This window comes from Streptomyces sp. NPDC096176, assembly GCF_044763255.1.
Lineage (GTDB): Bacteria > Actinomycetota > Actinomycetes > Streptomycetales > Streptomycetaceae > Streptomyces.
Genome location: NZ_JBIWFV010000006.1, coordinates 452952 through 509297 on the forward strand (window position 1 = coordinate 452952; position 56346 = coordinate 509297).

At 71.7% G+C, this 56346-nt stretch carries 54 protein-coding genes, 2 pseudogenes and 1 riboswitch (1 of these 57 cut by a window edge); of the genes and pseudogenes, 25 read left to right on the forward strand and 31 right to left on the reverse strand.

Annotated elements, in window-relative coordinates:
* The first annotated feature begins 43 nt into the window (after positions 1-43).
* Positions 44-997, forward strand: a complete 954-nt coding sequence (gene bla / locus ACIQ7Q_RS19685) for a class A beta-lactamase (protein ID WP_403863263.1) — start codon at positions 44-46, stop codon at positions 995-997.
* Between the two features lie 34 nt (positions 998-1031).
* On the opposite strand, the gene ACIQ7Q_RS19690 is transcribed toward bla, so the two are convergent.
* The 6 genes from ACIQ7Q_RS19690 to ACIQ7Q_RS19715 all read right to left on the reverse strand — a co-directional run bounded on the left by ACIQ7Q_RS19690 (position 1032) and on the right by ACIQ7Q_RS19715 (position 6926).
* Positions 1032-2480, reverse strand: a complete 1449-nt coding sequence (locus ACIQ7Q_RS19690) for a peptidoglycan D,D-transpeptidase FtsI family protein (RefSeq protein ID WP_403863266.1) — start codon at positions 2478-2480, stop codon at positions 1032-1034.
* A 153-nt stretch (positions 2481-2633) separates the two neighbouring features.
* Positions 2634-3290: a response regulator gene (locus ACIQ7Q_RS19695; RefSeq protein ID WP_403863269.1), complete on the reverse strand. Its 657-nt coding sequence runs from the start codon at positions 3288-3290 to the stop codon at positions 2634-2636.
* Entirely contained in the window at positions 3287-4507 is a 1221-nt protein-coding gene (locus ACIQ7Q_RS19700) for a sensor histidine kinase (RefSeq protein WP_403863602.1), read from the reverse strand. Before ACIQ7Q_RS19700 ends, ACIQ7Q_RS19695 begins: the two co-directional genes overlap by 4 nt.
* A 62-nt stretch (positions 4508-4569) precedes the next feature.
* Positions 4570-5544, reverse strand: coding sequence for a hypothetical protein (locus ACIQ7Q_RS19705; RefSeq protein ID WP_403863272.1), 975 nt, complete (start codon positions 5542-5544; stop codon positions 4570-4572).
* Positions 5545-5685: 141 nt separating this feature from the next.
* A complete protein-coding gene (locus tag ACIQ7Q_RS19710; protein ID WP_403863276.1) occupies positions 5686-6153 on the reverse strand; it encodes a GNAT family N-acetyltransferase in 468 nt (155 codons plus the stop codon).
* A 2-nt stretch (positions 6154-6155) separates the two neighbouring features.
* Positions 6156-6926, reverse strand: coding sequence for an IclR family transcriptional regulator (locus ACIQ7Q_RS19715; RefSeq protein ID WP_403863279.1), 771 nt, complete (start codon positions 6924-6926; stop codon positions 6156-6158).
* 126 nt (positions 6927-7052) lie between these two features.
* On the opposite strand from ACIQ7Q_RS19715, the gene ACIQ7Q_RS19720 reads away from it, so the two are divergent.
* From ACIQ7Q_RS19720 to ACIQ7Q_RS19745, 6 genes and pseudogenes are all read left to right on the forward strand, one after another.
* Positions 7053-8582, forward strand: a complete 1530-nt coding sequence (locus ACIQ7Q_RS19720) for an aldehyde dehydrogenase (NADP(+)) (protein ID WP_403863282.1) — start codon at positions 7053-7055, stop codon at positions 8580-8582.
* A 5-nt stretch (positions 8583-8587) separates the two neighbouring features.
* Positions 8588-9196 carry a DUF1349 domain-containing protein gene (locus tag ACIQ7Q_RS19725; RefSeq protein ID WP_403863285.1) on the forward strand — a complete coding sequence of 203 codons (609 nt, stop codon included), beginning with the start codon at positions 8588-8590 and terminating at the stop codon, positions 9194-9196.
* Positions 9197-9362: 166 nt separating this feature from the next.
* Positions 9363-9851: a GNAT family N-acetyltransferase gene (locus ACIQ7Q_RS19730; RefSeq protein ID WP_403863288.1), complete on the forward strand. Its 489-nt coding sequence runs from the start codon at positions 9363-9365 to the stop codon at positions 9849-9851.
* Positions 9852-9996: 145 nt separating this feature from the next.
* Positions 9997-10449, forward strand: a pseudogene (locus tag ACIQ7Q_RS19735) (TetR/AcrR family transcriptional regulator); the annotation flags it as partial.
* Between the two features lie 83 nt (positions 10450-10532).
* Positions 10533-11255, forward strand: a complete 723-nt coding sequence (locus ACIQ7Q_RS19740) for a DsbA family oxidoreductase (protein WP_403863291.1) — start codon at positions 10533-10535, stop codon at positions 11253-11255.
* 76 nt (positions 11256-11331) lie between these two features.
* Positions 11332-12393, forward strand: coding sequence for an aminotransferase class V-fold PLP-dependent enzyme (locus ACIQ7Q_RS19745; protein ID WP_403863294.1), 1062 nt, complete (start codon positions 11332-11334; stop codon positions 12391-12393).
* A 109-nt stretch (positions 12394-12502) separates the two neighbouring features.
* Here the strand turns inward: ACIQ7Q_RS19745 and ACIQ7Q_RS19750 are convergent, their stop codons facing one another.
* Positions 12503-13012, reverse strand: coding sequence for a MarR family winged helix-turn-helix transcriptional regulator (locus ACIQ7Q_RS19750; protein ID WP_403863297.1), 510 nt, complete (start codon positions 13010-13012; stop codon positions 12503-12505).
* A gap of 135 nt (positions 13013-13147) precedes the next feature.
* Between ACIQ7Q_RS19750 and ACIQ7Q_RS19755 the strand changes: the two genes are divergently transcribed.
* Positions 13148-14221, forward strand: a complete 1074-nt coding sequence (locus ACIQ7Q_RS19755) for an alkene reductase (RefSeq protein WP_403863300.1) — start codon at positions 13148-13150, stop codon at positions 14219-14221.
* A gap of 97 nt (positions 14222-14318) precedes the next feature.
* Here ACIQ7Q_RS19755 and thpD read toward each other — a convergent pair whose 3' ends face one another.
* The 5 genes from thpD to ACIQ7Q_RS19780 form a co-directional block, all read right to left on the reverse strand.
* On the reverse strand, positions 14319-15215 hold the full coding sequence (gene thpD, locus ACIQ7Q_RS19760) for an ectoine hydroxylase (protein WP_403863303.1): 897 nt from the start codon (positions 15213-15215) through the stop codon (positions 14319-14321).
* Between the two features lie 3 nt (positions 15216-15218).
* Entirely contained in the window at positions 15219-15617 is a 399-nt protein-coding gene (locus ACIQ7Q_RS19765) for an ectoine synthase (RefSeq protein WP_403863306.1), read from the reverse strand.
* Positions 15618-15648: 31 nt separating this feature from the next.
* Positions 15649-16917 carry a diaminobutyrate--2-oxoglutarate transaminase gene (ectB, locus tag ACIQ7Q_RS19770; protein ID WP_403863309.1) on the reverse strand — a complete coding sequence of 423 codons (1269 nt, stop codon included), beginning with the start codon at positions 16915-16917 and terminating at the stop codon, positions 15649-15651.
* A 94-nt stretch (positions 16918-17011) separates the two neighbouring features.
* Positions 17012-17539 (reverse strand): diaminobutyrate acetyltransferase, encoded by a 528-nt coding sequence (gene ectA, locus ACIQ7Q_RS19775; protein WP_403863312.1) that lies wholly within the window; start codon positions 17537-17539, stop codon positions 17012-17014.
* Positions 17540-17944: 405 nt separating this feature from the next.
* A complete protein-coding gene (locus ACIQ7Q_RS19780) occupies positions 17945-19042 on the reverse strand; it encodes a pyridoxal-phosphate-dependent aminotransferase family protein (RefSeq protein ID WP_403863315.1) in 1098 nt (365 codons plus the stop codon).
* A gap of 82 nt (positions 19043-19124) precedes the next feature.
* Here ACIQ7Q_RS19780 and ACIQ7Q_RS19785 point away from each other — a divergent pair, with 82 nt between their 5' ends.
* Both ACIQ7Q_RS19785 and ACIQ7Q_RS19790 read left to right on the forward strand, forming a co-directional pair.
* On the forward strand, positions 19125-20210 hold the full coding sequence (locus tag ACIQ7Q_RS19785; protein ID WP_403863318.1) for an amidohydrolase family protein: 1086 nt from the start codon (positions 19125-19127) through the stop codon (positions 20208-20210).
* A gap of 322 nt (positions 20211-20532) precedes the next feature.
* Complete coding sequence (locus ACIQ7Q_RS19790; protein ID WP_403863321.1) at positions 20533-21486, forward strand: SCO1860 family LAETG-anchored protein; 954 nt, start codon at positions 20533-20535, stop codon at positions 21484-21486.
* 67 nt (positions 21487-21553) lie between these two features.
* Here the strand turns inward: ACIQ7Q_RS19790 and cobC are convergent, their stop codons facing one another.
* Both cobC and ACIQ7Q_RS19800 read right to left on the reverse strand, forming a co-directional pair.
* Entirely contained in the window at positions 21554-22636 is a 1083-nt protein-coding gene (gene cobC / locus ACIQ7Q_RS19795) for an Rv2231c family pyridoxal phosphate-dependent protein CobC (protein WP_403863324.1), read from the reverse strand.
* A 171-nt stretch (positions 22637-22807) separates the two neighbouring features.
* Positions 22808-23182 (reverse strand): annotated as a pseudogene (locus tag ACIQ7Q_RS19800) (cobalamin biosynthesis protein); the annotation flags it as partial.
* Positions 23183-23296: 114 nt separating this feature from the next.
* Between ACIQ7Q_RS19800 and ACIQ7Q_RS19805 the strand changes: the two are divergent.
* A complete protein-coding gene (locus tag ACIQ7Q_RS19805; RefSeq protein WP_403863327.1) occupies positions 23297-24016 on the forward strand; it encodes a ZIP family metal transporter in 720 nt (239 codons plus the stop codon).
* An 11-nt stretch (positions 24017-24027) separates the two neighbouring features.
* Here the strand turns inward: ACIQ7Q_RS19805 and ACIQ7Q_RS19810 are convergent, their stop codons facing one another.
* The 7 genes from ACIQ7Q_RS19810 to ACIQ7Q_RS19840 all read right to left on the reverse strand — a co-directional run bounded on the left by ACIQ7Q_RS19810 (position 24028) and on the right by ACIQ7Q_RS19840 (position 32605).
* Positions 24028-25413 (reverse strand): cobyrinate a,c-diamide synthase, encoded by a 1386-nt coding sequence (locus ACIQ7Q_RS19810; protein ID WP_403863330.1) that lies wholly within the window; start codon positions 25411-25413, stop codon positions 24028-24030.
* Positions 25407-26015 carry a cob(I)yrinic acid a,c-diamide adenosyltransferase gene (gene cobO, locus ACIQ7Q_RS19815; protein WP_403863605.1) on the reverse strand — a complete coding sequence of 203 codons (609 nt, stop codon included), beginning with the start codon at positions 26013-26015 and terminating at the stop codon, positions 25407-25409. Before cobO ends, ACIQ7Q_RS19810 begins: the two co-directional genes overlap by 7 nt.
* Positions 26015-28069, reverse strand: a complete 2055-nt coding sequence (locus ACIQ7Q_RS19820; RefSeq protein WP_403863333.1) for a putative cobaltochelatase — start codon at positions 28067-28069, stop codon at positions 26015-26017. Before ACIQ7Q_RS19820 ends, cobO begins: the two co-directional genes overlap by 1 nt.
* A 208-nt stretch (positions 28070-28277) precedes the next feature.
* Positions 28278-29825 carry a cobyric acid synthase gene (locus tag ACIQ7Q_RS19825; RefSeq protein ID WP_403863336.1) on the reverse strand — a complete coding sequence of 516 codons (1548 nt, stop codon included), beginning with the start codon at positions 29823-29825 and terminating at the stop codon, positions 28278-28280.
* Positions 29822-30775 carry a cobalamin biosynthesis protein gene (locus tag ACIQ7Q_RS19830; protein ID WP_403863339.1) on the reverse strand — a complete coding sequence of 318 codons (954 nt, stop codon included), beginning with the start codon at positions 30773-30775 and terminating at the stop codon, positions 29822-29824. Before ACIQ7Q_RS19830 ends, ACIQ7Q_RS19825 begins: the two co-directional genes overlap by 4 nt.
* An 89-nt stretch (positions 30776-30864) precedes the next feature.
* Positions 30865-31003, reverse strand: a riboswitch (cobalamin riboswitch).
* 132 nt (positions 31004-31135) lie between these two features.
* Positions 31136-31357 (reverse strand): hypothetical protein, encoded by a 222-nt coding sequence (locus ACIQ7Q_RS19835; protein ID WP_403863342.1) that lies wholly within the window; start codon positions 31355-31357, stop codon positions 31136-31138.
* A gap of 12 nt (positions 31358-31369) precedes the next feature.
* Complete coding sequence (locus ACIQ7Q_RS19840) at positions 31370-32605, reverse strand: anion permease (protein WP_403863345.1); 1236 nt, start codon at positions 32603-32605, stop codon at positions 31370-31372.
* A gap of 241 nt (positions 32606-32846) precedes the next feature.
* Between ACIQ7Q_RS19840 and ACIQ7Q_RS19845 the strand changes: the two genes are divergently transcribed.
* The 3 genes from ACIQ7Q_RS19845 to ACIQ7Q_RS19855 all read left to right on the forward strand — a co-directional run bounded on the left by ACIQ7Q_RS19845 (position 32847) and on the right by ACIQ7Q_RS19855 (position 36620).
* Complete coding sequence (locus tag ACIQ7Q_RS19845) at positions 32847-33512, forward strand: class II aldolase/adducin family protein (protein ID WP_403863347.1); 666 nt, start codon at positions 32847-32849, stop codon at positions 33510-33512.
* Positions 33513-33995: 483 nt separating this feature from the next.
* Positions 33996-35123 carry an alpha/beta hydrolase gene (locus ACIQ7Q_RS19850; RefSeq protein WP_403863350.1) on the forward strand — a complete coding sequence of 376 codons (1128 nt, stop codon included), beginning with the start codon at positions 33996-33998 and terminating at the stop codon, positions 35121-35123.
* 78 nt (positions 35124-35201) lie between these two features.
* Positions 35202-36620, forward strand: a complete 1419-nt coding sequence (locus tag ACIQ7Q_RS19855; RefSeq protein ID WP_403863353.1) for a hypothetical protein — start codon at positions 35202-35204, stop codon at positions 36618-36620.
* Between the two features lie 42 nt (positions 36621-36662).
* On the opposite strand, the gene ACIQ7Q_RS19860 is transcribed toward ACIQ7Q_RS19855, so the two are convergent.
* Both ACIQ7Q_RS19860 and ACIQ7Q_RS19865 read right to left on the reverse strand, forming a co-directional pair.
* On the reverse strand, positions 36663-37070 hold the full coding sequence (locus ACIQ7Q_RS19860; protein WP_403863356.1) for a VOC family protein: 408 nt from the start codon (positions 37068-37070) through the stop codon (positions 36663-36665).
* Positions 37071-37168: 98 nt separating this feature from the next.
* Positions 37169-38059 carry a neutral zinc metallopeptidase gene (locus ACIQ7Q_RS19865; RefSeq protein ID WP_403863359.1) on the reverse strand — a complete coding sequence of 297 codons (891 nt, stop codon included), beginning with the start codon at positions 38057-38059 and terminating at the stop codon, positions 37169-37171.
* A 234-nt stretch (positions 38060-38293) separates the two neighbouring features.
* Between ACIQ7Q_RS19865 and ACIQ7Q_RS19870 the strand changes: the two genes are divergently transcribed.
* The 3 genes from ACIQ7Q_RS19870 (at position 38294) to ACIQ7Q_RS19880 (ending at position 41448) form a co-directional block, all read left to right on the forward strand.
* Complete coding sequence (locus ACIQ7Q_RS19870; protein WP_403863362.1) at positions 38294-39892, forward strand: ABC-F family ATP-binding cassette domain-containing protein; 1599 nt, start codon at positions 38294-38296, stop codon at positions 39890-39892.
* Between the two features lie 377 nt (positions 39893-40269).
* A complete protein-coding gene (locus tag ACIQ7Q_RS19875) occupies positions 40270-40491 on the forward strand; it encodes a helix-turn-helix domain-containing protein (protein WP_005319113.1) in 222 nt (73 codons plus the stop codon).
* 165 nt (positions 40492-40656) lie between these two features.
* Entirely contained in the window at positions 40657-41448 is a 792-nt protein-coding gene (locus ACIQ7Q_RS19880) for an enoyl-CoA hydratase/isomerase family protein (RefSeq protein ID WP_403863366.1), read from the forward strand.
* 123 nt (positions 41449-41571) lie between these two features.
* Here the strand turns inward: ACIQ7Q_RS19880 and ACIQ7Q_RS19885 are convergent, their stop codons facing one another.
* Complete coding sequence (locus tag ACIQ7Q_RS19885) at positions 41572-42246, reverse strand: hypothetical protein (RefSeq protein ID WP_403863369.1); 675 nt, start codon at positions 42244-42246, stop codon at positions 41572-41574.
* 93 nt (positions 42247-42339) lie between these two features.
* Between ACIQ7Q_RS19885 and ACIQ7Q_RS19890 the strand changes: the two genes are divergently transcribed.
* The 5 genes from ACIQ7Q_RS19890 (at position 42340) to amaP (ending at position 44794) form a co-directional block, all read left to right on the forward strand.
* Positions 42340-42840: an Asp23/Gls24 family envelope stress response protein gene (locus ACIQ7Q_RS19890; RefSeq protein ID WP_403863372.1), complete on the forward strand. Its 501-nt coding sequence runs from the start codon at positions 42340-42342 to the stop codon at positions 42838-42840.
* A gap of 80 nt (positions 42841-42920) precedes the next feature.
* Positions 42921-43112, forward strand: a complete 192-nt coding sequence (locus ACIQ7Q_RS19895; protein ID WP_403863375.1) for a hypothetical protein — start codon at positions 42921-42923, stop codon at positions 43110-43112.
* 6 nt (positions 43113-43118) lie between these two features.
* Complete coding sequence (locus ACIQ7Q_RS19900; protein ID WP_403863378.1) at positions 43119-43511, forward strand: hypothetical protein; 393 nt, start codon at positions 43119-43121, stop codon at positions 43509-43511.
* Positions 43508-44200 (forward strand): DUF6286 domain-containing protein, encoded by a 693-nt coding sequence (locus ACIQ7Q_RS19905; protein WP_403863381.1) that lies wholly within the window; start codon positions 43508-43510, stop codon positions 44198-44200. Before ACIQ7Q_RS19900 ends, ACIQ7Q_RS19905 begins: the two co-directional genes overlap by 4 nt.
* Positions 44201-44206: 6 nt before the next feature.
* Complete coding sequence (amaP, locus tag ACIQ7Q_RS19910; protein ID WP_403863384.1) at positions 44207-44794, forward strand: alkaline shock response membrane anchor protein AmaP; 588 nt, start codon at positions 44207-44209, stop codon at positions 44792-44794.
* A gap of 55 nt (positions 44795-44849) precedes the next feature.
* Here amaP and ACIQ7Q_RS19915 read toward each other — a convergent pair whose 3' ends face one another.
* The 6 genes from ACIQ7Q_RS19915 to ACIQ7Q_RS19940 form a co-directional block, all read right to left on the reverse strand.
* Complete coding sequence (locus ACIQ7Q_RS19915; protein WP_403863387.1) at positions 44850-45605, reverse strand: SDR family oxidoreductase; 756 nt, start codon at positions 45603-45605, stop codon at positions 44850-44852.
* 4 nt (positions 45606-45609) lie between these two features.
* On the reverse strand, positions 45610-47394 hold the full coding sequence (locus ACIQ7Q_RS19920) for a glycoside hydrolase family 15 protein (RefSeq protein WP_403863390.1): 1785 nt from the start codon (positions 47392-47394) through the stop codon (positions 45610-45612).
* A 30-nt stretch (positions 47395-47424) separates the two neighbouring features.
* Entirely contained in the window at positions 47425-48210 is a 786-nt protein-coding gene (locus ACIQ7Q_RS19925) for an SURF1 family protein (protein WP_403863392.1), read from the reverse strand.
* 74 nt (positions 48211-48284) lie between these two features.
* Positions 48285-48518, reverse strand: a complete 234-nt coding sequence (locus ACIQ7Q_RS19930; protein WP_100106509.1) for a hypothetical protein — start codon at positions 48516-48518, stop codon at positions 48285-48287.
* A gap of 63 nt (positions 48519-48581) precedes the next feature.
* Entirely contained in the window at positions 48582-49577 is a 996-nt protein-coding gene (locus tag ACIQ7Q_RS19935) for a DEDDh family exonuclease (protein WP_403863395.1), read from the reverse strand.
* 178 nt (positions 49578-49755) lie between these two features.
* Positions 49756-52815: an NACHT domain-containing protein gene (locus ACIQ7Q_RS19940; protein WP_403863398.1), complete on the reverse strand. Its 3060-nt coding sequence runs from the start codon at positions 52813-52815 to the stop codon at positions 49756-49758.
* Positions 52816-53007: 192 nt separating this feature from the next.
* On the opposite strand from ACIQ7Q_RS19940, the gene ACIQ7Q_RS19945 reads away from it, so the two are divergent.
* The gene (locus ACIQ7Q_RS19945; RefSeq protein ID WP_403863608.1) at positions 53008-54051 is read left to right on the forward strand and encodes a zinc-dependent alcohol dehydrogenase family protein; all 1044 of its coding nucleotides are present in this window, start codon (positions 53008-53010) and stop codon (positions 54049-54051) included.
* Between the two features lie 83 nt (positions 54052-54134).
* Here the strand turns inward: ACIQ7Q_RS19945 and ACIQ7Q_RS19950 are convergent, their stop codons facing one another.
* On the reverse strand, positions 54135-55667 hold the full coding sequence (locus ACIQ7Q_RS19950; RefSeq protein WP_403863401.1) for a S8 family peptidase: 1533 nt from the start codon (positions 55665-55667) through the stop codon (positions 54135-54137).
* Between the two features lie 255 nt (positions 55668-55922).
* Between ACIQ7Q_RS19950 and ACIQ7Q_RS19955 the strand changes: the two genes are divergently transcribed.
* A complete protein-coding gene (locus ACIQ7Q_RS19955; protein WP_403863404.1) occupies positions 55923-56291 on the forward strand; it encodes a DUF485 domain-containing protein in 369 nt (122 codons plus the stop codon).
* Positions 56288-56346, forward strand: the start of a protein-coding gene (locus ACIQ7Q_RS19960; RefSeq protein WP_403863407.1) for a cation acetate symporter. The gene runs 1579 nt beyond the window's last position; only the first 59 of its 1638 coding nucleotides appear in the window; it begins with the start codon at positions 56288-56290; its stop codon lies off the right edge, out of view. Before ACIQ7Q_RS19955 ends, ACIQ7Q_RS19960 begins: the two co-directional genes overlap by 4 nt.

The following is a 56346-nucleotide window of genomic DNA, read 5'->3' on the forward strand; positions in this document are numbered from 1 at the left end:
GATCCGCGTGGAACAGTGCAGGAAAGCATTGGAGGTTGGGACCATGCAGTTCACCCGCGTCCGGCACGCCCTTGTGGGTGCGCTCGCCACGCTCGCCCTCGTCCCGCTCGCGGCCTGCGGCCAGGACGATTCCACGGCTTCGTCGCCCGCGCCCGCGCCGTCCGCGGCCTCGTCGGCGTCCGCCGGAAAGACGGTGCCCGGAACGGACGCGAAGCCGGTCGCGCGCGAGTTCAAGGAACTGGAGCGCAAGTTCGACGCGCGCTTGGGCGTCTACGCCGTCGACACCGGCACCGGGCGCGAGGTCGCCCACAACGACGGCGAGCGGTTCGCCTACGCCTCCACGTTCAAGGCGCTGGCCGCTGGTGCCGTGCTCCGGAAGTACTCCCTGAGCGGCATGGACCGGATCATCACGTACTCCAAGGACGATCTCATCCACCACTCCCCGGTGACCGAGAAGCACGTCGACACCGGCATGAGCCTGGGCGCACTGTGCGAGGCCGCCGTCCGCCACAGCGACAACGCCGCGGCCAACCTCCTCTTCGACCAGCTCGGCGGGCCCCAGGGACTGGACGCCGTGCTCGAAGAGCTCGGCGACGACGTCACCAGGATGGAGCGCCGCGAGCCTGAGCTCAGCCGCTGGGCGCCGGGCGAGACGCGGGACACGACCACCCCGCGGGCGCTGGCCGGGGACCTGCGGGCGTTTGTCCTCGGCGACGTCCTCGGCAAGGGCGAACGCGCACAGCTCACGAAGTGGCTGCGGACCAACGTCACGGGGGACGACCTCATCAGGGCCGGGGTGCCCAAGGGCTGGGTGGTCGGCGACAAGACCGGAACCGGCAGCGGCTACGGCGCCCGCAACGACATCGCCGTGGTGTGGCCGCCCGACTCCGCGCCCATCGTCATGGCGATCATGTCGAACCGCGCCACCGAGGACGCAGCACATGACGACAAACTGATCGCGGAAGCGGCGTCCGTCGTCGCGGCCACCCTGTCGTAGCGGGCGTCTCGGGCCGAGTCGGCCGGCCGGCGCCTCAGCCCAGCGCCGCCTCCATCATCTCCCGCGCCACCGGCGCCGCCAGCCCGTTGCCGCTGACCTCGGAACGCTCGGCCCCCGAGTCCTCGATGAGGACGGCGACGGCGACCTCCTTGCCGCTGCCGGGGTCCTTGGCGTACGACGTGAACCAGGCGTACGGCGTCTTGCTGTTGTTCTCGCCGTGCTGCGCCGTGCCCGTCTTGCCGCCGACCTCGGCCCCCGGGATCTGCGCGTTCGACCCGGTGCCCTCCTCGACGACGGTCTCCATCGCGCTGCGCAGCTGCTCAGCGGTCGCGGACGACACGATCCGCCGGGAGTCGCCGTCCTCGTAGGACTGCAAGGTGTCGCCGTCCGCGGAGACCACCTTGGAGACCATGTGCGGCGACTCCATGACGCCGTCGTTCGCAATGGCGGCCGACACCAGCGACATCTGGAGCGGGGTGGCGGTCACATCGAACTGGCCGATGCCGGTCAACGCGGTGGACGACGCGTTCATCCCGGACGGGTACACACTCGCCGACGCCCGCACCGGCACGTCCTGCTTCTTGTCGTTGAAGCCGAACTTCTCTGCCATCGCCCGCACCTTGTCCTGCCCCAGGTCCACGGCCATCTTGCCGAAGACGTTGTTGCACGAGTACTGCAGCGCCGTGCGGATCGTCGCGTCCTCGCAGGGCGCGGACGGATTCTCGTTCTCGAGGTCGGTGCGGGTGCCGGGCAGCCGGTACGGGTCGGGGCTGTCGGTCTTCTCGTCGGCGGACCCGTACAGGCCGTCCTCCAGCGCGGCCGCCGCGACGACCAGCTTGAACGTCGAGCCGGGCGGCAACGGCTGCCTCAGTGCCCGGTTCAGCAGCGGCTTGTCCTCCCGGTCGAGCAGCTTCTGCCAGGCGTCGCCGTCCGAGGTGCCGCTGATGGTCGACGGGTCGTACGACGGGGTGCTGACCATGCCGAGGACTTCCCCGGTCTTCGGGTCGATCGCGACGGCCGCGCCCTTCGCGTTGCCGAGCGCCTCGAAGCCGGCCTTCTGGACCGCCGGGTCGATCGTGGTCACCACGTCACCGGGCTCCTGCTGCTTGCCGGTGAGCGCGTCGACCGGGCTCTTCACCCGGAGGTCGGTGCCGTCCAGGACACCCGAGTAGATGCCCTCGAGCTGGGTCGAGCCGTACGCCTGCGAGCTGTAGCCGGTGACCGCCGAGTACAGCGCGCCGTCGGTGTAGCTGCGCTTGTACGCGAGGTCACCGCCCTCCGTCCTCTTCGAGCCTGTGACCGCGGAACCGGCCACGACGATGTCGCCCAGCGGCTGCGCGTACTGCGCGATGACCTTCCGCCGGTTGCTTTCCTGGTCCGTGAGCGCCTGCGCCTCGTAGCCCTGCACCCAGGTCGCCCGCACCAGCAGGGCGAGCACCAGGAGCAGACTGAAGACGGCGGCGCGCCTGATCGTCTTGTTCATCCCGTACGAGGGACGAGCGGCAGAGGGTGTTCCGTTCCGGTCCGCCCGTTTTCTCATGGTCTCTTCATCTCTGCGGCGGACAGGTGCCGCGGACCGGTGCGCGGGGGCGGTCGGGTGCCGCGGACGGGTGCGCGGGCGGCAGGGGCAGGGGGCTCAGCGGGGCGAGATGAAGCCCGACTCGTACGCCGCGATCACCGCCTGGGTGCGGTCCCGTGCGCCGATCTTGGCGAGGACCGACGCCACGTGGGTCTTCACGGTCGCCGGGCCGACCCCCATCCGCCCGGCGATCTCCGCGTTCGTCAGTCCGGTGGCCATCAGCCGCAGGACCTCCGCCTCACGCTCGGTCAGGCGGGCCGCCCACGGCGGCGCAGCCTCCCGCCGCCGTCGGCCGTATTCGGCGGCGAGCGCACGCACGGCGGACGGGAACAGCAGCGAGTCGCTGCGCGCGACCAACCGCACCGCCTGCACCAGTTCCTCCGCCGCCGCCCGTTTCAGAAGGAAGCCGGCCGCTCCGGCGCGCAGCGCGTCGTACACATAGGAATCGTTCTCGAACGTCGTCACGACGACGATGCGAGGCGGCTCCTCGGAAGTGGAGAGGATCTGCTCGGTGGCCCGTATTCCGTCGATCTCCGGCATGCGCACATCCATCAGAACCACATCGGGCCGCCGTTCCCGCACCACGGAAACCGCCTCCGCTCCCGACGCCGCCTCGCCGACGACCGTCAGGTCGGGCTCGGCGTCGAGGATCACCCGCAGCGCCGTGCGGACCATCCGCTCGTCGTCGGCGAGGACGACCCGGATCGTGCTCATCGGTTCCCCTTCAGCGGAAGCCGGGCGGTCAGCCGCCACACCGCGCCGCGCGGGCCGGCCTCGGCGCGGCCGCCGAGCAGCGCGGCCCGCTCCGCCGCGCCGCGCAGGCCCCGCCCGCCTCCCGGGCGCACCACCGGCGCCCGCTCGGGCAGAGGGTTCTCCATCGTGATCTCCAGTCCTTCGCCGGCCACGGCGATCCCCAGCGTCACCGGTGAACCCCCGGCATGGCGAAGGGCGTTGCTCAGCCCTTCCTGGACGATCCGGTACGCCTCGCGGGACACGGGCGCCGGCACGGCGGCGAGCTCCCCCTCGACGTGCAGCGACACGGGTACACCGCCGCGCGACACCAGCCCGTCGAGCGCCGTGAGCGTCGGCCCGCAGAGCCGACCGGCTCCGTCACCGTCCTGCCGCAGCAGACCGATTACGGCGTCGAGTTCCCCGACCGTGCGCCGGGTGGTCTCCTCGATCGCGGCCAGCGCCTCCCGTACGAACGCAACGTCGCTGTCCAGCACTTTGCGGGCAGCTCCCGCCTGCAAGGTGACGGCGGAGAGCGCGTGACCGACGGAGTCGTGCAGTTCGCGGGCGAGGCGGTTGCGCTCGGCGAGCTCCGTCGCCCGCTGCTCGGCCGCGGCCAGCCGGTCGGCCGGGGTGGGGCCGAGCAGTACCGGCGCCAGGCGGGCCAGCAGAGCCCCCGCCGCGGCGGACACGGCCGCGAGGGCCAGCAACATCCCCACGCCGGCGAGCGGCAGCAGCACCGCCGACCAGGCGGTGTCCGGCACGTGAAGGAAATCCCGTACCCCTGCGAACACCGGCGCGACGATCAGCCCGCCGGCGAACGGGGGCAGCGCGAGTGACGCTCCGCTGACCAGCGCGCCGAGCCCCAGATGCAGGATGAGCCAGCCCGCGGAGCGCGTCCGCGCCGCCCGGCTGCGCGCCTGCCCCTCTGCGAGCCGCTCGGCCGGCACCCCGCACAGTGCCCGGGCGGCGGCCACCGACAGCGGTCTGGCCATGGGGAAAAGTCCGGCGACGGCGACGAGCGGGAGGGCGAAGGCGTACGAACCGAACTGCAGCGCCGCCGAGCCCGCGAACAGGTTCCTCTCCTCGGTCAGCGGACCGATGACCACCATGCCCACCAGCCAGAACGGCATCAACAGCGCGCCGCCGAGGACCAGATGGACCCAGCGCAGCCTGGCTCGGTGGCCGAGCAGGGCACGCACGGCCCGCCGTACGGAGCCGGCCTGCCGTCCCGAAGCGGCCTGCCGCAACGAAGCGGAGTACGTCACGCGCCGCGCCGGCGGAGCAGGGAGGCGACGGCGCACGCGAGCAGCAGGCCGGCGATCATCTCCCCAATGTAGGTGAGCATCAGCAGCGCCGAGGGCGACTTTCCCTCATCGCTGTCCGGCATGAGCGAGGCCAGCAGCAGCCACCCGCCCCAGGTGCCCAGGGCGCTGGACCCGACCCACGCCATGGCCAGCGGCGACTTCACGGACAGGGTGGGCCGGAGCCGGAAGGCGAGCAGCAGGACGCCGGCGACGGCGACGGCGGCAAAGCCGATGCGGGTCGCCTCCTGCAGATAGAAGTCCGTGGCCCGCTGCGCGGCACTGTCCGCGGAGAGCGCGACGGTCGAACCGGTCGCCCACAGCACATGCATGACGGCCGGGAACAGCGCGAGCAGCGAACCGGCGACGGCGGTCCTGCGCATGAAGGCGCCCGTGGCACCGGTCGGCAGATCCCACACCCTGCCCCGCCACAGATGACCCCAGCGGTCCTTGGCGTAGAGCACGAACAGCGTGCCGAGAGTGAGTCCCTGGAGGATGAAGCCGCCGTAGACGACTGCGAACACCCAGTCGCGGAGGAACGGCTCGGCGGAGTCCTGAGTCCTGGTGCCGCCGAACGCGACGCCGATCTGTTGCAGCGGAAAGCCGACCATGATCGGCGCCAGAAGCCCGGTCGCTGCCCACATCGGCACGGCAAGCAGCCAGGCGCGGACCCTGAGGCCCCACGGCCGGGTCAGCAGCAGCGCCAGGACGACGACGGCGCCGTCCATCAGCACCGTGACGCTGTTGGCCACGGCCATGACGACACGGTGGTCGAGGAGCGCGCTCCCGTCGGGAATCCCGACATGGCTGCCCGCGATCCACGAGATCTTGAGTCCGAGATACGGCACGCAGGCCGCGATCGCGACGGCGGCCAGTGCCGCCCTGCCGGGGTGGATCCGCCGAGGAAGGCCGGTGTCGGCCGAGGTCGTTGTCATGCCCCCACCGTGCCGCCCGCAGCTGCTCTCCCACCTCCTGCCGGACGACGATCCCCCTCCGCCGCACGGGGGAGCCCGACTGCCGGCAAGGCGGGGCGCCGCACCTCAAGGGCCTGTGGGCGCGCCCCGGGGCGGGGAGCGTCATCGCAGCTCGAGCACCACCTCGTCCGTCTCCTTGCCCCGCGCATTCGCGAAGCCCCGGTCCCGCCCCGTCACCACGAACCCGCATTTCTCCAGCACCCTGATCGACCCCGCGTTGTCCGCGGCCGCACGGGCGTGCAGCGGACGCGTCGGAACCAGGTCCAGCATCGCGCGCAGAGCGAGCGTGGCGATGCCACGGCCCCAGTGGGCGCGGTCGATGAAGTACGTGACCTCCCGCTCGTGCGGCGGCCCGTACACCGCCGTGTGGCCGGCGACCACTTTGTCGGCGAGCACTGTGCGTATCACCGCGTCCGACACGCGGATGCGCGCCCAGTGGGCGTCGAACGCGGCGCGGTCCGTCGGATCCTTGCTGGTGAAGGCCGCCATCCGGCTGGACTCGGGGTCGCTCATGTGCCTGAAGAAGACGGGCAGATCGGCGTCCTCCACCTCGCGCAGCACGATGTCCACGGTCAGAGCCTCCGGGTCGCGAGTGTCAGCCGGTCGCGTGCGTCGAACAGCGCGTCCTTGATCATCTGTTCGTGCGCGGGCGTGAGCCGGGCCACCGGTACCGAGCAGCTGATCGCGTCGCGAGCCGGGGTGCGGTAGGGGATGGCGATGCCGAAGCAACGCAGCCCCAGGGTGTTCTCCTCGCGGTCCACGGCGTAGCCCTGCTCGCGGATGACGTGCAGCTCCTCGATGAGCTTCTCGCGGTCGGTGATGGTGTGTTCGGTGAGCGGCGCGAGCGTCTCGGGCAGCATCTTGCGCACCTGCTCGTCGCTGTGGGTGGCGAGCAGCGCCTTGCCGAGCGAGGTGGAGTGCGCGGGCAGCCGCCGCCCCACCCGGGTGAAGGGGCGCAGATAGTGCTGTGACTGCCGCGTCGCCAGGTACACAATGTTCGTGCCGTCGAGACGCGCGAGGTGAATGGTCTCCGTGGTGTCGTCGGAGAGCCGGTCCAGGGTGGGCCGGGCGGCCGCCACGACCTCGTCGCCGTCGATGTACGACGTGCCGACGAGCAGGGCGCGGACCCCGATGCCGTATCGCGTCCCGGTCGCGTCCGTTTCCACCCAGCCGAGCTCGACGAGGGTGCGCAGCAGCATGTAGAGACTGGACTTGGGGTAGCCGACGGCCTCCTGGACGGCGGCGAGCGAGTGCATGCCCGGGCGGCCGGCGAAGTATTCGAGCAACTCGACCGTCCGTACTGCGGACTTGACCTGTGCCCCACCGGAATCGGCAGCTGACATTGCTCTACGCCCCTTCTTGACCGCGCGGAACGCCCGGAAATAGAGTCCCAGCATATTCACCACCAGGAACTGTGTTCAGAATACCGAACAACCCCGGTGGGTGGCAGAGACCGGAAGGAAGCCGCGGTGGCAGCAGCACCAGTCTGGAGTGTCGACCCCCGAACGGGGAAGCAGCGCGAGCAGGTTGCGGTGGAAGCCACAGTCGCGGAGGTCGACGCCGCCGTACGGGCCGCACACGACGCCCGCGCCTCGCTCGCCGACCGGGCCGTCCGCGCCGCGTTCCTGCGCATCGCCGCTCAGCGCCTCGAGGACGCGAAGGAACATCTCGTCGAGGCCGCCGACGCGGAGACGGCCCTGGGCCCGGTCCGGCTGACCGGCGAACTGACCCGCACCTGCTACCAGTTGCGCGCCTTCGCGGATGTCGTCGACGAGGGCGCCTTCCTCGGCGTGATCATCGACCATCCGGACGAGACCGCGACCCCGCCCGTTCCGGACCTGCGCCGCTACAAGGTGCCGCTCGGCGTCGTGGCGGTCTACGCGGCCTCGAACTTCCCGTTCGCGTTCTCCGTCCCGGGCGGCGACACCGCCAGCGCGCTGGCCGCCGGCTGCCCCGTCGTGGTCAAGGCCCACCCGGACCACCCGGCCACCTCCGAGCTGGTCGCGTCCGTGCTGCGCCGGGCCGCAGCCGAACACGGCATCCCCGGAACGGCGATCGGCCTCGTCCACGGCTTCGACGCGGGCATTCACCTGGTGCGGCACCCGCTGATCACGGCCGCCGGATTCACCGGTTCCGTACGCGGCGGACGGGCGCTGTTCGACGCCGCGGCCGCCCGCCCCGTGCCCATCCCGTTCCATGGCGAACTGGGCTCCCTCAACCCTGTCGTGATCACGGAGGCGGCCGCTGCGGAACGCGCCGAGCAGATCGGCACCGGGCTCGCGGGCTCGATGACGCTCGGCGCGGGCCAGTTCTGCGTCAAGCCCGGCCTCGTGCTGGCGCCCGCCGGTGACGCAGGCGACCAGCTCCTCAAGGCGCTGACCGACTCCGTGAGCGACACCGCCGCGGGCGTCCTGCTCGACGCCCGCATGCGCGACAACTTCGTCGCCGGCGTCACCGAACGCGCCGCCCTGCCGGGCGTCGAGGCCCCCGTCACCCCCGGCGCCGCCTCCGAGCACACCGTCAGTCCCGGCTTCCTGACCGTGCCCGCCGCCCGCCTCGCCGAGGAAGGGGCGCACGACCTCCTGCTGGAGGAGTGCTTCGGGCCGGTCACCGTCGTCGCCCGCTACGACAGCCACGACGAGGTCACCGCCGTCCTGTCCCGCCTGCCGGGCAACCTGACCGCGACCGTCCATCTGTCCACCGACGAGAGCGAAGGGAACGGCAACGGTACGCGGATCCTCGCCGAGCTGACCCCTCTCGCCGGCCGCGTCCTCGTCAACGGCTGGCCCACCGGCGTCGCCGTCGCACCGGCCCAGCACCACGGCGGCCCCTACCCGGCCACCACCTCGACGTCCACCTCAGTCGGCGCCACCGCCATCGAGCGCTGGCTGCGCCCGGTCACCTACCAGACCACCCCCGAAGCACTGCTCCCCCCGGAGCTGCGCGACGACAACCCGCTCGGTCTTCCACGGCTGGTGGACGGCCGCCTGCAACACTGATCCGCATGGAACTGAAGCTGCCCGATCTCCCCTTCCCCCTGCGGGCATACGGGCCCGAGGCCGACTGGTCATACGAAGACGGCGTGCTGACCGCCTGGGCCGGCCCCCGCCAGGACCGTTTTGTCCCCCCGACGGGCCACGCCGTCGAACCGGCCTCCGACGCGCCCCGCCTGCTCGGCGCGCCGGAGGGCGACTTCCAGCTGATCGCCCGCGTCAAAATCGGCTTCGCCGCGGCCTTCGACGCCGGCGTGCTCTATCTGCACGTCACCGAGCAGGAGTGGGCCAAGCTCTGCCTGGAGCTCTCGCCGGACAAGCCGACGGTCTGCACGGTCGTCACGCGCGGCCACTCCGACGACGCCAACTCCTTCGTGGTGGACGGCGACAGCGTCTGGCTGCGGATCAGCCGCACGGGCAAGGCATTCGCCTTTCACGCTTCCACGGACGGCGAGCAGTGGACCTTCGTCCGTATCTTCACCCTCGGCGACGAGGACCGCGCGGGCGCTGCGCTGGTCGGCTTCATGGCCCAGTCACCGGTGGGTGAAGGCTGTGTGGTCTCCTTCGACCGCATCGAGTACCGCGACAGCTGGCCGGAAGGGCTGCGCGACGGGTCCTGAGTACGCCCGCTCGCGCACGTCGGCGCGTTCGAGGCCACAGGCCTGCCGGACCCGCCGCGACGCTGCCCCCAGGGTCGGTCGCGCACGGGTTTGATGCCGAGCGCCTGCCGCGCCTCCGGGCGTTCGCCGTGCAACCGAGCCCGCCCTGCGTCGCGTCTTCTGCCCCATGATCAGAATCGCCGTCCCTGCGGATCTCGACGCCATCGCCGCCCTCCACGCGGAAGCCCGCGCCACCTACTACCGGGGCCACATCCCCGACGAGGCCTTCGACGGCCCGGCCGAGAGGGCCCGCACCCGGGCCGGCTGGGAGGGAGCGATCGGGCGGGGCGGCGTGCTGTGCGCGGAGCGGGACGGTGTCATCGCCGGCATGGCCGCCTTCCGCGAGGTGAACGGCGTCATGACCCTCACCCAGCTCCATGTCGCCCCCGAGCGCTGGCGCGTCGGCATCGGCACCGAGCTCCACGCCGCCTGCGTCGAGGAGTGGCAGCGCCAGGGCGTGACGACCGCGCGCCTCGAGGTCTTCGAGGAGAACCAGCGGGCCCAGTCCTTCTACGCCCATCACGGCTGGTACCCGGACCCGGACGAGCCGCTCGTCGGCAACCACCTGCACTTCTGCCTCACGGTGCCGACCGCCGGGTGCGCCGGCGCCGAGTAGGGGCCTTCGTCTGGATCAGGCCGGATCAGGCACCAGGGCACGCGAGCCCGGCAAGATCCAAACGAGAGAGCCTGGGGGCACCCGGCTCGACGAGCGGCTGCGTAGCGACGCTAATACGGTGTGAGTAGCGTCGCTAACGCAGGACCGGCTGATGCACTCGCCCGCGATGCGCAGGCCGCCCGCCGCCGCGCTCGAGGCGCACGCGATCCTCACCCGCGACCTGCAGCGCGCCGCGGCGCAGGGAAAGCTGCGCGTCGCCCCCGAAGTGGCCGCCCAGATGGTGATGTCGGCCAACGTCGGCGTGGCGCTGATGCTCGTCGCCCGCCCGGCGACGTTCACGGACCGGGCCGTGTCGCGCCGGGTGCGGGACGCCGTGTACGCCGCGATCCTCACCCCCGATGTGTCCGCCCCCGGGACCGGCGACGGCCACGCGACCGGGGCCGGCCCCGTGGACGTCCCGGCCGCGGCGACGCGCCTGAGCACCCTGCTGCTCGCGTCGCCCAGCCCCGCGCTCACCGCGGCGGAGGGTGCCCTGCTGGGCGAATGGCTGGACCGGGTGTCGAACGCGGACGGGCAGGAGGGGCCCGCCTCGGAATGAGCCGGGCCCGTTCTTCGTTGAGCCCCTGCGGAGGCCACCTCCGCAACGCCGCACGCCCGCACGAGCCTGGAGAGAAGAAGAACATGCGCGTCGAGATCTGGAGCGACATCGCCTGCCCCTGGTGCTACATCGGCAAGGCCCGCTTCGAGAAGGGGCTCGCCGCCTTCGCGCACCGGGACGACGTCGAGGTCGTGCACCGGTCCTTCGAGCTGGACCCGGCCCGCGCCCAGCACGACACCGCTCCGGTCGTCGAGATGCTCGCCAAGAAGTACGGCCGCACCCGCGAAGAGGCGCAGGCCATGGAGGAGCATGTCGCCTCCAACGCGCGCTCCGAGGGACTCGAGTACCGCACCGAGGGACGGGACCACGGCAACACCTTCGACATCCACCGGCTTCTGCACCTGGCCAAGGCCCGCGGCCGGCAGGACGGGCTGCTCACCCTCGCCTACCGCGCAAACTTCGCCGAGGAGCGCTCCGTCTTCGCCCCGGAGGTGCTGGTCTCGCTGGCCGTCGAGGCCGGGCTCGACGAGCCGGAGGTGCGCCGTGTCCTCGAGGACGGGACGGCCTACGCCGCCGACGTACGCGCGGACGAGCGCGAGGCAGCCGAACTGGGCGCGACAGGCGTGCCGTTCTTCGTGTTCGACCGGACGTACGGCGTCTCCGGCGGGCAGCCCGCCGAACTGTTCACCCAGGCGCTGGATCAGGCGTGGCAGGGCCGAAAGGTCACGGCCGTCGGCGCGCAGACCGCCGACGCCTGCGACGCCGACGGCGCCTGCGAGGTGCCGGCGGCCGCCGCCGAAGGCTGATTCGCAGGCAGCGCCCAACGGTTCTGGGCAGCAAGGTGTGATTGACCCCGCGGCCGCCCGACCGCAGGGTTGATCCATGGAGATCTCGCAGACGCTGATCGGCGCGGAGTTCACACCCCGCGCGACCTACCTCAACACCGCCACCAACGGACTCCTGCCACGCCGGTCCGTCCGTGCCGTCGCCGCACTCGCCGAAGAACTCGCCGAAGGACGCCCCGGCGGCTCCGGTGACTGGCAGGCAGTGAACGCCGCCCGCCGGTCCTTCGCCCGCCTGACGGGGATCGACGAAGAGCGGGTGGCCGTCGGCGGTTCGGTCTCCGTGCACGTGGAGCTGATCGCGGCTTCGCTCGCGCCCGGAGCTGAGGTGCTCTTCCCCGAGGGCGAGTACGCCTCCGTGATCACGCCCTTCTCGGTCCGCGGGGACCTCAAGCTGCGCTACGCCCCGCTCGACGAGCTCGCGGAGGCCGTCCGTCCGGGCACGGCGCTCGTCGCCTTCTCCGCCGTGCAGTCCTCCGACGGGCGGGTCGCCGACTTGGCCGCGGTACGGGCCGCAGCGGCGGCACACGGGGCCCGTACGCTCCTCGACTCCAGCCAGTCGGCCGGGTGGCTGCCACTGGCCGCGGGGGAGTGGGACTACACCGTCACCGCCGGGTACAAGTTCCTCCTCGGCCCGCGCGGCGTCTCCTTCCTCACCGTGACCGAGGATGCCCAGGACGTGCTGCTGCCCGCGCACGCGGGAACGTTCGCCGCCGAACATCTCTGGCAGACGCACACGTTGTACGGACCGATCACCGAACTCGCCCATTCCGCCCGCAGGTACGACGAGTCACCGGCCTATTTGTCGTACCACGCGGCGGAGCAGTCACTGGCGCTGCTGGAGGAGATCGGCGTCGAGACCGTTCACGCTCACGCCACGGGGCTGGCCCGGCAGTTCAGGAACGCGCTCAGGGAGCGCGGCATGGAGCCGCTGGCCGGCGACTCGGCGATCGTGGCCGTGCCCGGCCTCGGCGACCGGGCCGCCGAGCTGGCCGACGCGGGCGTCCTCGTCTCGGGGCGTGCGGGCAATCTGCGCGTCACCTTCCATCTCTACAACACGGCCGCGGACGTGGACCGTGTGATGGAGTGCCTCGCCGGCTAGAACCGCCTTCGCCGGCGCGGCGGCCCGGCCTGCCGGACCGCGGCGCCGGCGGTCCGGGGCGCCCGAACCCGGGGCGCCGGACCGCCGCATCGCTGCCCGGGGTCGTGCGTCAGGCGCGCCGCTCCGGGCAGTCCCACGTCTCCGTGCACAGGTTCGCCTCGACCTTCGCCAGCAACCGCGTGAGCTCCTGGCGCTCCTCGTCGTTCAGGCCGGCCAGGGTGTGCTCCTCCAGCTCGCCCCAGGCCGCCGACACGTCCGACAGCAGCGCGCAGCTTCGTTCCGTCGCCTCGACGAGGACGGCCCGACGGTCGGCCGGATCGGGGCAGCGGCGTACGTGGCCGGACTGCTCGAGGCGCTGCAGCATCTTGGTCACGGTCGAGGGATCGAGGTCGACGGCCTTGATCAGCTCCGACTGGCGCACCGGACCGGCGTCCCACAGCCGCATCATCACGAACTCCTGGCCGGGGTAGAGGCCCAGCTTCTTGAGCAGTTTGCCCGCGGCGATGCGGTGGAGCCGCGCCACCCGGGACACGGCGTGGCTGACGGGGCCGCTGCTCGCGGCGTGCGGCAGCAGTTCGGTACAGGCGGGGTCGCCCTGCGCCTCCGGTGCGGCGGACATCTGCTCTCCTCGGCCGAGTTTCGACTGCTTCCAGGATATTACCTTGGTCGGCCAATGAATGAGTTACAGTGGCGTCGAGCCGATTACTTGGTCGACCACATATTGGTCGACCACATATTTTCTCGGGAGCCTCCCATGACCACCGCATTCGACCCGATCCAGCTCGCCGGCAAGCACCTGGCCAACCGCATCGCCATGGCGCCGATGACCCGCAGCCGCGCCTACGGGCCGGGTCTGACGCCGACGCCGTCCGTCGTGGAGTACTACCGGCAGCGCGCCTCGGCCGGTCTGATCATCACCGAGGGCGTCCAGCCCTCCGTGGTCGGCCAGGGCTACCCGGACACCCCCGGGCTGCACAGCGACGAGCAGGTCGCCGCCTGGCGCAAGGTCACCGACGCCGTGCACGCGGAGGGCGGCACGATCTTCGCGCAGCTCATGCACGCCGGCCGGATCGGCCACCCCGTGCTGCTGCCCGACGGTCTCGTACCGGTCGGTGTGTCCGCCGTCGCCGCCCAGGGGCAGGTGTTCACGCACGAGGGCCCCAAGGACTTCGTCGCGCCCAGGGAACTGACCGCCGACGACATCCGGGCGACCATCGCCGACTTCGTGGCCGCCGCCCGCAACGCCGTGGCGGCGGGCTTCGACGGCGTCGAGCTGCACGGCGCCAACGGCTACCTCATCCACCAGTTCCTCGCACCCAACAGCAACCGGCGCACCGACGAGTGGGGCGGCTCCGTCGAGAACCGCGTCCGTTTCGCCGTCGAGGTGACCGAGGCCGTCGCCGCCGCGATCGGCGCCGAGCGCACCGCCCTGCGGATCTCGCCCTCCAACCCGTACAACGACATCGAGGAGCCGGAGCCGGAGGAGGCCTACACGGCTCTGGTCCAGCGGCTCGAGCCGCTCGGACTCGGCTACCTGCACATCCTCGAGGGGAGCCCCGAGCTGCGGGAGCTCACCGAGACGCTCCGCAAGCAGTTCTCCGGGACCATCGTGCTCAACGCGGCCACCGACGGACCGACCGGCCCCGAGGCGCTGACGCTGATCGAGGACGGCGTCGCCGACGTGATCTCCTACGGTGCGCTGTTCCTCGCCAACCCGGACCTTCCGGCGCGCCTCGCGGCAGGCGGCCCGTTCAACGCCCCGGACCCGGCGTCGTTCTTCGGCGGCGACGACAAGGGCTTCGTCGACTACCCGGCGCTCACGGGCTGACACCCCCGCCTCGAGTTGCGGACACACGGATGGGCCGGCCCCCGGAAAGGGGCCGGCCCATCGGTATGCGGCGGGCGCGCCGCCGCTCACGGCCGTGTCAGCGCACCGGTGTGAAGTCCCGCGCCCCGATGAAGTCGGGCCGCGGCACCGGCGCCGCGAACGGCTGGACCGCCGTGTTCTCCACGCTGTTGAAGACGATGAAGACATTGCTGCGCGGGTACGGGGTGATGTTGTCCCCGGAGCCGTGCATGCAGTTGCAGTCGAACCAGGTCGCCGACCCGGCCTTGCCGGTGAACAGCCGGATGCCGTGGTCGTCGGCGTAGCGGGTCAGTGCCTCGTCGGACGGGGTGCCGGCGTCCTGCATCTGCAGCGACTGCTTGTAGTTGTCCTTCGGCGTCTCGCCCGCGCAGCCCAGGAACGTCTTGTGCGACCCGGGCATGATCATCAGACCGCCGTTGGTGTCGAAGTTCTCGGTCAGCGCGATCGAGACGGAGACGGTGCGCATGTTCGGCAGCCCGTCCTCCGCGTGCCACGTCTCGAAGTCCGAGTGCCAGTAGAAGCCCGAGGCACCGAAGCCCGGCTTCACGTTGATACGGGACTGGTGGACGTACACGTCGGAGCCGAGGATCTGCCGGGCTCTGCCCACCACTCGCTCGTCGCGCACCAGCGCGGCGAAGACCTCACTGAGCTTGTGGACCTCGAAGACCGACCGCACGTCCTGCGACTTCGGCTCGATGATCGAGCGCTCGTCGGCCCGTACCGCCGGGTCGGCGATCAGCCGGTCGAGCTCCGAGCGGTACAGCGTGACCTCGTCCTCGTCGATCAGCTGATCGACCGTGAGGAAGCCGTCCCGCTCGAAGCCCATGAGGTCGGCCGTGGCGATCGGCCCCGGCGTGCCAGGGGCCGACCAGACGACCGGGTCCTTGCGAGGAGTCATCACCTCGGTGGCGCCACGGGTCGGGTACAGGTCGGTTCGTGCGGGTGCGGTGGTCATCGCTCAGGCCTCCTCGGTCAGCAGCGGGTAGACGCCGTTCTCGTCGTGGTCCTCCCGTCCGGTGACGGGGGGATTGAAGACGCAGACACAACGGAAGTCGGTCTTGGGGCGCATGGTGTGCTTCTCGTGCCCGTCCAGCAGGTACATCGTGCCGGGCTCGATCCAGTGGGTCTCGCCGGTCTCGTCGTTGGTGAGCTCGGCCTCGCCCTCCACGCAGAGCACGGCCTCGATGTGGTTCGCGTACCACATCGACGTCTCCGTACCCGCGTAGAGCACGGTCTCGTGGAGCGAGAAGCCGACCCTCTCCTTGGCGAGCACGATGCGCTTGCTCTCCCAGGTGCCGGAAGCGGACTTCACATGGCGGTCGGTGTTCTCGATGTCCTTGAAGGATCGGACGATCACTGTGGTTCGGTACCTCTCGTCGTAGGGTTGGTCAGGCGGTCTCGCGGACGGAGCGCGCCAAAATGCGCAGGCCCTCGTCCAGCTCGTCCGGGGAGATCGTCAGCGGCGGCAGCAGCTTCACGACCTCGCTCTCCGGCCCGGACGTCTCGAGCAGCAGCCCGAGTTCGAAGGCGCGGGCGCAGACCGCGGAGGCGCGGGACTTGTCCTCGAACTCCATGCCCCAGACCAGACCCCGGCCGCGGAAGCTGACGCCTTCGCCGCCCAACTCGTCGACGATCGACAGCAGCGCCCGCTCGACCTGCTCACCGCGGGCGATGGTCTGCTTCTCCATCTGGCCGTCGGACCAGTAGGTGTTGAGCGCGGCGGCGGCCGTCACGAACGCCGGGTTGTTGCCGCGGAACGTGCCGTTGTGCTCGCCGGGCTCCCAGATGTCCAGCTCCGGCTTGAACAGGGTCAGGGCCAGGGGCAGCCCGTAGCCGCTGATGGACTTCGAGACGGTGACGATGTCCGGGACGATGCCGGCCTCCTCGAAGGAGAAGAAGCCGCCGGTACGGCCGCAGCCCATCTGGATGTCGTCGACGATCAGCAGCATGTCCTGGCGGTGGCACAGATCCTGCAGCGCGCGCAGCCATTCGGCGCGGGCGACGTTGATGCCGCCCTCGCCCTGGATCGTCTCGACGATCACGGCGGCCGGCTTGTTGAGGCCGGAGCCCTGGTCCTCGAGCAGCCGCTCGAACCACAGGAAGTCCGGGATCTGGCCGTCGAAGTAGTTGTCGAACGGCATCGGTGTGCCGTGCACCAGCGGGATGCCGGCGCCGGCCCGCTTGAAGGCGTTGCCGGTGACGGCGAGCGAGCCGAGCGACATCCCGTGGAAGGCGTTGGTGAACGAGACGATCGCCTCGCGGCCCTTCACCTTGCGGGCCAGCTTGAGCGCGGCCTCGACGGCGTTGGTACCCGTCGGGCCGGGGAACATCACCTTGTACGGCAGGTCGCGCGGCCGCAGCACGACATTCTGGAACGACTCCAGGAACGCGCGCTTGGCGGTGGTGGCCATGTCCAGGCCGTGGGTGATGCCGTCGCGCTCGATGTAGTCGATCAGGGCGCGTTTGAGGACCGGGTTGTTGTGCCCGTAGTTGAGCGACCCGGCACCGGCGAAGAAGTCGAGGTAGGTGTGGCCGTCCTCGTCGTGGAGGTAGCTGCCCTGCGCGCGGTCGAACACGGCGGGCCAGCCGCGGCAGTAGCTGCGCACCTCGGACTCGAGGGTCTCGAAGACGCTCAGGGCGGGCGGGGTGATGGTCACAGCAAACTCCATGGGGTGGGGGAGGGGCGAGAGAAGGTCTGGCATCGCGCGTTGCGCTTCACGCGCTGTGCGCACAGGTCGTGCGGCGCACAGGTCAGGCGACGGGGCCGATGCGGTACAGCACTTCCGGCTGGTGCGTCTCCTCGGGGAACAGCCCGCCGTCGAAGAGGACTTCGCGGCTCAGGGATGCTCCATGGCGCTGTGCGAATGAGGTGAACAGAGCGTCGGAGGCGGTGTTGTCCGGGGTGATGGTGGTCTCGATCTCGCGGACCCCGCGTCCGCCGGTGACCTTGGCGGTCAGCGCGTCCAGCAGGACGCCGGCCAGTCCCCGGCCGCGGTGCGACCGGTCGACGGCCACCTGCCAGACGACGAGCACCTCGGGGCGGTCGGGGCGTACGTACCCGGTGACGAAGGCGATCGGCTCCCCGTCACGGCCGCGCGCCACGACGGAGGTGGCGGCGAAGTCGCGACACCACAGCAGATAGCTGTACGAGGAGTTGAGGTCGAGTACCTCGGAGTCGCGGGCAATGCGCCAGATCGCGGCTCCGTCCTCCACTCGTGGGGTGTCGATCTGCAGGAATTCGTCGTGGGCTCGTACAAGGTCTTCTTGTGCGGCGGTCATGTCGATTCAATTTACCGAGCAAATTCGAAGATTGCATCGGGCTGAGGGGTTGGGTGGCGGGAGGCGTTGTGTTATCGCGCGGGCGCGAGGCTGGTCAGGGGCCACCCGCGTGTCGCCCATGATTGCACGGATATTTCCGGGCGAACCGACTCTGCTGTGTCGTCAGTCACATGCGCGAAACCCCGTTGACACATGCCGGAAGTGCTTCCGGAACCGATATGAATCCCTGCGTTTAGGGGCTCGGATCGGGGGCAGGAGAACGCGGGGAGCTGTTTACCGGAATTTGCTCCCCGTAATTATGGACGGTGCTGTGAATTCGGTTTTCGAAAACGGCTCGGCCAATACGGCCGAGTCATGGCGCGTGTCGGCGGAGCCGCACCTGTCGGCTCTCGCCGGATGGAGCGGTTACCAGCTCTCGTCGGCCGCCCTGCGGGCCCCCTCCAGGTCCACCGTCCCGCCGTGCTCGGCCAGCGCGGCGCCCAGCGCCGCGAGGGAGGACTGCACCACCCCACGCGTCGCGTCCACGCCGTAGTGGTTGACCCGGAGCATCTCCTTCGCCAGCGCGCCACCACCGGCGATCAGCGGCAGCGAGGGGTCCGCGGCAAGCGCGGCCGCCACCAGTTCGCGGGCGTCCACCCCGGCCGGGGCGCGCAGCGTCGTCGCCACCGGCGCCGCGTCCCGCGCTTCGTGCACATACGGCGCGAGGCCGCCGCCGAGCGCGAGCGCACCCGCCCGCGTGGCCGCGGCGGCCGATGCGTGCCGGGCCATCACCGCGTCCGCGCCCTCCGTCTCGATGCGCTCGACGCACGCCTCGAGCGCCAGCATCTCCAACTGGGCCGGGGCGTGCAGCAGCGTCTTGCGGCCGCCGTCGATCCAGCGGAGCTTCCAGTCGAGCAGCGACAGGTACGAACTGCGGGGTGCGGCCGGGTTGGCGGCGATACGCTCCCAGGCCCGCTCGCTGACCGACACCGCGGAGACGCCCGCCGGCCCGCCCATCGCCTTCTGCGCGCCGATCACGCACAGGTCCACACCCCAGGCGTCCACCAGCAGCGGCTCCGCGGCCACGGAGGCCACCGCGTCCACCATGAACAGCGCGCCGTGCGCCCTTACGGCCTCGCCGATCTCGGCGACCGGGTTGGTGTTGCCGGTCGCCGCCTCCGCGTGCACCAGCGAGACGAAGTCGATCGCCGGGTGGTCGGCCAGCGCCTGTGCGACCTGGTCCGCGCTCACCGCCGTGTGGAAGGGGACCTCGAGATCGACGACGTTCGCCCCGCAGTCGCGCAGCCAGTTGCCGAAGGTCTGGCCGTAGGGGCCGGTGACCACGTTCAGCGCCGTGGAGCCGGGACGGGCGCCGCCGCGGATGCAGCCCTCCAGGGGCAGCAGCGCCTCTCCCTGCATGACAACCACGTCCTGCTCGGTGCCGAGCAGAGCGGCGACGCGGCGCTCGATGGAGGCGAAGTGCGCGGCGGTCAGCGGGGCCAGGTCCAGCAGCGGGTGTGTCACGGCGGTGCTCTGTTCTCTCGGATGTTCGGGCACTGTTCGGGCTCTCGGTCGAGAGTATCGATCGCCTCGTACAGTTCCTGACATGAGCGATCACACGGTGCTGCATGTGAAGGGGCGGGTGCTCGTCGGGCCCGAGGAGGTGCGGGACGAACTGTGGGCGGTGGACGGCCGGATCACCTTCGAGCGCCCCCGCGCCGAGGCGGTCACCGTGCACGGCTGGGCGCTGCCCGGACTCGTCGACGCCCACTGCCATGTCGGCCTCGACCACCACGGCCCGGTCGACGCCGCGACCAGTGAGAAGCAGGCCCTCACCGACCGTGAGGCCGGCACGCTGCTCATCCGCGACGCCGGATCTCCCTCGGACACCCGCTGGATCGACGACCGCGACGACCTCCCGAAGATCATCCGCGCGGGCCGGCACATCGCCCGCACCCGCCGCTACATCCGCAACTACGCCCACGAGATCGAGCCCGAAGACCTGGTGGCGTACGTGGCGCGGGAGGCCCGCCGTGGTGACGGCTGGGTCAAGCTGGTCGGCGACTGGATCGACCGCGAGGCGGGCGACCTGACCGCGTGCTGGCCGCGCGGCGCGGTGGAGGCCGCGATCGCCGAGGCGCACCGCCTCGGTGCCCGGGTGACGGCCCACTGCTTCGCGGAGGACTCGCTGCGCGACCTCGTGGAGGCGGGCATCGACTGCATCGAGCACGCGACCGGGCTCACCGAGGACACGATCCCGCTCTTCGCCGAGCGCGGCGTCGCCATCGTGCCGACCCTCGTCAACATCGCGACCTTCCCCGGTCTCGCGGCCGGCGGGGAGTCCAGGTTCCCCCAGTGGTCGGCCCATATGCGGCGGCTGTACGAGCAGCGCTACGACACCGTGCGCGCGGCCTACGACGCCGGCATCCCCGTTTTCGTCGGCACGGACGCCGGAGGCTCCCTGGCGCACGGTTTGGTGGCCGCGGAGGTCGCGGAACTGGTGAAGGCCGGCATCCCGCCGCTCCAGGCCCTTTCGGCGACCGCGTGGGAGGCGAGGCGCTGGCTCGGCCGCCCGGCGCTCGAGGAAGGCGCTCCCGCCGATCTGGTCGTGTACGACGAGGACCCCCGGGCCGACGTGCGCGTGCTCGCGGCTCCGCGACGGGTGATCCTCAACGGGCGCGTCATCGACTGAGCCGTGCCGGGCCCACGCCGCCGGGCCGGGTCACCGGTTGACCGAGCGTGACCCTGCGGCCCCGCCCGTCGTTGGAACACTTCACGTGCGCCCCGCCCGGTGGACCGGCGCACCACCCGGAAGTCGCGACAGGCGGGACTCAGGGGAACGTGCGTGCCTCAAGAATCGAAAACAAACACGGAAACCCCACTTTAGGGTGAACTCGCCTCGCGTGCCTGTCAGTTCACTCTCCGTGCGTAAAGATTCCGGTGTCTCGGTCGCCGCCCCCGCGTGTCCCCGTGGGAGGCGGTCGACCTCATGTCTCTGTGGGGGTTCCACCACCGTGAACAGCAACACCTTCCGCATGCCCGTACGCAAGGCCGCCGCCGCGACGGCCGCCACCGCGCTGCTCGCCGCACCCATGGCGCTCGCCGCTCCGGCCCACGCCACCGGGGGCGGCGAAGGACGGGCCACCGCGGTCGTGCTCCGCACCGGCCTCGACGTCTCCCTGCTCAACAAGACCGCCCATGTGCCGCTCAAGACCTCCCTCAACGAGGTCAAAGCCCCCGCGAGTGCTGAGGAGACCGCGCTGAGCGTCGAGTTGGAGGGGGTCGACAAGGGCAGGCCCTTCCAAGTGCTGCGCGCCGACGCGGCGACCTCGAAGGCCACGGTCGAGGACGGCACGGCGGAGGCCCGCAGCAATCTGGTCAACGCCAAGGTGCATGTGCCGGGTCTGCCTCTGCTGTCGCTGATCGAGGTGGAGCAGGTCACGTCCAAGGCCGTCTGCGAGGCGGGCGAGCAGCCGGTGGCCGAATCGAATGTCCTGGGCAAGGTCACGGTCCTGGGCAAGAAGGTCACCCTCAGCGCCGGCGGACCGACGCGCGTCGAGGTGCCGGGCGTCGGCGACGTGAGCCTCGAGTTGTCGAAGACGCACACCACGTCCCGTACCGCAGCGGCCACCGCTCTGCAGCTCAAGGTGGCCGTGAACCCGCTGAAGCTGAACGTGGCCGAGGTCGACGGCGAGGTCACCCTGGTGGAGGCGACCTGCGAGACGCCGGACGCGCCGAAGGCGCCCGAGAAGCCCGCGCCTCCCGCGCAGGAAGAGCCGCAGGACAAGCCGGCGGGGGAGAAGCCCGCCGACGGCATCTCAGCCCAGTCCGGTGAGGAGCCCGCGCAGGAGAACCTCGCGGCGACCGGCGGCAGTTCCACGACGCCGTACCTCGCGGGCGGCGCGGCCGTCCTGCTCGCGGTGGGAGCCGCGGCGACGATGGCCGCCCGCCGCCGCTCGAAGGGCTGAACCGGCAGCCGGGCCCCTCGGAGGGGGAGGGGCCCGGTCGTCGCGCCTCCGCGCCTCGCGACACGCCCTAGTGTCCGACCACCGACAGCGCCTGGTCGAGGGCCTGCAGGAACCGGTTGGTCGTCGCCCGGTCCCGTACGGCGAGCCGCAGCCAGTCGTCGTCGAGCCCCGGGAACGTGTCACCGCGCCGCGCCGCGAAGCCGAGAACCCGCAGACGGTCCCGCACCTGCGCCCCGCGCCGCACCCGCACCAGGACGAACGGCCCCGCCGCCGACTCAACGGCCTGCACCTCTTCGAACTCGGCCAGTCCCGCCAGCAGATGCGCCCGGTCCGCAGCGATCCGGCACGCCGCCGCCTCCGCCTCCGCCCGTGCGGCACGTCCCATGCACGCCTCCGCCGCCGCCAGCGCGGGCGTGGACACCGGCCAGAGCGGCTGCGCCCGCTCCAGGGCCGTGATCGTCTCCGGCTCGGCGAGCACGTAACCGATGCGCAGGCCCGCGAGGCCCCACGTCTTGGTGAGGCTGCGCAGCACCACCAGTCCGGGCACGTCCGTACGCCCCGCCAGTGCCTCGCTCTCGCCCGGCACCGCGTCCATGAACGCCTCGTCCACCACCAACAGCCGCCCCGGGCGGGCCAGCAGGGCAAGGTCCTCCGCCGCGTGCAGCACCGACGTCGGATTGGTCGGGTTGCCGACCACGACCATGTCCGCCTCGTCCGGCACCGCCTTCGGGTCGAGCCGGAAGCCGTCCCGCTGCCGCAGCACCAGCCGCTCGACGTCGTGGCCCGCGTCCCGCAGTGCCGCCTCCGGTTCGGTGAACTGCGGATGCACCACCAAGGGCCGCCGTACCGGGAGGGCGCGCGCCAGCAGGACGAACGCCTCCGCGGCGCCCGCCGTCAGCAGCACCCGCTCCTCGGGCAGCCCGTGCCTGCGGGCGACCGCGGCCCGCGCCGCCCGCCCGTCCGGATAGGCGGCGAGTGAGGCCAGGGAACCCGTTATGCACTCGTTCAGCCAGCTCGGGGGCGTACCCGCGCGGACGTTGACGGCGAGGTCGACCAGGCCCGCCGCCCCGTCCCGCACCTCCGCGTCGCCGTGGTGCCGCAGATCGTGCCCGCCGAAGCGCTGCTCCGGCTGCTCAGCGTGCGCGTACATGGCTGCCGTGCCGTGGTGGGGGAGAGCTGGTCACGGACATCTCCTCGATGTGGGGGCGAACGGTGCGGTTCGAACACAGTGGGGATCGAACAAAGGCGGTGAACAAACGTACGACGGTCATCATGTCCTCTGCCGGCGCATACCGGCAGTGGTCGGAGACGTATGCGACATCCTGCGGACGATGGCGCATGTCACACCGGCCGGCCTCCCCACCGGTTCCGATCGCCGCTTGGGCACGAGCAGTTCGCCTCCCTCGGCCAGCGCCGCCGCCTCCGCCACCGAAGGCGTCCCGACCGCGCGCAGCGCCGCCCCTGACGGGTTCTCCACGGGCACCTGCGCCAAACGCTCCGCCCCGTACGTGAGGAGCGGAACGCCCAGCCGCCCGGCGGCGGCCACGACGCCGGGCTCCGACGCCTTGGCGTCGACGGTCGCCACCGCGACCACGTCGGCCGCGGACAGCCCCGCCTCGTGCAACGTCCGCAGGACGAGCCCGTGCACCTCGTCGGCCGGCACGCCGCGCGACGCGCCGATGCCGACGACCAGACTTCTGGAGTCGCTCATGGGGTGCGCTCCTCAGGGTGCGGTGGACAACTGGTCAACCGGGTGAATCCGGGACGGCGGGATGTGCGCCGAGGCCGCGGGATCGGCTAGCAAGGGCGCATGGCGGTGATCGTCGCGCTCGGCGCGTTCCTGATGACGCTCTTCGGAGGCTGGACGGCGGGCCGGGTCACCGACCGCCGCCACCTCGTGCTGGGCCTGGCCGGCGGACTGATGCTCGGCGTCGTCGGCCTGGAGCTGCTGCCGGAGGCGCTGGAGGCCGCGGGCGGGCCGGTGCTCGGCGTACCGCAGGCGCTGCTGCTGTTCGTGGGCGGCTTCCTCACGGCGCACATGGTGGAACGGCTGCTGGCCGTACGGCAGGCCGCGCACGGCGTGGACCACCGGGTGCCGCAGGTGGGTCTGACAGCGGCCGCGGCCATGGTCACCCACAGTCTGATGGACGGTGTCGCGCTCGGTGCCGCGTTCCAGATCGGCGGCGGCATGGGCGCCGCCGTGGCGCTCGCCGTCATCACCCACGACTTCGCCGACGGGTTCAACACGTACACGATCACCAGCCTGTACGGGAACACCCGCCGCAGGGCCAACCTGATGCTCGTGGCCGACGCCCTGGCCCCCGTCGTCGGTGCGGCGTCCACTGTGCTGTTCACTCTTCCTGAGGAACTTCTCGGCAGCTACCTCGGCTTCTTCGGCGGTGCGCTGCTGTACCTCGCCGCCGCCGAGATCCTGCCCGAGGCCCACCACGAACACCCCGCCCGGTCCACCCTGTTGTGCACCGCCGGGGGAGTGGGCTTCATCTGGCTGGTCGTCGGTGTCGCCGAGTGAACCGTGTCCTGTCATCCGCGGCACGCCGCCACGAACCGGGCCGCCACCTCCGGCCGCGACGCCCAGTGCGTGTGCAGATAGCTGGCGTGGACGCCCTGCTGCACGAACCCCTCGACCCGGCGCTCCGGCCGCACCATGCCCCAGGCCGGGGCGGGACCCGCGCCCGGCGCGAGCACCGTGCGGTGGAACTCGTGCCCGCGCAGCCGTGTTCCGGCGGCGGCGAGGGGGCTGTCGACGACCGCGACGGCCTCCCGGTACCCCAGCGTCAGCCGGCCCGACATACGCGCGTCGGCCTCCAGGACGCCGCACATGGGCCTCCCGTCGAGGGAGCGGGCCAGGTACAGCAGCCCGGCGCATTCGGCCGCGACAGGTGCGCCGGAGCGGGCCAGTTCGGCAACCGCCTTGCGCAACGACTCGTTCGCGGACAACTCGGGCGCGTACACCTCGGGGAACCCCCCACCGATGACGATGCCGCGGGTTCCCTCCGGGAGCGCCTCGTCCCGCAACGGGTCGAACGTCACCACCTGAGCCCCGGCGGCCCGCAGCAACTCCACGTGCTCCGCGTACGAGAACGTGAAAGCCGCTCCGCCAGCCACCGCGATCACCGGTTGCGGGCCGGCCTGTGGCATGTCGCAGGCGGAGTGGCCGGGGAGGCCGTCCCGCTGCTCCATCACGGCCCCGGGCTCCCACGGAGCGTGCGTCAGCTCTGGCGCGCTGCGCGCCAGAGCCAGCAACGCCTCCAGGTCGCACCCGGCCCGTACCTGCTCGGCCATCGACGCCACCGCGTCGACCGCCTCGGCCTGCCGCTCGGCGACCGGCACCAGCCCCAGGTGTCGCGACGGCGTCGCGACGTCCGCCGCCCGCCGCAGCACACCCATCACCGGTACGCCCGACTCGCCCAACGCCTCCCGCAACAGATGCTCGTGCCGGTCCGTGGCGACCTTGTTGAGGATCACCCCGCCGATCCGCACCTCCGGGTCCCACGACGCGAAGCCGTGCACCAGCGCCGCCACCGACCGGGACTGCGACGAAGCGTCCACCACCAGCACCACCGGCGCGCGCAGGAGCTTCGACACCTGGGCGGTCGACGCCAGCTCGCCCTGGTCGGCGGCACCGTCGTACAGCCCCATCACGCCCTCGACGACGGCGAGTTCACAGCCGCGGGAGCCGTGCGCGAAGAGCGGCGCGACCAGCTCCGTGCCGCACATGTACGCGTCGAGGTTGCGGCCCGGCCGGCCGGTGGCCAGTGCGTGGTAGCCCGGATCGATGTAGTCCGGGCCGACCTTGTGCGGGGACACGGCGAGACCGGTCGCCGCGAACGCCGCCATCAGGCCCGTGGCGACCGTGGTCTTGCCCGCGCCGGAGGCCGGCGCGGCGATGACGAGACGTGCTACCACTCGATGCCCCGCTGGCCCTTCTGCCCCGCGTCCATGGGGTGCTTGACCTTCGACATGTCGGTGACCAGGTCGGCGAAGTCGATCAGCTTCTGCGGCGCGTTGCGGCCGGTGATCACCACGTGCTGGGTGCCGGGCCGCTCGCGCAGCACCTCGATCACCTCGTCCGTGTCGATCCAGCCCCAGTGCAGCGGGTACGCGAACTCGTCGAGCACGTACAGCCTGTGCGTCTCGGCGGCCAGATCGCGCTTGACCTGCTCCCAGCCCTCACGGGCCTTGTCCTCGTTGGACTGCTCACCCGCGGCGGGCTCGCGCTGGATCCACGACCAGCCCTCACCCATCTTGTGCCAGGCGACCGTGCCGCCCTCGCCGCTCGCGCCCAGCACCTTGAGCGCGTTCTCCTCGCCGACCTTCCACTTCGCCGACTTGACGAACTGGAAGACCCCGACCGGCCAGCCCTGGTTCCAGGCCCGCAGCGCGAGCCCGAACGCGGCCGTCGACTTCCCCTTGCCGATGCCCGTGTGCACGAACACCAACGGACGATTGCGGCGCTGGCGGGTGGTGAGTCCGTCGTTCGGTACGACGGTCGGCTGTCCCTGTGGCATCATGCGGCCCTTCTGGTAGCGGTTACGTCCCGAACGTCCTTGATGAGCCCGGCGATCGCATCGGCCCGCAACTCGTCCAGGGTGACGGCGCTGCCGCCGAGCTCCCCGGCGAGCGTGCCGGCCAGACCGAGCCGTACGGGCCCGGCCTCACAGTCCAGGACGACGGCCGCGGTGCCCTCCGCCGCGTGCAGCCGTGCGGCGCGCAGCCCCTGCGCGAAGGCGTCACCGGCTCCCGCCGCGGTGGCCCGGCCGTCGGTCACCACCACGAGCAGCGGGCGGCGCGACGGGTCGCGCAGCCGCTCGATACGCAGCACCTCGTGAGCCTTGAGCAGGCCCTGCGCCAGGGGCGTACGGCCCCCCGTCGGCAGCGACTCCAGCCGGGCCGCCGCCGCGTCCACCGACGAGGTCGGCGGCAGCGCCAGGTCCGCGTCCTTGCCGCGGAAGGTGATCAGCCCGACCTTGTCGCGCCGCTGGTAGGCGTCCAGCAGCAGCGACAGCACCGCGCCCTTGACGGCGCCCATCCGCTTCCTGGCCGCCATCGAGCCCGACGCGTCCACCACGAACAGCACCAGATTGCCCTCGCGTCCCTCGCGGGTCGCCTGCCGCAGATCGTCCCGGCGGACCACCAGACCGGGCCCGCTGCGCCCACGGGCGCGCTGATGCGGCGCGGCGGCCTGCACGGTGGCCGCCAGGTGAAGCTTCGTCAGCGCCCCCCGGGGCTGTCGCGCGCCGGTGGTACGGCCGTGCTCGGTACGCGCCCGGGACCTGCGCCCCGCCGCGCCCTCGCCGAGACCGGGGACGCTCAGCACCTTCGTACGGAACGGCTCCGCCGCCGCTACGGGCTGCTGCTCGCCGCGGCTCGTAGCGGCGGGGGCGGGAGCCTGGGAAGGAGCCGGTTCCGAGTCCGGACCGGTGCCTTCCGGCGCGTTTGAGACGTCCGGCGCGTCGGGGCCGCTGCCCTGCGGCGGCACTCCGCCGCCGGGGCCGCCCTCCGGTCCCGGATCGGGGTCGTGGTCGGGATCCGGGTCGGGCTCGTCGTCCCCGCCGAACTCGTCCAGCGTCTCGTCGAGCTTGCTCTCGTCCAGGCCCGGAGCGTCGAACGGAGCCCGCCGCCTGCGGTGCGGCAGCGCCAGCAGCGCGGCCTGCCGCACGTCCTCCTCCGCCACCTCGTCCCTGCCCGCCCATGCCGCCAGCGCGGTCGCCGTGCGGGCCATCACGATGTCGGCACGCATACCGTCGACCTCGAATGCCGCACAGGTGGCGGCGATCTGACGCAGGGCCACATCGCCCAGCGTCACGTGAGGCAGCAGTTTCCGCGCCGCCGCGATCCGCTCCCGCAGCTCCGCCTCCTCGCCCGCCCAGCGCGCCGCGAAACCCGTCGGATCGTCGTCGTACGCCAGCCTGCGCCGCACGACCTCGACCCGCAGATCGGGGTCGCGGGAGGCCACGACCTCCACCGTGAGCCCGAACCGGTCCAGCAACTGGGGGCGCAGCTCGCCCTCTTCGGGGTTCATGGTTCCCACCAGCAGGAAGCGGGAGGCATGCCGTACGGAGACGCCTTCGCGCTCGACATAGGAGGCGCCCATGGCGGCCGCGTCGAGCAGAAGGTCCACAAGATGATCATGAAGAAGATTCACCTCGTCGACGTACAGGATTCCGCGATGCGCGTCGGCGAGGAGCCCGGGCTCGAACGCCTTCACACCCTCCGAGAGCGCCCGCTCGATGTCGAGCGCGCCGACGAGCCGGTCCTCGGACGCCCCGACGGGCAGCTCCACCATGCGCGCCGCCCGCGCCTCCATGGCTGCCCCGCCCTCGTGCGGTCCGTCCGGACACGACGGGTCCGGCGCGGCGGGCGCACAGGAGAAACGGCACCCGGCGACCACGGGCACGTCGGGCAGCAGGTCGGCGAGGGCACGTACCGCGGTGCTCTTCGCGGTGCCCTTCTCGCCGCGCACGAGCACGCCGCCGACAGCCGGGCTCACCGCGTTGAGCAGCAGGGCCAGCCGCAGGTCGTCCATTCCGACGACTGCGGTGAACGGAAATCGGGTGCTCATGTGGCGATCACTCCTTCGCGTGGCGGCTGTGACGCATCGGTGCACGGCAGATGATGATGTTCGGCATGGTGGTCACGTACTCCCCGGCCCATGCGGGGGACGGTCCGCCCCTCGACGCGCCGGGACCGCACGAGGCGAAGTGCTCCCCGCCCGTGCGGGGATTGCCCGGGCTCGGGTGGCCGTCGCCGGGCGCGAGCGCTGTGGTCCCTCACGGCGCCCCCGGGGGGACGAACGGCAGCCCCTCCGGCGCCCCGTTCTCGATGAGCCGCAGCAGCGCGTCGGTGTCCGCGTGTTCCTCGATCAGATCGCCCAGCCGGTCCAGCTGCTCCTCGCGCAGCGCCCCGAAGCTCGTGTCCGGCGCGGGCACGAAGCGCCGGCCGGCCTGCGCCGCGACCTCCCGCAGAAACGCCCGCCGGAAGCCGTCGCTCTCCAGCGACCCGTGCCAGTGCGTCCCCCACACGGCGCCGACCCGGCAGCCGTCCAAGAAGGCTTCGCCGCCCATGACCTCGGCCACGCCATGATGGATCTCGTACCCTTCGACGCGCTCCCCGAGGGCCTCGCCGACGGGCCTCGTAAGGGTCTTGTCCGGCGCGAACCGCACACGCACGGGCAGCAGTCCGAGCCCCTCGACCTCACCGGCACGCGACTCGACGTCGTCCTCGATGTGTTCGCCCAGCGCCTGGAAGCCGCCGCAGATGCCGAGCACCGGCCGCCCCTGCGCGGCCCGCCTCGCCAGTGCGTCCGCCAGCCCGCGTTCCCGCAGCCACGCCAGCGCCTTCACGGTCCCGCGCGTGCCCGGGACGACCACCAGGTCGGCGTCCACGAGTTCCTCGGCGCGGTCCACGAACCGCACCACGACGCCCGGTTCGGCGGCCAGCGCGTCCACGTCGGTGAAGTTCGACATCAGCGGCACCGCGCAGACCGCGACCCGCAGCACGTCCTCACCGACGGGCGCCGCGACCACCGACTCCCGTACGGCGCCGCGCAGCGACACCCGCAGACCGTCCTCCTCGTCGATGCCGAGCCCGTGCGCGTACGGCAGGACGCCGTACGTCCGCCGCCCGGTGAGCCCGAGCAGCATGTCCAGCCCCGGCTCGAGCAGGGTCACGTCACCGCGGAACTTGTTCACGAGGTAACCCGCGACGAGCGACTGGTCCTCGGGGCTCAGCAGCGCCGTCGTACCGAAGAACTGGGCGAACACCCCGCCCCGGTCGATGTCCCCGACCACCAGCACCGGCAGCCGTGCGGCGCGCGCGATGCCCATGTTCACGATGTCCGTGCGCCGCAGATTGATCTCGGCCGGACTGCCCGCCCCCTCGCAGATCACGGCGTCATACGTGCCCCGCAGTTCCTCCAGACACGCCATGACCGGCTCGAACAACTCCCGTTTCCTTCCGCCGTGCAGACCCTTCCCGGCGGACGATCCGCCGGCGGTCCCGAAGAAGCCGCGGGCGCTCAGCTCACCCACCGGCTTGCCCATCAGCACCACCTGGCTGGAACGGTCGCTGCCGGGCTTCAGCAGCACCGGGTTCATCAGGGCGGTCGGCTCCACACGCGCGGCCTGCGCCTGCATGGCCTGGGCGCGCCCGATCTCCGCGCCCTCACGCGTCACGAACGAATTGAGGGACATGTTCTGCCCCTTGAAGGGCGCGACCTTTACCCCTTGCCGCACCAGCCAACGGCAGATCCCCGCCGTGACGACGCTCTTGCCGGCGTCCGAGGTCGTCCCGGCGACCAGCAACCCCCCACCGGTCATGCCGGCCTCCTCCCGCCGCGCCCTGCGCGCAGCATCCGCCCCGTGGCACAGACCACCAGGGTCAGCAGGCCGACACGCCGCGACAGCCGCACCGCCCGCCCGATGTCGTCGAACTCCACCGCCCGGCCGTCACCGTTGAGCACCGGACGGTGCTCGACCCGGCCGCCGTACGAGAGAGTCCCGCCCAGCCGCACCCCCAGCGCGCCGGCGAACGACGCCTCGACCGGGCCGGCGTTGGGGCTGGGGTGCTTGCCCGCGTCGGCCCGCCAGGCCCGTACGGCGCCCCGCGGATCCGGCCCGCTCGCGGCCGCCAGGATCGCGGTCAGCCGCGCGCCGGGCCACCCCGCCACGTCGTCCAGACGCGCCGACGCCCAGCCGTAGCGCCGGTAGCGGGGCGACTTGTGGCCCACCATCGCGTCCAGGGTGTTGACCGCACGGAAGCCGACGAGGCCGGGCACGCCGGCCAGCGCGCCCCACACGAGGGCGCCCACGACCGCGTCGGAGGTGTTCTCCGCGACGGACTCGACGACGGCGCGGGCGATCTGCTGCTCGTCCAGGGCCTGCGGATCGCGCCCGCACAGATGCGGCAGCCGTTCACGTGCCGCCTCGACGTCCCCGGTGGCCAGCGCGTCGCCGATGGCGGAGGCCTCACGCCCCAGCGTCGTACCCCCGACGACGGCCCACGTGGCGGCGGCGGTCAGCGCGATCGACGCGGCGGGGGAGCGGCGTGCGGCACGGCTTGCCAGCGCTGCCGCGGCGGCGGCACCGCCCGCGCACACCGCGGTGTGCAGCGCGCCCCGGCCGCGGTGGTCACGCCACAGGACACGCTCGACGGCGGCGGCCATCCGTCCGAACGCGGCGACCGGATGCCCACGGCGGGGATCGCCGAGGAGCAGGTCACCGACGAGGCCGGCGGCGGCGCCGTACACGAATACTCGGTCGGCACGCACGGGATCAGCGATCCCGGAAAGGGTGTCCGACGGACAGGGCTGTACCGCAGCCGGGCATGAGACGAGTCCTCACTCAGGGTCCGCGCCCTGGTTCGACGTGACCGGCGGTGAGAGTTCCTGGCTCCCCGGGGATCGTGCTTCCCGGGTGACAGTGGCGGGACCGCGCCGGATTCGCACCGGACTTCCTCTTCTGCCGCCGTTGATGGCCCCGGCAGTCCACCATGCGCGCGAACGCCCGTCAACTCGCCATTGACCTGCGGCGGGACAGTGTGCCGAGCCCCACACCGGTGCACACACGAAGGCCGGGCCGAAGGCACCCGCAGGTGTCCTCGACCCGGCCTTGTGAGGGTCCGTCGGTCGTCAGGCGACGATCAGATAGATCCCGTAGGAAACGGCCGCCGCGCAGAGCGCGAAGCAGGCGTACGCGCCCGTGCGTGCCAGTGCGCCGGAGCCTCCGGCCTGCGAGGCCGCCTCCTGCTTGGTCAGGCCCACGATGCCCAGGGTGAACAGGCCCACCAGGGCGACGGTGGCGACGAGGCTCACGCCGAAAACGGAGCCGAGAGCTGCCCAGTCGATCTTCATGCTGCTGCTTCCTTACACCGTGGCCGGACGTGCCGGCTCGGGCTCGGCCGGGGCCGGGATGGTGGCCTTGATGTCGCCGGCGGGCGGCGGGGTGACGGCCGCGATGGCGGTCGTGACGACGCCCGCACGCTCATCGGTGCCGTCGGCGTCCACGTCGTTGACGTTGGTGTGGTCGACGACCTGGCGGCGCGAGATGAACCAGATCGCGGTGCACGCGGCGACGAGGAAGACGGCGACGGCCGCGACACCCCAGTCGCCCTGCTTGGTGACGTACTCGGAACCCGCCGCGACGAGGCCCGCGGCCGGCAGGGTCAGACCCCACGCCACGAACATCCGGGTGGCGGTGGACCAGCGGACCACACCGCCCTTGCGGCCGAGGCCGGCGCCCATGACCGCGCCGGAGCAGGAGTGGGTCGTCGACAGGGAGAAGCCGAGGTTCGACGAGGCGAGGATGACGCTGGCCGCGCTGGTCTGGGCGGCGAAGCCCTGCTGCGGCTGGAGGTCGGTGAGGCCCTTGCCCATGGTGCGGATGATGCGCCAGCCGCCGAGGTAGGTGCCGAGCGCGATCGCGACACCGGCGGAGACGATGACCCACAGCGGAGGGTTGGAACCGGGGGCGATCACATTGCCGGCCACGAGAGCCAGCGTGATGATGCCCATCGTCTTCTGGGCGTCGTTGGTGCCGTGCGCCAAGGAGACAAGACCGGCGGAGGCGATCTGTCCGGCGCGGTAGCCCTTCGCCGTGGCCTTCTCGTCGGTCTTCCGGCCGAGCCGGTATGTGAGCCGGGTGGCCAGCATGGCGGCGAGGCCCGCGACGAGCGGTGCGGCGACGGCCGGGATCAGGACCTTGGTGACGACGACGCCGCCGTTGACCCCGCCGAAGCCGACCGAGGCGACCGTGGCGCCGATCAGACCGCCCATGAGGGCGTGCGAGGAACTGGACGGCAGACCCACCAGCCAGGTGGCCAGATTCCAGAGGATGGCGCCGACGAGCGCCGCGAAGATGACTTCAGGTGAGATGCCTGATTCGTCGACCAGACCGCTGGAGATCGTCTTGGCGACCTCCACCGACAGGAAAGCACCGACGAGATTCAGAACGGCAGACATGGCCACCGCTGTCTTGGGCTTCAGTGCACCGGTCGAGATGGTCGTCGCCATCGCGTTGGCGGTGTCGTGGAAACCGTTCGTGAAATCGAACACGAGCGCTGTCACGATCACAATCGCGAGCAGCAGGGTGATGTGTTCCATTTACCCAGGCAATCGTTTGACGTCATTGACTCGGGGACCGTAGGCAACCTGGATGAACGGAAGGTGAACTGAGTCAGGCTACCCGGTGTCTCCAAGTGGTGTCCGGGGGCCGCTTGTCTGGTTTCCGCCCCGGGCGCCGCTCCTCGCAGCCACTCGAACACCCTCCGTGTCCCCAGTGGCGTCGTCGGGCTCTCGTCGGACCGTCGTCGGGCCGTCGGACCTTCGGTGACAGGATCACGGTATGACTGATGAGGCGCGGCACGACGCGATCGAACGGGCATGGCAGGACCTCGTGGACACGGCCCGCAGGACGGCCGCCGAGGGACTCGTGGTGGGTACCTCCGGAAACGTCTCCGTACGGGTCGGCGAGCTCGTCCTCGTCACGCCCAGCGGAGTGCCGTACGACCGGCTCACCCCGCAGGACACCGTCGGCGTCGACCTCGACGGCACACAGGTCATCGGCACCCTCGCCCCCACCAGCGAGCTGCCGCTGCATCTCGCCGTCCACCGCGAGACCGGCGCGCGCGCAGTCGTCCACACCCACGCGGTGCACGCCACGGCGGTCTCGACCCTGGTCCCCGAGCTTCCGCCGGTCCACTACATGACAGCCGCCCTCGGCGGCCCCGTCCGCGTCGCCGCATACGCCCTGTACGGCACGGAAGAACTGGCCCGGAACATGCTCCACGCCCTGCGCGACCGTACGGCCTGCCTCCTGCAGAACCACGGAACGATCACCTACGGCGACACCCTGGCCCAGGCCTACGACCGCACGGCGCAACTGGAGTGGATGTGCCGCCTCTGGCTGACGGCGTCCTCCATCCCGGGCCGGACGCCGAGCCTGCTGTCCCCCACCCAGCTGGCGGAGGCGTCTGCCCGACTACGCGGTTACGGCCAACAGCCCCGCTGACGCCCGCGGTGCGGGCCGCCTCCCCGCCGCCGCGCCTTCCGCTCATCGGGCCCGTCCCCCTATGCCATGGCGCAGTGGGGTTCCGGGCCCCCACCCCGCGCTCCGCCCCCACCCCGCGCTCCGCCCCCGGTGCCGGGCGGGGGACTTCGGGACCCGGCACCGCGCTCCCTCTCCAGTGTCGGGCGGCGCGGGGGCGCCATCGCTCGCGTCTCACGGCCCGAGGCGCGGGGTCGGGGATGTGGGGCGGCATTTGTCCGCCTTGAGGGGGCGGGTCGGGGTTCGAAACCCGGCCTTCGACGAGCGGGGGCAAGCCTCGGCGTGCGAGCGCGATGCGCGGGGGGTTTCGGCTCGATGCCGGCGCGTCACGCGCCCGCCGGGGAGCGTGACGCCGCGGCCCGGCGGCAGTACCCGCCGGGCCCCGCGGTGCCACACGCGCGGCTCCGCCCACTGGCCCCCGCCCGCGCCCCCGCACACACTGGACAGGTGCGCCCGGCTACAGCGACGGCAGCGGCCGTCACCACCCTGATCGGAGTCGGCGCGGCCGCGGTCGCGGCCGGCCGTTACGCGAGCCACGTAGCGCTGAGGGCGCAGGCCCACCGGCCCCTGCCGGGCGACCCTCGGCTCACCGTGCACGAGACCGCACCCGGCAGGGTCGTCCTGACCCGCAGCCTGGCGTCGCTGCGCCCCGGGACGTACGGGCTCGAGGGGTCGGGCGTCCATGCGGTCGTGGGTCCGGTGCTCGACGGTGTGCCGCACGGTCCGGACACGGTCGTGCGCCGTCTCGTGCACGTCACGGAGGGCGGTCTGGAGCCCGGCACCCGGGTCCGGCTCACCCCGCAGGTGCACCTCGGCGACCCCGGCGCCGCCCTCGGTATCGCGCACTCCGAGATCCTCGTTCCCGGCGAACTCGGCGCGCTGCCTGCCTGGTTCGTGCCCGGCGCTCGCGCCACCTGGGTCATCGCCGTGCACGGCCTGGGAACCACACGGGAACACACCATGAACCTGATGGAGTTCCTGCACGCCCAACAGTTCCCGATCCTGTCCCTCGCCTACCGGGGCGACCCGGGCGCTCCCCGCCCCCCGGACGGCCTCGGCCACCTCGGCGACTCCGAGTGGCGCGACCTCGACGCGGCCGTGCGACACGCGGTGCGCAACGGCGCGGAGCGCGTCATCGTCCACGGCTGGTCCGTCGGCGCCTCCATGGCCCTGCACGCCGCCGCCAATTCCGGTCTGCGCGACCGGATCAGCGGCGTCGTCCTGGACTCGCCGGTGCTCGACTGGGAGACGACCGTGCGCGCCCTGGCCGCCGCCCGCCGGACCCCGGCCCCTCTTCTGCCCTTGGCCGTCCGGGCCGCCCAGGGTCGCACCGGGGCCCACGGCGACAGGCTCGCCGAAGCCGTCGACCCGCTCTCGCTCGACGTGCCTGCCCTGATCTTCCACGGCCCCCACGACACCCTCGCGCCCTGGCACTACTCCCGCCGATTGGCCGCCCAGAGGCCCGAACTGGTGACGCTCCACACGGTCCCGAACGCCCCGCACGCCGCCATGTGGAACGCGGACCCGAAGGCGTACGAGGAAGTCCTCCGCCGCTTCCTGACCCCCTTGATGTAAGCCGGGCCGCAGGGCGTCGAGCGCGGGTCACAGGGTTCCGTTTGGGCTTTCGGGCCGTCAACGGGAAGACTGCACCCTGTGACGTCCCGAAAGCCTGATGAGCAATTGGCGCGCAACTCCAGACTCCGTCTTGTCCGCCCTCGATCCCTGGCGACGGCACGACGGGCCGTGACGACCCGGCGCACGCGCCCGGCACCCCGGCCGCCGGAGGGCACGCCGGCCCCGGCCGAACTCGCCCGCCAGGCGAGGGCGGTCCTCGCCGATGCCGTGCGGATCGCCCGCTGGGCAGCCGCCGACCGGGATCCCAGCACCACGCCGCTCGCCGAGAGCGCCCGTAAAAGGGCCTCCGACGCACTGGACCTGACCGAGGATCAGGTGCGGGCCGGCTGGGACCGCGCCCGCCTCGCCGGTCTGGTCGAGCTGCACGGCGACACGGCCCGCCCCGGCTGGCGTCTACGGGCGTGGGACCGCGACGACATGGCCGTGCTGCGCGGCTGGGTCGCTCTCTTCGACGCCTGGTCGCTGATCCACCCGGCCCCTGGGGATGTCGCGCCCACGGCTGTCGCCGAGGTCGTCGAGGCTGTGCCCCAGGTGCTCTCCCTCCTTCAACTCTCGGCCGGTCCCGTGCTCGTGCCGGCCCTGCTGGACCTGTTGCAGCAGCGCGTCACCGAACTGCGCGAGGAACGCTGCGAGGTTCCCTACGGCTCACGGTCCGACGCGGAGGCAGACCTCCCGGAAGCCCCGCGGGCGGAGGCCGGTGGCGCCGAGGTGTCCGTCTCCGCGCTCCTCGACTGGGCTCTCGAGGGGCTGTCCGCCGTCGGCGCCCTGACCCTCGAACGGGGCCAGGCCACGCTCACTCCGCTGGGCAACTGGGCGGTGTGGGTGAAGCTGGAGCAGATCTGCGTCGCGGCCCAGAGCCCCGCCGGCAACATCGAGCAGTCCGCGGAGGACATGCTGCGCGGCTGCGCCCGCCTCACCCCCGGCCCCGCCCGCGCCGAGTACCGCGCCTGGCTCGCGGCGCGCACCGTCTCCAGCGCCGTCGGCGAACTGCTCACCGTCGCCCGCGGTGAGGACGCCCTGCTGCGCGGCCTCGCCTTCGAGGCGCTGCGCGTGGTCGGCGCGCCCGCGGAGGCGGAGGTCCGCGCGGTGGCAGGGGAACCGCCCCTGCGCCCGTACGCCTTGCTGTGGCTCGCCGAGTACGAGGGCGCGGACCCGGAGGACGCGGCCGATGTCCTCACCCGTGAGGAAGCGACCTGGCTGTGGGTGGACACCGCGGCGGCCGTCGCCGACCACGGAGAGCCCCAGTTGCTGCTGCGCCACCTCGACTCCGCCGTGCAGGGCACGGTCCCCGCGCTGCTCGAGGCGGTCAGGGCCGGCGGCCACCCCCGCACGGTCCAGGTGCTGGTCGCGCTCGCGGCAGCGCACCCGGACCCGGCCCTGGCCAAGGCCGTGCGCAGGGCCGCGTTCCAGGTGCACACCGGCACCGGCGGGGTCTGACTCCTACGACGGCCGCACGGATGCGGCGGGGACCACGAACAGCTACGGGGACTCCGCCGCTCCCGGTGCGTACGAGCCGAAGCTCCAGACATTGCCCTCGAGGTCGCGCGCCATGTAGTCGCGGGAGCCGTAGTCCTGGTCGGTGGGCGCCGTGACGATCTCCACGCCGTGCTCCACCGCTCGGGAGTGGTGCGCGTCGACGTCGTCGACGTGGACGAACACGCCCGCCGGTCCGGCGTCCTTCATCAGCTTGTCGAACTCGCTGCCCGTGCCCTTGCTGCCCAGCATCACCATGCCGTTGCCGTGGGTCAGTTCGGCATGGGCGATCCCGCCGTCCTCGTTCTCGTACACCGCGTGTTCGAAGAAGCCGAAGGCCTCGGTGAGCTGTCTGATCGCGGCCTTGGCGTCCGCGTACACCAGCGTCGGACAGATGCTCGGCGACTGAGCCATCCCGATCACTCCTCACTTGCTCGACGACAGTCTGTGATCTGTGTCTCAGTCTGGCACCCGCCACTGACAACGGCCCTCAGCGCCACCGGCAACGGCCGTCAGCGGAACGTGTCGCAGTGGCCCGGGTCGCCCGTGCGGTAGCCGGTGGCGAACCACTGTTGCCGCTGGGCCGCCGAGCCGTGCGTCCAGGACTCCGGGGTGACCCGGCCCTGGAGCCGCTCCTGGATCCGGTCGTCGCCGACCGCCGCGGCCGCGTTCATGCCGTCCTCGATGTCGGCCGCGGTCAGCGACGTCATCAGCGGCTCACCGGTCTTGTCGTCCGGCGTCGTCGTCGCGTGGTGCGCCCACACCCCCGCGTAGCAGTCGGCCTGCAGTTCCACGCGAACGGCATTGCTGCCCGCGCCCTGCCTGCCGTCCTGGGCCGACCTCAGCGTGCCGGTCAGGTTCTGTACGTGGTGGCCGTACTCGTGGGCAACGACGTAGGCCTGGGCGAACGGGCCGCCGCTCGCCCCGAAGCGGGTGCGCAGCTCGTCGAAGAAGTCGAGGTCCAGATAGACCTGCTCGTCGCCGGGGCAGTAGAACGGCCCGACCGCCGAGGTCGCCGTCCCGCAGGCCGTCCCCACCTGCTCGGTGAAGATCACTGTCCGCGCGTGCGAGTACTGCCCGCCGCGCCGCGGGAACTCGCCGCGCCAGTAGTCCTGCACGCTGTTGACCACCGCGACGATGCGGCAGTCCTCCCGGGTGTTGGCGTCCGAGCCCCGGCGGCAGGACTGGGAGATCTCCGCCTGGGACGACGCGGTCGCCGACGGCCCCTCGTCACCCGACGACAGCCCGAGCTGCTCCGGTCCCACCCCGAAGAGCAGCCCGAGGAGGAGCGCCACGAGGCCGGCGAGGCCGCCGCCGATCGTGGCCCGGCCGCCGGGGATCCTGCTGCCCCGTTCGTCCTGGACCTCCGAGGTGTCCAGACCGGCGTCGTCGTCGAACTGCATGGGTCACCGCCTTCGCCGATTCCACGCCGAGTATCGAGCGGATCCAGGCAAAGTGCCCCTTTTGCCGTCCTCGCGTCCGCAGTGCTCTGCGGCGTTCGCAGGCCCTCCGGGGCGGAAAACCACTTGCACCGTCCCGTTAGACTGGGCCGTATGGCAATTCTCCTTGTGCATTAGACGGCGTAGAAGCGTCTACCGCCCGTCCCTTCCGCCGTCCTACCGCCCTGGAGTTTTTCCGTGATCACCGCATCCGGTATCGAGCTGCGCGCCGGAGCGCGCGTCCTCATCGAGTCCGCTTCCTTCCGTATCGCCAAGGGCGACCGCATCGGCCTCGTCGGCCGCAACGGAGCGGGCAAGACCACGCTCACCAAGTGCCTCGCGGGTGAAGGCATTCCCGCCGGCGGCACCATCGCCCGCTCCGGCGAGGTCGGCTACCTCCCGCAGGACCCGCGCACCGGCGACCTCGACGTGCTCGCCCGCGACCGCATCCTCTCGGCGCGCGGCCTGGACACCTTGATCCGCAAGATGCGGCTGAACGAGGAGCGCATCGCGACCGGCCAGGGCGCCACTCGCGAGAAGGCGCTGCGCCAGTACGAGCGTCAGGAGACCGAGTTCCTGACCAAGGGCGGGTACGCCGCGGAGGCGGAGGCCGCCACCATCGCCGCCGCGCTCGGCCTGCCCGACCGGGTGCTCGGTCAGCCGCTCCATACGCTCTCCGGCGGTCAGCGCCGCCGCGTCGAGCTCGCCCGCATCCTCTTCTCGGACGCCGACACCCTCCTGCTCGACGAGCCCACCAACCACCTCGACGCCGACTCGATCGTCTGGCTGCGCGACTACCTGAGGACGTACCGCGGCGGCTTCATCGTGATCTCCCACGACGTCGACCTCGTGGAAACCGTCGTCAACAAGGTCTTCTACCTCGACGCCAACCGCTCGCAGATCGACGTCTACAACATGGGCTGGAAGCTCTACCAGCAGCAGCGCGAGGCCGACGAGAAGCGCCGCAAGCGTGAGCGGCAGAACGCGGAGAAGAAGGCCGCCGCCCTCAACTCGCAGGCCGACAAGATGCGCGCCAAGGCCACCAAGACCGTCGCCGCGCAGAACATGGCGCGCCGCGCCGAGCGGCTGCTGGCAGGTCTCGAGGACGTCCGGGTCGCCGACAAGGTGGCCAAGCTCCGCTTCCCCGAGCCCGCGCCCTGCGGCAAGACGCCGCTCAGCGCGGAGAGCCTGTCCAAGTCGTACGGCTCCCTCGAGATCTTCACCGACGTGGACCTCGCCATCGACAAGGGCTCGCGTGTGGTCATCCTCGGCCTCAACGGTGCGGGCAAGACCACCCTGCTGCGGCTCCTCGCGGGCGTCGAGACGCCGGACACCGGACAGGTCACCCCGGGCCACGGTCTCAAGCTCGGCTACTACGCCCAGGAGCACGAGACCCTCGACCCCGACCGCACGGTGCTCGAGAACATGCGCTCCTCCGCGCCCGACCTCGACCTCGTCGAGGTCCGCAAGACGCTCGGCTCGTTCCTCTTCTCCGGCGACGACGTCGACAAGCCGGCCGGCGTGCTCTCCGGTGGCGAGAAGACCCGGCTCGCCCTGGCCACCCTGGTGGTCTCGTCCGCCAACGTTCTGCTGCTCGACGAGCCCACCAACAACCTGGACCCGGCCAGCCGCGAGGAGATCCTCGGCGCGCTGCGCACCTACAAAGGCGCGGTCATTCTCGTCACGCACGACGAGGGCGCGGTCGAGGCGCTCGAGCCGGAGCGGATCATCCTGCTGCCGGACGGTATCGAGGACCTGTGGGGCGCGGACTACGCGGACCTCGTGGCACTGGCCTGACGGCCTCCCGACGCCACTCGTCGAGGGGTCCGGCTCCCGTGCCGGACCCCGTTGATCCACTTGCTATGGATCATTCGGCCTACGGGTGATCCATCATCTGTGTGAGTACGTCTCGTATAGCGGCGTGGCGACTGGTGGACCACCCTCGTCCGGTTCCCCGTCGTGGCGCTGCCCGGGTTTCTGGCCTGACCTGGTATTACGCCCCCGGGCCCGTCCAGGCGGCCGACCGGAGCGGACCGGAATGCATCATTCCGGTAGTGGCGGCCGCATAGGGCACGGCAAAGCGTTCCGTACTGACCTTGTCGAATGGGTGGCCAGGAGGCCCGGTAGGGGTGATCATGAGAAGTCCAGAGCGCACTTCCCATGAGGAGGCACGGGTGGCCGAGACTCTGAAGAAGGGCAGCCGGGTTACCGGCGCCGCGCGCGACAAGCTCGCGGCAGACCTGAAGAAGAAGTACGACTCCGGTGCAAGCATCCGGGCGCTGGCCGAAGAGACCGGCCGCTCCTACGGATTCGTCCACCGGATGCTCAGTGAGTCCGGAGTCGTTCTGCGAGGACGTGGCGGAGCGACGCGGGGCAAGAAGGCCGCTTCGGCCTGACAGCCCCACCCGGAAGAGGCTCCTCATCCGGTTCATCGGTTCCGTTGTCGGTGTCATCACGGTGGCCCCTGGTCGGCCTCACGGCCGGCCGGGCGGTTACCGTGCAGTAGCTTACCTTCCTCAGTCCGAAGAGTAAGCCCGACTGCACCGAACCGGAGGCGTCTCATGACTTCGCTCGATCCTGTACTCGACAAGGACGGCGTACGGCTCACCGTCGAAGATGCGGTTGCCACGGTGACGCTGACGAATCCGGCCAAGCGCAACGCCCAGAACTTCGCGCTGTGGCGGGCGTTGGCGCAGGCCGGACGGTCGTTGCCGGGCAGCGTGCGGGTCGTTGTGCTGCGCGGTGAGGGCAAGTCCTTCTCCGCGGGACTCGACCGGCAGGCGTTCACGCCGGAAGGTTTCGACGGCGAGCCGTCCTTCATGGACCTCGCGCGGGGCTCCGACGCGGAAGTCGATGCGTCGATCGCCGAGTTCCAGGAGGCGTTCACCTGGTGGCGCCGCAATGACATCGTGTCCATCGCGGCCGTCCAAGGCCATGCGATCGGCGCCGGTTTCCAGCTCGCCCTCGCCTGCGACCTGCGGGTCGTCGCCGAGGACGTGCAGTTCGCCATGCGCGAGACCAGCCTCGGGCTCGTCCCCGACCTCACGGGCACGCACCCCTTGGTGTCGCTTGTCGGCTACGCCCGCGCCCTCGAGATCTGTGCGACCGGCCGCTTCGTCCACGCGGAGGAGGCCGAGCGCACGGGCCTGGCCAACCTCGTCGTCCCGGCAGCGGAACTCGACGGCGCCGTACGCGACCTGGCCGCGGCGCTGCTCGCCGCGCCCCGGGACGCGGTGATCGAGACGAAGGCGCTGCTGCGGTATGCGGCGGGCCGCTCGTACGACGAGCAGCGCGCGGCGGAGCGGGCGGCGCAGGGCCGACGCCTGCGCGACCTGGCCGGCCTCGCGGACTGACGGGAAGGGGCGCTGCCCCCGGGCCTCGCGCCCCGAACGCCCGCTACGGGCCGGTGCCGTGGGAGGTGACCCCGGCGGGACTCGACCCCGTCTCGTCGGGGTCCGGGGCCCGCTACGGGTCCGTCATGAGACCGCAGTGACCACGACCGTCACGGCGCGGTCGTCGGGCAGCGCCTCCGCCACCGTTCTCCGGACCGCCCTCGCCACCTCCAACGCCGCATGCCCCGGTGCCGTCGCCAGTTCGACGCGGACATGGCCAGGGCCGTGGTGCACGGCGGTGCCCAGCGTTGCCGTCAGGTGGGCCACGCCCGGTGTCGCCGCCGCGGCGGTCCCGGCCGGGTCCGACGGCCGCACCGCTGCGGGAGCATCCGGCACCGGCCGCTCCTCGGGGGCGGAGTCCAGCAACTCACGCACCCGTAGATCCACCGTCGTGACCGCGAGGCCCAGGACGTCCGACGCCGTCTCGAACAAGGTTGCGCGCAGTGCGGCACTCAGCGCCGGCAGGGGCTCCTCGAGGGCCCAGACCGACACGTCGGCCTCGACGCGCAGCGGTCCCGGCAACAGGGCGGTCGGGGGTGGGGGCACCGTCGGGTCCTCGGCGGCGTCCGGGGCCACGAGGGAGAGCCGGATGGTCCCCAGCGCGGCTCCCGGCACGGCTGCGGCGCCCGCACCGCGCAGCACCGTCGCGGCCGCCCGTTCGGACAGCCAGGCGCCGTCCGCCGGGCCGCCGAGCGGAAGTAGTCTGCCGAGGCCCATCGCCCGCCGCACCTGCCCCCGCACCGCATCGGAAGTGGTCATTACTCCAGCCTGCCGCATCCCTGGGGCGAATGCGGGCAAGCGCCCTTAGTGTGGGCATTTGGAGGTCACTACCGCTCTGAAAGGACGACGGCGATGAGCGAGACACCTGGCCGCAACCTGAGCCCGACATCCGGAAGCGAACCGTCCGGCACCAGTGACGCGACGCGTAAGACCACCGGCGGCAAGCGTCTCGCGGAGCCCGCAGCCCGTGGCCGCACCACCATCGCCGACGGTGTCGTGGAGAAGATCGCCGGGCTGGCCGCCCGGGACGTATTGGGCGTACACGCGATGGGCGGCGGGCTGGCCCGTACCTTCGGCGCCGTACGCGACCGGGTGGGAGGGGCGGGCGGCGGCAGGTCCAGTGCCACCCGCGGAGTGAAGGCCGAGGTCGGAGAGGTGCAGACGGCGCTCGACCTGGAGATCGTCGTCGACTACGGAGTCTCCATCGCCGATGTCGCCCGCGCGGTCCGCGAGAACGTCATCTCCGCCGTGGAGCGCATGACCGGCCTCGAGGTCGTCGAGGTGAACATCGCAGTCAGCGACGTGAAACTGCCGGACGAGGAAGAAGAAGAGTCGGAACCGCGACTCCAATAGAAACCGGTGGCGCCTGCGCAGCCGGTGGAGCCTGGAGAAAGCCCGAAGAGGTTGCTGGAAGGCAGTAGAAGGAGCTCGACATGAGCATGGCCGTGGTCGGACTGATCGCCGGTATGGCGCTCGGCTTCGCCGGGTATTTCGGTGGGTTCGGTGCGTTTTTGCTGGTGGCGGCATTGGGAGCGGTCGGCTTCGTGGTCGGCCGGTTCCTCGAGGGCGACCTCGAGGTCGGCGACTTCTTCCGGAGCCGCGAGCGTGGCGACGGGCGGCGGTGACGCCTCGTGGTCCCGGACGCTGTGGGGGCGGGCGGTGTGCCGGGCAGCGGCGCGCCCGCGGGTCGGTTGGCGCCGGCCGACCGGGGGGCGACGAACATCGCCGACCGCGTCGTCGCGAAGATCGCCGCGCGGGCGGCACGTGAAGCGCTCCCCGGCGTGCCGGAAGGCGGTGCACCACCGCACGCCATGGTCGTCGTCCATCACGACACGGCCCGGGTGCGGGTGAGCCTGGAGCTGGACTATCCGTCGGACATCGGCGCCCAGTGCGGTGCTGTGCGTCGCCAAGTCATCGAACGGGTAAGGACGTTGGCGGGGATGGAGGTCCCCGAAGTGGCGGTGCAGGTCGAGCGGCTGCACTCCGTCCACTCGCGCCGCGCGGCGCAGGGGAGGATCCGATGACAGAGCCGACCGAGCCGGAAGAGCCCACCGCACGCGAGCAGTCCACGAGTGCCGCGCGTCCCGCCCGGGCCGTTCTCGAACTGGACCAGTCCGCGTCGGCCTCCGCCTACGATCCGGCGCCGGTGCCCGTGGACGACGACGGTGGCAGGGCCGGCCGCTTCTGGTCCGTGCGCCGCCTGCCCGCCGGGCTCCTCGCCCTGGTCGTCGTCGCAGGAGCGGGGCTGCTGCTGTACGACGTCGCCGCCGTACGGGCAGAGCGGCCCGCCATGCACTGGCGGCGCGCCACCGCCGACCGGCTCGCCGAATGGCGGCTGGACGAGGTCGCGGTGCTGGCCGCCGCCGGGCTCGCGGTGCTCGTCGGCATCTGGCTGATCGTCCTCGCGGTGACCCCCGGCCTCCGGGCGCTGCTGCCCATGCGGCGCGACCGGGCGCATGTCCGGGCCGGCCTCCACCGCGAGGCTGCGGCGTTGGTGCTGCGCGACCGGGCCATGGAGGTCTCGGGAGTACAGAGCGTCCGAGTACGGGTGCGGCGCTCGAAGGCGTCGGTGCGGGCGCGGGCGCACTTCCGTGAACTCGACGACGTGCGCGCGGACCTGGACGAGGCACTCGGCGCAGGCCTGAAGGAACTCGGCCTCGCCAGACCGCCGGCCCTGTCCGTGCACGTCGGCCGGCCGCCGAAGAAGGGGTGAGCACCGGTGCAGGGGATGCTTCGAGCCGTCAACAGGGTAGTCCTCGGCCTCGTCGGCCTGGTGCTGGTGTGCGCCGGGGGCGCGGTGCTCGCAGCGGGCGTCGGCCTCTCCGTACCGTCGTGGTGGCCCTTCGACGGGCGCAGCGACGTCCTGCTCAGCGACGCGGACCGCGCGCGGTGGCGGGACGAGGGGTGGTGGTGGCCGGTTGTCATCGCGGCCCTCGCCCTGCTGCTGGTGCTCGGCCTGTGGTGGCTCCTCGCCCAGCTGCGCCGTGCACGACTCTCGGAGGTGCTCGTGGAGAGCGGCGACGGCGAAGGCGCGCTGCTGAGGGGACGGGCGCTGGAGGGCGTGCTGACGGAGGAGGCGTCGTCGCTGGACGGGGTGGCGCGCGCGTCCGTCGCCCTGACCGGCCGCCGGACCACGCCGCGGGTCAGGATGGCACTGCACCTGGAACCGGACGCGGCGCCGGGCGAGGCGCTGACGCGGATCACGGACGAGGCGATCGCGCATGCGAGGGATTCGGCGGGCCTGGAGGCACTGCCGGCAGAGGTGAGGCTGGGTACGGGCCGGCGGCGGGCGCGCCGCGTGTCGTAATCCCCCCGCCCCCGCCCTCCAGGCCACAGGAGGAGGGCGGCGTGCGGCAAACGCCTCAGAAACCGCGCCGGGCTCCGCCGTCCACCGGGAGCATGATGCCCGTCAGGTAGGACGCCGCAGGCGAGAGCAGGAACGCCGCCGTGCGGCCGAACTCCTCCGGGGTGCCGTAGCGCCGCAGCGGGATGCGGGACTCGTTCGCCGCGCGTGCCGCCTCCGCGTCGCCGGACAACGCGTCCAGCTCGCGGACGCGGGCCGTGTCGATGCGGGACGGCAGCAGGCCGATCACGCGGATGCCGCGCGGGCCCAGTTCGTCCGCGAGGGACTTGGCGAAGCCGGCGAGGCCGGGGCGCAGGCCGTTGGAGATCGTCAGGCCGGGGATGGGCTCATGCACGGACGCGGACAGGACGAAGCCGATGACCCCGCCGTCGCCGAGCTCCGCCGCGGCCGTGCGGGCCAGGCGCACCGCGCCGAGGAAGACCGATTCGAAGGCGGCGGACCACTGCTCGTCGGTGTTGTCCGCGGCGAAGCCCGGCGCCGGGCCGCCCACGCTGATGAGAACGCCGTCGAGGCGTCCGAAGTGCGCCCGTGCCGCGGCGACAAGGCGCTCGGCGTTCGACGGGTCGGCATTGTCGGCGGCCACACCCACCGCCGCGGCGCCCAGTTCGGCTGCCGCGTCCTTGACCGTCTTCTCGTCCCGGCCGGTGATGACGACCTTCGCGCCGTCGGCGACGAGCGCCCGCGCGGAGGCGTTGCCGAGGCCACGGGAAGCGCCCGTGACGATGTAGACACGGTCCTTCAGTCCAAGATCCATGGCCCTATCCTGCCGTCTCCGGTCCCGTCAGCGCGAGGGCCGTGGTGACCAGCCCGATGTGGCTGAAAGCCTGGGGGAAGTTGCCGAGGTGCTGCCCGCAGGACAGGTCGTACTCCTCGGAGAGCAGCCCGACGTCGTTGCAGAGCGTCAGCAGCCGCTCGAAGAGTTCCCGGGCCTCCCTCTCCCGGCCCGTCATGCGCAGCGCGTCGGCGAGCCAGAAGGAGCAGACGAGGAAAGCGCCCTCACGCCCCGGCAACCCGTCGACCTGGGTGGCCTCGGCGGTGTAGCGGCGTACAAGGGGACCGCTGCCCAGTTCTCGCCACACGGCGTCGACCGTGCCGATCACCCGCGGGTCGTCGGGGGGCAGGAACCCGACGCGGGGGATGAGCAGCACGGCGGCGTCCAGTTCGGCGGATCCGTACGACTGGGTGAAGGTGTTGCGCACCGGGTCGAAGCCCTTCTCGCACACCTCGCGGTGGACCTCGTCGCGCATCGCCCGCCAGCGGGCCACGTCGCCGCGCAGCGACGGCTCGGCCTCCAAGGTGCGTACGGCACGGTCCGCCGCGACCCATGCCATGACCTTGGAGTGCACGAAGTGCCGGCGCGGGCCCCGTACCTCCCACAGACCCTCGTCCGGCTCGCGCCACTTGGACTCGAGGAAGCCCAGCAGGCTGAGCTGGATGTTCCAGGCGTGCCCCTCGCCCGCGAGGCCGGCCTCACGGGCGAGGAAGAGCGAGTCGATGACCTCGCCGTACACGTCGAGCTGCAGCTGGTAGGCCGCGTCGTTGCCGACGCGGACCGGCACCGATCCGGCGTAGCCGGCCAGCCAGCCGAGTTCCAGTTCCGCCAGGCGGCGTTCGCCCCCGAGCCCGTACATGATCCGCAGGTCGGACGGGTCGCCGGCGACCGCGCGCAGCAGCCAGTCCCGCCAGGCGGCGGCCTCGTCCAGGTAGCCGACCGACACCAGGGCGCCAAGGGTGAGTGTGGAGTCCCGCAGCCAGCAGAAGCGGTAGTCCCAGTTCCGTACGCCGCCGATGTCCTCGGGCAGGGACGTCGTGGGTGCGGCGACGATGCCGCCGGTAGGGGCGTAGGTGAGGGCCTTGAGGGTGATCAGGGAGCGCAGGACGGCGTCCCGGTAGGGGCCCTGGTACCGGCACGTCGAGGACCAGGCCTCCCAGTCCTGGAGGCAGTGTTCCAGCGACACGTACGGGTCGATGAGCTTGGGGCGCGGTTTGTGGGAGGGGTGCCAGGTGAGCACGAACGCCACCTTGTCGCCCTCGCCGACCGTGAACGACGAGCAGGTGCTGAACTGCTGACCCCATGTCTTGACCTGCGGCTCGCTGCGCAGCCATACGGAGTCGGGACCGGCGACCGCGATCCGGTGGCCGTCCGTGCGCCGCACCCAGGGCATCACGGAGCCGTAGTCGAAGCGCAGCCGCAGCGTGCCCAGCATGTCGACCGTGCCGCTCACTCCCTCGACGATGCGCACCACGTCCGGGGCCTCGTCGCGCTGCGGCATGAAGTCGAGGACTCTGACCGTTCCCGTACGCGTCTCCCACACCGTCTCGAGCACCAGCGACGCGCCCACGTAGCGCCGGCGAGTGCACACGTCCGCGCCCTGGGGGGCGATCCGCCAGTGGCCGTTCTCCTCGTCGCCGAGGAGGGCGGCGAAACAGGCGGCGGAATCGAACCGGGGCAGGCACAGCCAGTCGATCGAGCCGTTGGTGCCGACCAGGGCCGCGGTCTGCAAGTCCCCTATGAGCGCGTAGTCCTCGATGCGTTGTGTCACGCTCCGGCGTGTTCCCGCGCGCAGCGAAGACTAAGCAGCCGCCGGCTCCGGCTCGGGCGTGCTCTCCTTCGCCGCCGCACGGTCCTGCTTCTCCCGGCGTACGAGAATCACCCAGCCGACGGGCACCGCCGCGGCGAACAGCCACCACTGGACCGCGTACGCCAGGTGCGCGCCGATCGAGTCGTGGTCGGGTGTCGGGATCAGCTCCGGGCCGCCGCTCCCGGGCTTCGGCACCGTCTGCTCCAGATAGCCGCCGAGCACCTGCCGCTCCAGCAGCTGCGCCTGCTGCTCACTGTTGATCAGCATCACCTGGCGAGGCGGCAGGTCCTTCAGGTCCTTGATTCCGCTGGCGCCGGTCGTCTCGTCGGCCTTGAGCCGGCCGGTGACGGTCACGGTGCCGTCCGGCGCGGAAGGCACCTCGGGGAAGGCGGTCTGGTCGGCGGCCGCCGGAACCCAGCCGCGGTTGACCAGGACGGCGCGGCCGTCGGCAAGCACCAGCGGTGTCAGCACATGGAAGCCGACCCGGTCGTCGGCGTTGGTGCGGCGGCGGACGACCACCTCGTGGGCGGTGTCGAAGGTGCCGGTCGCGGTGATCTGCCGCCAGTAGTCGGAGCGGGGGACCGTGTGTCCGGGGGAGGTGAGCTCGCCCATCGGGACCGGCTTCGCCTCGAGATTCCGCGCGATCAGGGAGTTCTGCTCGATCCGGCGCTCGTGCCGGTGCAGCTGCCAGAAGCCCAGCTCGATCATCGTCGGGACGAGAACGAGGCCGATGAGGGTGAGGATCACCCACTGCCGGGACATGAGGAAGCGGTACACGGCTTCGACCGTACCTGCTCGGCGCGGGGGTCTCGGACGGGGGGTACCGCCCGGGCCCCCCGCCGGCCCGGCTGTCATACCCGGTCGACGATTCCGGCCCTCCCCTCGGCCCGGGCGCAGTGGGCGCCGCAGTACCAGTGGCCCTCGACCTCGACGCCCTGGCCGATGATCTGCACCCGGCAGTGCTCACAGATGGGCGCCATGCGGTGGATGGCGCAGGAGAAGCAGTCGAAGACGTGCACCGCGCCCTGCGCGTGCACCTCGAAGGACATGCCGTAGTCGTTTCCGCAAACCTCACAACGTGCCATGCGCCACAGGGTGAAACGCTTCGGTGCCCCGGGCGAGCGGGCGGCGGGCGAGTCGCCCCGGGTTCACTCCGATGCGGGTGCGGACCCTGCCCCGGGCGCCGGAGCGACATCGCGCAGCAGCTGGGTGAAGGCGCCCTCGTCGACGACGGGTGTGCCGAACGACGCGGCCTTGAGGGTCTTGGACGTCGACGCGTCCGGGTCGTTGGTCACCAGCAGGCTCGTGAGCCGCGACACGCTCGTCGCGACATGCAGCCCCGCCTCGATCGCACGGTCCTCGAGCAGCTCGCGCTCCACCGAGGTGTCACCGGAGAACGCGACCCGCATCCCCTGCACCAACTGTCCGCCCGGCTCGTAACGCCCCGGGTTGGGGTAGGGGCACGGGGGCCGCTTGCGGGAGGGCCGCCAGCTGCTGTGCCCGTACGACCTCTGGTAGCCGACGCGCGGGGCGGCGGGCGCTTGCGACCACTCCGTCAACGGCAGGCACTCGAGCAGCGGCAGCCGGACCCCGTCGCGCGCCGCGGTGTGCAGGCTCGGCCGGAACGCCTCCGCCAACACGCGGGCGTCGTCCAGCGCATGGTGCGCCCGCTGCTGCACCACTCCGTAGTGCGCGGCGAGCGACTCCAGCTTGTGGTTGGGCAGGGGAAGGCGAAGCTCCTTGGCGAGCGCGATGGTGCACAGCCGCTGCCGGGTCGGTGCGGCGCCCTGCGCCCGGGCGTACTCCCTGGCGATCATGGACCAGTCGAACGTGGCGTTGTGCGCGACGAGGACCCGGCCGTCGAGCCGCGCGGAGAGCTCACCGGCGATGTCGCCGAACAGCGGGGCGCCTTCCAGCACATCGCTCGTCAGACCGTGGATCCACACCGGCCCGGGATCGCGCTCAGGGTTGACGAGCGTGTACCAGTGGTCCTCCACATCGCCGTGCACGTCGAGGCGGTAGACGGCAGCAGACACTATCCGGTCGTCGCGGGCGAGTCCGGTGGTCTCCACGTCGACGACCGCGTACCCCTGTGGGTACGCGGCCGGCCACGCCGTTGCTGCGGTCGTACGGTCGTCGAGCATGGTCACAGAGAATACGGCCCGGCACCGACAGCCACGGCCCTGCCCCGCCCGGCCGACGCCGCGACCAGGTCGCCTGCCGCGGCCTGTTGCAGACCGCAGCCGTCAACCGGCCCTGACGGCAGGCGGTATCGGACGGTATACGGCGCCGCCCGACAGGAGCGCGGGCGTGTGGGGGGAATCAGGGCTTGCGCGTCACGACGAGCCTGTCCTCGGGGAAGAGGTCCTGTCCGGTGGTCGACCCGTCGTCGTAAACGGTGATCGTCAGCCGGTCGAGCCCCGCCAGCGGCGTGAGGTCGAGGGGCGCCGAGAGCTGCTGGCACTGCGAGAGGTGGAGGGTGGTCAGGGCGGGCAGCTCGCGCAACGCCCCCAGGCCTTCCGGTATCTCGCACCGCCACAGGTGGAGCCTCGACAGGCCCTCGAGACCGCGCAACAGCCGAAGGTCCAGCGGATCGTGCTCGTTCAGAGTCAGTGAGGCCAGCGCGGGAGGGGACGCCATGCGGGAGAGCTGGCGCAGTTGGGTCGTGCCCGCGAGGGTGAGTGTGTCGAGCTGTGGCCAGGAGTCGATGCCCTCCAGGCTGAGATAGCGGGTCTGCCGGGCGAGCCCGAGCGAGGTGAGCCCGTCGCCGACCGGCAGTTCCGCGAGGCTCTCCATCAGCAGGGGGTGAGCGAGGTGGAGAAAGCGCAAGTCCGTCATGTCCCGGAGCGGGTCCGCCCGGAGGTCGGGATGGAGTTCGAAGAGTGACAGCCGCTCCAGCCCCGGCCGGGCCAGTGGTGAGAGATCCCGGATCTCCGGGCACTGACTGAGGCCGACGTCCTCGAGCCCGGACAGGGAAGCCAGCACGGACAGGTCGGCGAGGGACCGATTGCGGTAGACGAAGAGCCACTCCGGGTCGTGCAGCACGAGCAGCGGTGCGAGGTCCGCGTGGCTGCCGCTCACATGCACCCGGCGAGCCCTTGGTGTGTGCCGCAGCGCCTGGAACTGGCCCGGCGTCTGCACGTGGAGGTACGAGTTGTCCCACGCCCCCGCGGACAGGACGTCCTCGGCGTACGACTCGGTGTCGAACGAGCCCCAGGCCTGCGACACCTGGAACGCGACCTGAAGGCGCGCGTCCTCCCGGAAGCGGGCGACGACCTCGAACGCCGCGTCGCCCTTGATGAGCGCAGCCGTGCGCACCACAGCCGCCGCCGTGTACTCCTCGAGCCCGCCCGGCCCCGGCAGCAGCTCGAGGACCAGCTCGCCCACCTTGGCCAGCTCGGCCGCGTCGTCCTGGCTGCGCGGCGGCAGCATCTCCTGCGTACGCTCCTGGACCGTCGCCCGGACCTGCGGGTCGAGCTCCGGCGCATGCTCCAGGCATGCCGCCGCCAACAGCACCAGACGGTGCCGGTGGCGCTGGGCCCGGTCCGCCCTGCGCAGCAACTGCCGCAACAGACGGGCCCGTTCGTCGACACGGGCGTGTCCGACGGCCATCTGCACGACGTCGTCCCACTGGTCGTCGTGCGCGTTGCTCACCAGCACGCCGAAGTCGCGCGCCTCCACCGCGGCCTTGGCGCCCAGGTAGTCCTGGAAGGTGCGGTGCACGAAGTCCACGGCTCCCGGCGTCGGTTCACGCAGCAGCCCGCTCCTGATCAGCAGGTGTGAGAAGACCTGCTCCGCCGTCCCCTGCACCTGCGGCATGGCCGCCAGCCACTCGGAGACCATCTCCACGGCCTCCGAGCGTTCCGCCTCGGCCTGCCCGTTGCGGATCAGCCAGTAAGCGAGGCGCTGGAGCAGCGCGGTCTGTTCCTCGCGGGTGAGGTCGACGCCCTCCACGCCCACGATCTCGCGCTCGGTGTCCCTGCGGACCAGCAGCATGTCCAGTGCCGCGTCGTACAACTCCTTGCGGGCACGGGGGAGTTGCATCCTGCGGTCGCGGTTCAGTGCGCAGAGCAGCGCGCACATCAGCGGGTTGGTGGCGAGCCGGCCGAGGTCCCTGCGGGTGCTGACGGCCTGGCGCAGCGACGTCTCGTAGGTGTCGAGCAGTTCACGCTCCGAGCCGGTCAGGCACTCGCGGCGGGCCGAGTCGTGCCAGTGGCCGATGAAGGCGCGCACGTCGTCCCGTTCCATCGGCAGCAGGGCGTGCGCGGTGAAGTCCTGCCGGGCCAGCCAGTCCTCCGGCACGGCGGACGGCCGGGTCGTCACCACATAGCGTGCTTTGGGGTAGGCGGCGATCAGGTTCTTCAGCCAGGTCTCGATACGGTGCCGCTGCCGCGTGGGGACCTCGTCCACGCCGTCGACGAGGACCAGCGCACGGCCCTCGGTCAGCATCCGGTCGGTCCAGCCGGCCGGGGCGGAACCGTGCAGCGGGGCGCCGGTCGCCCGCAGGAACTCGTCCGGCGTGGGCAGCGCGCCGTTGGACGAGAACGCCCTCAGCCGCAGGACGAAAGGCACGCACCGGTTCCAGTCGTCGAGCTCGTGGCCGAAGGTGCGCCGTGCGGCGTTGAGCGCCAGCCACTGCACCAGGGTCGACTTGCCCGATCCCGCGGGCCCCCGCAGCAGCAGCCGGTCCGCTCCGGCGACCGCCTGCTCGACCCGGGCGGCGACCTGCCCCGTACGGGGCAGGCCGAAGCCCTCCTCGCCTGCCCCGCCGCCGCTGACGGCGAGCGAGATGTACGCCGTGTCCAGCGGCCACTCGCTGCCCGACCGGCCCAGCGTGAGCCCGAACAGCTCGAGCCGTCCGTGCGTCTGGGCCACGAAGTCGGCGTAGCGTCCCTCGAAGCCGAGCGCCGCCGCCTCCGGGTGCGGGCCGAGCCGTCCGCGCATGTCCTCGACGAGCACCTCGGTGCGGCCGGCCCGCCGGATCTGCTCCACGGCGGACCGGGCCATGAACGACTGGTCGGCGGTGAGCGCCTCGACCAGGTGCGCGCAGCACAGCTGCAGCAGCTCGTCGTACAGCTCGACGGCCCGCTCGGCCAGCCCCGCGTCGGGAGCGCGCAGCGAGCGGTGGAGCCGCTCCGGCCGGAGGTCGAGGTCGAACAGCCGGTCCGGCGAAATCTTCCCGGCCGCCTGGATCGTGTCCCGTACGCCCTCGATCGCCGCCTCCCGCTCGTGCTCCGGCAGGTCGCTGTAGGGGTCCGAGAGCTGGGCGAGGAGCTTCTTCGCCACCGGCGCCGGGTTCGGGCGGGGGAGCGGTGCCGCCCTGCGCCCGGGGACCAGTCCCGCCCCCGGCCGGGCGGCGATCAGCGACTTCACCACGGTCACGGCCAGTGTCCCCGCAAGCCGTAAGACGACAACTTCCAAACCCTGCAACGCGGTTCCTCCCCGTGAAAATGCCGGACCACGGATCGTACGGTGGGCGGTCGGCCTGCTGCCGGTCATCGATGCATGCCCGCCCGGTGAACCGGCGTACCGTGGTCAGGCGCAAAACCGTTCGATAACTCGTGGAACCGCCTCATACGCGCCACAGTCATCCATGCCCCGCACGACATGCGTGTGGAAGAGGTGTCCGACCCGGTCGTCCAGCAGCCGACCGACGTGGTGCTGCGCGTCCTGCGGGCCTGCATCTGCGGCAGCGACCTGTGGGCGTACCGCGGGGAGTCGGCGCGGCAGCCCGGTCAGCGGATCGGGCACGAATGCCTCGGCATCGTCGAGGAGGCCGGCTCCGCTGTCGCCTCCTTCGCGCCCGGCGATCTGGCCGTCGCCCCGTTCGTCTGGTCGGACGGCACCTGCGAGCCCTGCGGGGAAGGGCTGCAGACGTCCTGCCCGCAGGGCGGGTTCTGGGGCTCTGTCGGCTCCGACGGCGGCCAGGGCGAGGCCGTTCGTGTCCCCTTCGCGGACGGCACTCTCGTCAAGCTGCCCGTGGAGGCCGCATCCGACGACCGGTTGCTGACGGCGCTCCTCGCGCTCTCCGACGTCCTCGGCACCGGGGACCACGCAGCCGTCGGCGCGGGCGTCACCAAGGGCAGCACGGTCGCCGTCGTCGGTGACGGCGCGGTCGGACTGTGCGGCGTGCTCGCCGCCCGGCGGCTCGGCGCAGAGCGGATCATCGCGCTCGGCCGGCACCAGGCGCGCACCGACATCGCTCGCATCTTCGGCGCCACCGATGTCGTCGCCGAACGCGGAGAGGCGGCCGTGGCCGCGGTGCGCGAGCTGACCGGTGGCCAGGGCGCGCACGCCGTGATCGAGGCCGTCGGCACCGAGCAGTCGATGGGCACGGCCGTCGGCATCACCCGCGACGGCGGCTCGATCGGTTACGTCGGCGTCCCGCACGGCAGCGGCACCGGCCTCGACCTCGGCGACATGTTCAACCGGAACATCGCCCTGCGCGGCGGCGTCGCACCCGTCCGCGCGTACATCCCCGAGCTGTTGCCCGACGTCCTGCACGGCACGATCGACCCGTCGCCGGTCTTCGATCTGGCGGTGGACCTCGACGGCGTCCCCGGCGGCTACAAGGCGATGGACGGACGCACCGCGCTCAAGGTCCTCATCAAGCCCTGAGTCGACCCGCGGGGCTTCGGAGCGACCAGCACGAAGGGCCCGGTGCGGAATTCCGCACCGGGCCCTCACCATGAGGCGCGCGGTTACCGGCGGACCGCGTCCAGGGCGTCCGTGACACCCGTACCGTAGAAGCCGTTGTCGCGCTCACCGCCCTCGCAGACCGCGTCGACGGTGCCGTTGCCGTCGATGTCGTACGGGTCGGTGCAGGCCGTGTCGTCCGCCTGTGCGTACAGCAGACCCTTCACCAGGGCCGGCGGCGCGTACGGGTGCGTCGACTTGATCAGCGCCGCGACGCCCGCGACGTGCGGGGAGGCCATCGACGTACCCGCCTTGTAGCCGTAGCCGCCACCCGGCAGCGTCGACAGGATCCGGCCGTCGACGGCCGGGGCGTCCGGAGCCTGGTAGCGCGTCGAGTCGCCGCCCGGCGCGGAGATGTCGACCACGCCGTGGCCGTAGTTCGAGTACGAGGACTTCAGGCCCTTGGCGCCGAGCGCGGAGACCGTGACGACACCCGGGATCTGGGTCGGGATGTCGAGGCACTCGCGCGGGTTGATGACCCGCTCGCCCGGCGTGGTGTCGTTCGGGCTCGAGGTGTCGGTCAGCTCGTCGGCGGCGAGGTCCATCCGGGAGTTGCCGGCCGCGGCGACATTCACCGCGCCCTTGCGCTCCGCGTAACGGGTGGCGCGTGCGACGGCGTCGACGAGGGCCTTCTGGTCCTCGTCGTTCTTGCAGTTGAACAGCCACGGGTCCGTGTAGTAGCTGTTGTTGGTCACGTCGACGCCGTGCTCGGCGGCCCACACGAAGCCGCAGACGACCGCCTCGGTGTAGAAGAAGCCGTCGGGCTGCGAGACCTTGATGCCGGAGACCTTCACGCCCGGCGCGATGCCGGTGATGCCGACGCCGTTCTTCGCCGCGGCGATCGTGCCCGCGACGTGCGTGCCGTGGTCGCTCTCGTCCGGGCCCGGACGCCAGGCGCCGTCGGCCGTGTCGGGCACACCGCCCACGCAGCTGACGGAGGCCTTACGGTCGAAGTTCGGCGCGAGGTCCGGGTGGGTGTCGTCGACACCCGTGTCGATGACGGCGACCGTCACCTTCTTGCTGCCGAGCGACTTCTCGTGCGCCTTGTCCGCCTTGATGGCCGGCAGGTCCCACTGCAGGGGCTCCAGCGGGTCCTGGTCCGAGGCCGCCTGACCGGCGGACTTCTTCGCCTCCTCGGCCGTGAGCGGGCGCTCCGAGTCGATGGCCATGTCGGCCGCGGGCGCCAGCGGCTTGGTGCGGGTGGCGCCGGCCGACTCCACGCCGCGCACCGAGCGGATCGTGTCGGCGAAGGCGGGGTTCTGCGAGTGGACGACGACGACGCCTATCTGGTCGTAGGCCACCACCACCGTTCCGCCGGCCTGGGCTATGGCCTTCTTGACCGCCTTCGCGGTGCCGTGTCCGCCCTTCACATTGACGACGTACGACATCTTCGGGCCGTCGGTCCGGACCGCGGCGGGTACCTCGTCAACCGGCGCCGCAGAAGCGGCTCCCGCGGGCAGAAAGCCGAGCGAGGCCGTGAGCGCCAGACCGGCGGGCAGCGCGAGTGCGCGGCGCCGTCTGGATCCCAGATGAGCCATGGGTTCTCCACATCATCCGTGACAACCGCCCAGACACCCCTGTGCGAATGGGCGGGTACATGACGAGTGAAGCTATCGCTGATCAAGGGCCCGGTTCAATGAGTTCGCGAAGGAAGTGCGGAATAAAAAGGCCGATGTTGAACCGGTTCGCCGTGGGGGCCGTGCCGTTGTCAGGGAGTGGAGCAACATCGAACCGCCCCTGTCAGTGACATCCCCGAGTCCATCCCCACCGCAGACGCGTCGCGAGGAGCTTCCGTGACCATCGATGCACCGCCGCCTCCCGAGGGCGGTACGGACACCAGCACCGCCCAGCACACGACAGAGTCGTTCGCGCGGGTGCAGCAGAGTACGGAATTCGGCGAACTGCGCCGCACCCACCGTTCGTTCGCCTTCCCGCTGACCATCGCGTTCATCGCCTGGTACCTGCTCTACGTCCTGCTCTCCAACTACGCCGGCGGCTTCATGGGCGCGAAGGTCTTCGGCCACATCAACGTCGCCCTTGTCTTCGGCCTCGCCCAGTTCGCGACCACATTCCTCATCGCCTGGCTCTACTCACGGCACGCCGCAGCGAAACTCGACCCGAAGGCCGAGGCGATCAAGTCCCGCATGGAGGCTGACGCATGAGCACTGCCCTGCACCTCGCGGCCTCGAACGCCACCACCGAGCACCGGCCGCTGAT

Bases quoted from the DNA above. Each gene is read 5' to 3' on its own strand.
- bla (WP_403863263.1), top strand. From the start codon at position 44: ATGCAGTTCACCCGCGTCCGGCACGCCCTTGTGGGTGCGCTCGCCACG.
- ACIQ7Q_RS19690 (WP_403863266.1), bottom strand. From the start codon at position 2,480: ATGAACAAGACGATCAGGCGCGCCGCCGTCTTCAGTCTGCTCCTGGTG.
- ACIQ7Q_RS19695 (WP_403863269.1), bottom strand. From the start codon at position 3,290: ATGAGCACGATCCGGGTCGTCCTCGCCGACGACGAGCGGATGGTCCGC.
- ACIQ7Q_RS19705 (WP_403863272.1), bottom strand. From the start codon at position 5,544: ATGACAACGACCTCGGCCGACACCGGCCTTCCTCGGCGGATCCACCCC.
- ACIQ7Q_RS19715 (WP_403863279.1), bottom strand. From the start codon at position 6,926: ATGTCAGCTGCCGATTCCGGTGGGGCACAGGTCAAGTCCGCAGTACGG.
- ACIQ7Q_RS19725 (WP_403863285.1), top strand. From the start codon at position 8,588: ATGGAACTGAAGCTGCCCGATCTCCCCTTCCCCCTGCGGGCATACGGG.
- ACIQ7Q_RS19730 (WP_403863288.1), top strand. From the start codon at position 9,363: ATGATCAGAATCGCCGTCCCTGCGGATCTCGACGCCATCGCCGCCCTC.
- ACIQ7Q_RS19740 (WP_403863291.1), top strand. From the start codon at position 10,533: ATGCGCGTCGAGATCTGGAGCGACATCGCCTGCCCCTGGTGCTACATC.
- ACIQ7Q_RS19745 (WP_403863294.1), top strand. From the start codon at position 11,332: ATGGAGATCTCGCAGACGCTGATCGGCGCGGAGTTCACACCCCGCGCG.
- ACIQ7Q_RS19750 (WP_403863297.1), bottom strand. From the start codon at position 13,012: ATGTCCGCCGCACCGGAGGCGCAGGGCGACCCCGCCTGTACCGAACTG.
- ACIQ7Q_RS19755 (WP_403863300.1), top strand. From the start codon at position 13,148: ATGACCACCGCATTCGACCCGATCCAGCTCGCCGGCAAGCACCTGGCC.
- thpD (WP_403863303.1), bottom strand. From the start codon at position 15,215: ATGACCACCGCACCCGCACGAACCGACCTGTACCCGACCCGTGGCGCC.
- ectA (WP_403863312.1), bottom strand. From the start codon at position 17,539: ATGACCGCCGCACAAGAAGACCTTGTACGAGCCCACGACGAATTCCTG.
- ACIQ7Q_RS19785 (WP_403863318.1), top strand. From the start codon at position 19,125: ATGAGCGATCACACGGTGCTGCATGTGAAGGGGCGGGTGCTCGTCGGG.
- cobC (WP_403863324.1), bottom strand. From the start codon at position 22,636: ATGTACGCGCACGCTGAGCAGCCGGAGCAGCGCTTCGGCGGGCACGAT.
- ACIQ7Q_RS19805 (WP_403863327.1), top strand. From the start codon at position 23,297: ATGGCGGTGATCGTCGCGCTCGGCGCGTTCCTGATGACGCTCTTCGGA.
- cobO (WP_403863605.1), bottom strand. From the start codon at position 26,015: ATGCCACAGGGACAGCCGACCGTCGTACCGAACGACGGACTCACCACC.
- ACIQ7Q_RS19820 (WP_403863333.1), bottom strand. From the start codon at position 28,069: ATGAGCACCCGATTTCCGTTCACCGCAGTCGTCGGAATGGACGACCTG.
- ACIQ7Q_RS19825 (WP_403863336.1), bottom strand. From the start codon at position 29,825: ATGACCGGTGGGGGGTTGCTGGTCGCCGGGACGACCTCGGACGCCGGC.
- ACIQ7Q_RS19835 (WP_403863342.1), bottom strand. From the start codon at position 31,357: ATGAAGATCGACTGGGCAGCTCTCGGCTCCGTTTTCGGCGTGAGCCTC.
- ACIQ7Q_RS19840 (WP_403863345.1), bottom strand. From the start codon at position 32,605: ATGGAACACATCACCCTGCTGCTCGCGATTGTGATCGTGACAGCGCTC.
- ACIQ7Q_RS19845 (WP_403863347.1), top strand. From the start codon at position 32,847: ATGACTGATGAGGCGCGGCACGACGCGATCGAACGGGCATGGCAGGAC.
- ACIQ7Q_RS19860 (WP_403863356.1), bottom strand. From the start codon at position 37,070: ATGGCTCAGTCGCCGAGCATCTGTCCGACGCTGGTGTACGCGGACGCC.
- ACIQ7Q_RS19865 (WP_403863359.1), bottom strand. From the start codon at position 38,059: ATGCAGTTCGACGACGACGCCGGTCTGGACACCTCGGAGGTCCAGGAC.
- ACIQ7Q_RS19880 (WP_403863366.1), top strand. From the start codon at position 40,657: ATGACTTCGCTCGATCCTGTACTCGACAAGGACGGCGTACGGCTCACC.
- ACIQ7Q_RS19885 (WP_403863369.1), bottom strand. From the start codon at position 42,246: ATGACCACTTCCGATGCGGTGCGGGGGCAGGTGCGGCGGGCGATGGGC.
- ACIQ7Q_RS19890 (WP_403863372.1), top strand. From the start codon at position 42,340: ATGAGCGAGACACCTGGCCGCAACCTGAGCCCGACATCCGGAAGCGAA.
- ACIQ7Q_RS19895 (WP_403863375.1), top strand. From the start codon at position 42,921: ATGAGCATGGCCGTGGTCGGACTGATCGCCGGTATGGCGCTCGGCTTC.
- ACIQ7Q_RS19905 (WP_403863381.1), top strand. From the start codon at position 43,508: ATGACAGAGCCGACCGAGCCGGAAGAGCCCACCGCACGCGAGCAGTCC.
- ACIQ7Q_RS19915 (WP_403863387.1), bottom strand. From the start codon at position 45,605: ATGGATCTTGGACTGAAGGACCGTGTCTACATCGTCACGGGCGCTTCC.
- ACIQ7Q_RS19930 (WP_100106509.1), bottom strand. From the start codon at position 48,518: ATGGCACGTTGTGAGGTTTGCGGAAACGACTACGGCATGTCCTTCGAG.
- ACIQ7Q_RS19935 (WP_403863395.1), bottom strand. From the start codon at position 49,577: ATGCTCGACGACCGTACGACCGCAGCAACGGCGTGGCCGGCCGCGTAC.
- ACIQ7Q_RS19950 (WP_403863401.1), bottom strand. From the start codon at position 55,667: ATGGCTCATCTGGGATCCAGACGGCGCCGCGCACTCGCGCTGCCCGCC.